This is a genomic window from Nocardia sp. NPDC051052 (assembly GCF_044456045.1).
In the GTDB taxonomy this organism is placed as follows: Bacteria; Actinomycetota; Actinomycetes; order Mycobacteriales; family Mycobacteriaceae; genus Nocardia.
Window position 1 is genome coordinate 158,866 of sequence record NZ_JBITFL010000009.1, and the last position, 57,441, is coordinate 216,306.

Here is a 57,441-nt window from a genome sequence, read left to right on the forward strand (position 1 = left end):
TTCGCGCTGGCCGCCGCGGATCCCCGGATCGCCGCGCTGCTCCCGCCGGATCTGGACACGGTCGGGCAGCGGGTGTTCGAGCTGGAGCGCAAGCTCGCTGCCGGGCACTGGGACGTGGTCCGCCGCCGCGACGCCGAACGCAGCTACAACCCGACCACCTTCGACGCGTTGGTCGCCGACTACCCCGAATTCGATTGGGCGGCGTGGACTTCGGCGCTCGCCGAGGGCGTCGACCGTTCCGGGCCGGACCTGTTCGCCGAAGTTATTGTTCGCCAGCCGGATTACCTGAGCACGTTCAACGAAGTGTGGTCCGCGGAATCGCTGACCGATTGGCAGGCCTGGGCGGCCTGGCGGCTGATCCGTTCGCGCGCACCGTATCTCACCGATGCCCTGATCGAGGAGAACTTCGCCTTCGCGGGCCGCACGCTGACCGGCGCCCAGGAGAATCGGGAGCGCTGGAAGCGCGGTGTCTCGCTGGTGCAGGATCTGCTCGGCGAGGCGGTCGGCAAACTGTATGTCGCCGAGCACTTTCCGCCGGCGGCCAAGGCCAGGATGGTGGAATTGGTCGCCAACCTGCAGGAGGCCTACCGCCGCAATATCGCCCAGCTGGACTGGATGGGCGCCGACACCAGGGCGGCCGCGCTGGCCAAGCTGGAGAAGTTCACCCCGAAGATCGGCTACCCGGACAAGTGGCGCGACTACTCGGACGTGATCATCGATCCGTCCGACCTGGTCGGCAATTACCGCAACGGCTATGCCGCCGATCATGATCGCGACCTGAACAAGCTCGGCGGCCCGGTCGATCACGACGAATGGTTCATGACGCCGCAGACCGTGAACGCCTACTACAACCCCGGCATGAACGAAATCGTCTTCCCCGCCGCGATTCTGCAGCCGCCGATGTTCGACATGAACGCCGACGACGCCGCCAACTACGGCGGCATCGGCGCGGTGATCGGCCACGAGATCGGCCACGGCTTCGACGACCAGGGCGCCAAGTACGACGGCGACGGCAACATGGTCGACTGGTGGACCGACGACGACCGCACCGAATTCGGCAAGCGGACAAAGGCATTGATCGATCAGTACAACGTGCTCTCGCCGAAGGAACTGCCCGACGAGCACACCGTCAACGGCGAATTCACCATCGGCGAGAACATCGGCGACCTCGGCGGCCTGTCCATCGCCCTACAGGCCTACAAGATATCCCTCGACGGCGCCGAGGCGCCGAAGCTCGACGGCCTCACCGGTTTGCAGCGGGTCTTCTACGGCTGGGCTCAGGTGTGGCGCACCAAGGCTCGCAACGCCGAGGCCATCCGCCGCCTCGCCGTCGACCCGCACTCGCCGCCCGAATTCCGGTGCAACGCGGTGGTCCGCAACATCGACAGCTTCCACGAGGCTTTCGACGTCACCCCGGGTGACGCGTTGTACCTGGACCCGGCAGAGCGCGTCAAGATCTGGTGACCTGATGTGTCGGCGGCGGTAAACTCGCAGTATGAGTGCACTGCGGGACGAGCTTCATCTGCTGGTCGACCGGCTACCGGACGGAGAGCTGGCACCGGTGCTCGAGCTGGCCCGCCAACGAGCACGCCGTGGCCGCCGTCGCGAGGCGGCTGCGGCATTGGCGCAGATCCAAGCGCGGATGAGCGGCGTGACCGGAGTCGACGACGAGCTCGATCGACTCCGGGATGGGGACCGTGGCTGACACGTATCTTGTCGACACTTCCGTATTTCTGCGCTGGTTCATCGACCAAGACGGATACGAGCATGCGCGTGAGATCCAGCAGAGCTTCATCGAGGGATCTGTAGCTCTCGAGACTGTCGACTTCGCCCGGATAGAGGTAGCAGGCGTACTACGCAAGAAAGGTCTGCTGCCCAAACGGCTGTCCCGCGCGGAGTTTGCCGCTGCGGTCCGTGTCATCGATGACCTAGGTGTTGTAATTCATGCGATCACAGCGGATCGTTTGGAGCAGGCGGCAGACCTGTCTGCACGCAAGCGTTTGGGCATGTACGACGCCTTGTTCGCACAGCTAGCCATCGAACGCCGAATTCCGCTGCTGACGGCAGATGCCAAGCTTCGTACTGCCCTCACGCCCGATGTGGAAACCGAACTACTCCGGGCATCCGCCGACCCGAGAGGCTAGATATTCCCGACACGGATCGAGGGGCGCCGTCAGCGCAGACGCTCCTCGGTTTTTGCGTCGAAGAAGAACACGTCGTCGAGATTGGGGCGCAGGCGCAGCTGATCTCCGAGGGTCACTTGGAAGCGCCGGTCGACTCGGGCAACTACCTTGCCGGAACGGCTGTTCCAGTCGGCGGCGACGCCGTGGCTGTAGACGAACGACTCCGCGCCCAGTTCCTCGAGTAGCTCGGCGGCCACCGTGAGACCACTGTCCTCGGTGGTCACCTCCCACGATTCCGGCCGAATGCCGACGATCACCCGGTCGCCCGCTTTCACGGTGCGTGGCAAGGGAATTCGCAGGTCATCGAGCACCGCTTCGCCGTCGCGCACCGGAGCCTCGAGCAGATTCATGCCCGGCGAGCCGATGAAACCGGCGACGAAGGTGTTCACCGGGTTGTCGTAAAGCTCACGCGGCGCGGCGATCTGCTGCAACTTGCCGTCGAGGAGCACCGCGACCCGGTCGCCCATGGTCATCGCCTCCACCTGATCGTGGGTGACGTACACCGTGGTGGTGCCGAGCCGCTTCTGCAGCGCGGCGATCTGCGACCGGGTGCTCACGCGCAGCTTCGCGTCCAGGTTGGACAGCGGCTCGTCCATGCAGAACACCTGCGGCCTGCGCACGATCGCCCGGCCCATCGCAACCCGTTGCCGTTGTCCGCCGGACAGTTTCGCCGGTTTGCGGTCGAGCAGCTGCTCGAGTTCCAGCATCTTCGCCGCCTCCTGCACCCGGACCAGAGTGTCGGCCTTGCTCATGCCCGCGTTGCGCAGTGCGAAGCCCATGTTCTCCGCGACGGTCATGTTCGGGTACAGCGCGTAGCTCTGGAACACCATCGCCACATCGCGGGCCCGCGGCGGCAGACCCGTGACGTCCTTGCCGCCGATCAGGATTCGACCGGCCTCCACCGATTCCAGCCCGGCCAGCATGCGCAGGCTGGTCGACTTGCCGCAACCCGATGGCCCGACGAGAACGATGAATTCCCCGTCGGCGATGTCGATTTCCAGGCTGTCGACGGCCGGTGTCGGCGCACCGGGATACAGGTGTGTCACCCCGTCGAACTGCACTGTGGCCATGGGCGTCGATCTCCTCGTGTGAACTCACGGTGGCGGCCACACAGCGTGGCCGCCACCGGGGTGCGGGTGTTACTTGGGCAGCTTCGGGGTGATCTGGCGGTCGATGATCGCCTGCAGCTGACTGGTGACATTGGCGTAAACCGTTGCCGGGTCGGCGTTCTGCAGCCCAATCTGCTCCAGCCCGGTGCCGATGATCTGGTCGCCGCCCGGCACGAACACCCGGGCGTAGTCCTGTGACTTGGTGACCGCGAGCTGCTCGATGGCGACCTTGGAGTTCGGGTTCTTGGCCAGGAAGTCCTGCTCGCTCGGGTCGGTGGTTGCGGACTTGCGCACCGGCATGTAGCCGGTGCCCTGCGAGAAGTACGCGGTGTTCTGCGCGTTGGTGATGAACTCGATGAACTTGAGCGCGTTCACCTTCCGCTCGTCGGAGATGCGCGACGGAATGGCAAGGCCCGCACCGCCGGTGGTGACGCCCGGCCCGTTCGGGTGCGGCAGGAACGCGGTGCCGAACTGCAGCTTGCCTTCCGCGTTCTTGGTGATGCCGCGCAGGTCGCCGGTCGAGGCGATGGTGGAGGCGATCACGCCTGCGCCGAAGTCGACGGCGATCTGCGGGTTGATGCCCGCGTACTTCTTGGTGTTGATCATGTCGCGGAAGAAGGCGCCCGCCGCGAGGGTGCCCGGGTCGGTGAACTTCAGTTTCCACTGGTCGGAGTACGCGCCGCCGAAGGTCCAGTTCGGTCCCTGGAAGGTCCAGGCCAGGTAGTTCTTCGCGTCGCCCCAGCCGTGCGCGAGCTTGCCCGCGCCGACGATCTCCTGCAGCTTGGGGCCCCACTCGTCGAATTCCTGCCAGCTCTGCGGGCCGCGATCCGGCAGCCCGGCCTTGCTCCACACGTCCTTGTTGTAATAGAACAGCGGAGTCGAGCGGGCGTAGGGCAGCGCGAAATGCTTGCCGTTGAACAGGTAGTCCGCGGCCAGCGAGTCGACGTAGTCGTCGAGCTTGACGCCCGCGTCGCCGAAGTGTCCGTCGAGCGGTTCGATGGTGCCGTTGAGGGCGTAGTTGAACCACCAGACATCGGAGAGCACCACGATGTCGGGCAGATCGCCGCCGGACAGCGCCGCGTTGAACTTCTGCGACACCTCCTCGTAGTTCTTGCCCGCGTCGACCAGGTTCACCTTCAGGTCGGGGTACTTGGCCTGGAACCGGTTGATCAGCTCGGTCTCGATGTCCTTCGAGGTGCCGGGGTGGTTGGACCAAAAGGTGAGCGTCTTGCCGTCGCCGGACTGCTTGGCGCCACCGCCGGTACCCGCGCATGCGGTCAGTGCCGCGCCGGCCGCGACCGCGCCGGCCAGCCCGATGAATCCGCGCCGAGACAGCGCGGGGAACTGAGAAGTGGACACGTGGTTTCTCCTGTATCTAACCCTTGACCGCACCAGAGGTGAGGCCTTTGATCATGTGGCGTTGCAGTAGCAGGAACACCACGAGAATCGGCAGCATGGTCAGCAACGTGCCCGCCATCACCGGCCCCCAGTTGGTGACGCTCGGATTCTCGGTGTTCTGCAGCAGGGTGAGGCCGACCGGCAGCGTCGCGACCGAGGTGTCGTCGGCCATCAAGAACGGCCAGAGGTATTCGTTCCACTCGTTGACCAGGGTGACCACGGCGAAGGCGACCATGGTCGGCCCGGACATCGGCAGTACCACCCTGGTGAGCAGCCGCCACCAGCTCGCGCCGTCCATCCTGGCCGCCTCGATCACTTCCGACGGCAGCGACAGGAAGTGGTTACGCATCAAGAAGGTGCCGAATGCCACGCCGCACAGCGGAATGATGATGCCCTGGAACGAGTTCCGCCAGCCCAGCTGGGCGACGAGGGCATAGTTCGAGATCACCGTGATCTGGTTGGGCACCATCAGCGCCGCGATGATGATCAGGAACACCGCGGTTTTGCCGGGAAAGCGCAGGAACACCAGCCCGTACGCGCTCAGCACGCCGAGCACGAACTTCACCGCGGAGATGACCCCGGTGATGATCAGCGAATTACGCAGGAAGGTCCAGAACGGCAGCGTCGTGGTGGCGTCGGTGTAGTTCTCCGGATGCCAGCTGTGTGGCCAGTACACCGCGGGCTGCACGTAGATGTCCGGACGCGCCTTGAACGAGGTGATGAAGATCCAGAACAGCGGGACACCGACGATGATCAGCACGCACACCATGGCGGCGTAGCCGAGCAGCATCACCCCGCGCTGCCGGCGTTGGTAGGAAACCGTTTCAGCGCCTGCGCTTTTCACTGCTCATTCCGATCCATGACGCGAACCTGCACCAGCGTGACGACCAGCAGCACCACGAACATGATGGTGGCCACGGTCGCGCCATATCCGGCGCGGAAGTTACGGAAAGACTCTTCGTACACCTGGTAGACCATCGTGGTGGTCCCGGTGCCCAGCGGGCCGCCGCGGGTCATCACGTTGATGATGTCGAAGACCTGCAACGAATTCAGCAGCACAGTGATGGACAGGAAGAACGTGGTCGGCCGCAGTTGCGGCAGCAACACCTTGGTAAAAGTGGTCCACCGGCTCGCGCCGTCCATCTCGGCGGCCTCCATCAGCTCGGCCCGAACCCCCTGCAGCGCGGCCAGATAGATGACGAAGCTGTAGCCGAGGTTCTTCCAGATGTAGGTCACGGTCACCATGAACAGCGCCCAGTGCGGGTTCTGGTAGAAGTCCGGCACATTGTCGACGCCCAAGCGGTGCAACACATCCTGGACCAGGCCGAAGCTCGGATCGAAGATGAACTGGAAGGCAACGCCGATGGCGGCGCCGGAGATGACGAACGGCGCGAAGATCGCCGAGCGGACCACATTGCGGCCGAACAGCTTACGGTCCAGCAGCAGGGCGAGCGCAAGGCCGAGCACCATGCTGCCGACCACCGCGGCCAAGGTGAACACCAGCGTGTTGGTGACGATGTCCCAGGAGTCCGACCGGCCCCACCACTCGGTGTAGTTGTCCACCCCGATGAAGGTGGCCACCGGGTCGGAGATGTTCCAGTCGTAGAACGAGAGCCGGATGTTGTCGATCAACGGCCGATAGACGAACAGCGTCAGCAGCGCGAGATTCGGTACCACCAATACCAAGAACAGGGCGTAATCCTGCCAGGGCCGGTTCCGCAAACCGCGTCCGCGCGGTTGGGGTAGTACTCGTTCCGGCTTCGCTCGCACGTCGCGCACTCTACGGACTGGGGCAAACAACCGGTTAACGCTATCCGTAGGGACGCTGAACTTCTCGAGCACGGGGCTAGTGAATCAAAGCCGGACATTCCGAACGGCAACTTCGTGAAAATTGATCATAAAGTGCTGCATGATCGTGCAGCAGCACAGCCGGTGCAACAATCAGCTGCCCTACCAGGCAATGGTTTTGGTACGCCACACGTTAACCCAGGGGGAAGCAGTACGGCGCGGAACCTGTGACCAGGTCCCGCGCCGTAATTTTGCTGCCTAAGCCCCGTAGGGTCACCCACCATCGGTCGCCACCGGAACTGGTAGCGCCCCTAGGTCTGGACGGAATACCCGGAGAGGCGAGCTAGCTAGTCGTTCCAGTCGCCGGCCAGGCCGTCGCTGGTTCCGATCGAGCCGCCCTTGGTGTTCACGATGACCACCGGGTCGCCCTTGCGGGAGTTCTCCATGAACCACTTGGCGTTCTCGGTGCTCACGTTGAGGCAGCCGTGGCTGGAGTTGGAGTTGCCCTGCTGGCCGACCGACCACGGGGCGGCGTGCACGAAGATGCCGCTGTTGGAGATGCGGGTCGCGTACTCGACCTCGAGCTTGTAGCCCTCGGGGTCGGTGGTCGGCACACCGTAGGTGGACGAATCCATGATCATCTTGCGCAGCTGCTCGCCGACCACGTAGGTGCCGTTCGGCGTCTCGTGCTTGGTCTTGCCCATCGAGGTCGGCATCGTCTTCACCTCTTCACCGTTGCGGGTGATGGTGATCATGTGCGTGTTGTCGTCGGCCGTGCTGACGAACGCGTCGCCGATCTTGAAGGCGCTGCGCGTGCCGCCCGCCTCGACCGTCACGTCGGTGTTGTCCGGCCAGAACTCATTCGGCCGCCAGCGCACCTGCTTGTCGCCGCGCCAGTAGAAGTGGCCCGGCGCGTCCTTCGATGAGGTGACCTTGATGAACTTCTCGGCGGCGCCGTGATCGGGCACCGGGTCCTTGAAGTTGATGATGATCGGCTGCGCGACCCCGACGACCTCGCCGTCGGCGATGTTGATCGACGGCGGCGCGAAGTTCGGCTGCTGCGGCGCCGGGTCCGTCGCGGATCCGGCGGAACCGGAGCCGAACGGGAACGGGTCGGCGCCCGCGGGTGCGACCAGCAGGACGCCCGCCGCCGCGATCGTCGCGGACAACAGGGCGCCGGCCCGCGGCCTGCGGGTTAGCTGTGCTCCCCTGCGGTGGGCAGGTAGCGACCCGGTGTGCGAAGCGACATGCATAGGTTTCTCGTCCATTCCATCTCTCGCCGCACCCGCGCAGGCGCACGCGTGGCACGAGATCTCTCATCGGCGTGGAGCGGGCAAAGCTCACCCCACGGGTATTGACGGCCCGACCCGACCTCCTTCCTACCGTCCGGGTGCGGCTCGAAGCCAGTTGCGTTTCATAATGATTCGTTCATACCGTCCGGTGTGGTAGCCGTCACATAACCCATCGGTGGTCGGCCGCTTCCGTGAAAGGTACCGGTCACGTCGGCGAGTCCGGTGTGTCGGTCGATGCCGCAGGTAGGTCGCCTTGCCGGTGTTAACAAACGTCTTCGTGATGTAAATCACTCTCGATGTCGAACAGAATCGGGCGATGCGGACCGGTTGCTATGTTGTGCGGCACCGACATTGGCGCGCGGCCGGTCGCGTACCGAGGGGCAAGTCGCAGCCGTACTCGGCACACGATGGTAGCCAACGCGATTCGCAGTTCGTAGTCCGCGAGCGCGGCCCCGACGCAGCGCCGATGCCCGCCGCCGAACGGCGCGAACTCGAACGGCCCGTACTTGCGCTCGAGGAATCGCTCCGGCTGAAATCGCTCCGCGTCCGACCACACCCGCGGATCCGAGTGCAGCAACGGCACCGCGACCCCCATCGTGTCCCCGGCCGCCAAGGCCACCCCGCGCAGCGTGAACGGCGCGGTCAGCCTGCGCACCACGATGGGCACCGCCGGGTGCAGACGCAGCGTCTCCTGGCACACCGCGTCCAGATAGGGCAGTCTCGCCAGCTCGACCGGGCCAACGTCGGGTCCGGCCGCGCGCAACTCCGCGCGCAGCCGGGCCAGGCTGGCCGGCTCGCGGTGCAGGTGGAACAGCGCCCAGACCAGGGTGGTCGCGGTGGTCTCGTGCCCGGCGACCAGCAGCGTGCGCAGTTGCTCGCACAGGTCGTCGTCGGTGGGCGCGGTGCCGTCGTCGTAGCGCGTGCTCAGCAGCATGCCGAGGATGTCGGTGGCCGGGCGCCCGGTGACCGTCCGCCGGTGCGCGATGTCGTCGCGGATCAACCGGTCCAGCCGCTCGCGGGCCGCGACGAACCGATCCCACGGCGCCTGCCCGAACAGCCGGTGCCGCAGCAGTGGCACCAGCATCAGCGGCCCGGAGAACGCGGCGAGGAATTCGCCTACCGCCCTGGTGTATTCGGCCCGGCGCTGGTGGCTGTCCACGCCGAACACCGCCTCCAGGATCACCCGCAGCGTGATCGCCCGCGACGCCGCCCGCGCATCGATCCGCGCGCCGGGCCGCCACGCCTGGCCGTTGCCTCCCGCTATCTCCTGGAGCACCGAATCCCGGATGATCTCCCCGTACGCCCGGATCCGCGCACCATGGAAGGCCGGTGCCAGCAGCGCCCGATCGCGACGATGCCGCTCACCCGAGGCGAGGATCAACGACGCCGTGCCGACCAGCGGCTCGATCGGATTCGGCCGCGGCGGTTCGAGCGCGTCGGCCGGCGCGCGGAACAGCTCGCGCGCGCCCGCGGCCGTGCCGGTGAACAGACCTGACCCGAAGCCGGGAAAGCGCACGAGGAACGGATCGCCCTCGCGCGCCCGGCGCCAGCGGAAGTACCGCTCGAAGTCGAGGCCGGCGGCCAGCGCGTGCAGCACGATCAGCCGCGGTGCCCGCGGCGCATCGGTACCCGGCTCGGCGGTGCCCACGTCCATATCTATAGGTACGAACTCACCGGTCCGTGGGTTCGACGCGGTCTAGGAATCGGCCTCGTCGACGACGACCGTCGGTTTGGCCCTGCGCACGGTATTGCGCGCGGTCGCCGCCAACCGAGCCAGCCGGGCGTCGCCGAGCGCGGTCACCGCGTTGCCGAGCCGGTTGGTGACGAAGGCGATCGACATGCCGAGCTCCGGATCGGCGTAGGCGCCCGACCCGCCGACGCCGTAGTGCCCGAACGCCTTTCGCGGCTGCTGCTTGGACATCAGCACCGGCCGGTGGTATCCGAGGGTGAACCGCAGCGGCAACCCGAGCACGTAGTCGCGGCTCTCGGCGGGCTGCACCTGGTTGATGGTCTCGATCGTCTCCGGCCGCAGGAATTGCACGGTCTCGCCGCGTCGCGGCACGTAAACCCGGCCCTCGTTGGCCAGCGCCCCGTACATCCTGGCCAGCGCGCGCGCCGAGAAGACGCCGTTCCAGCCGGGCATCACCGCGTCGTGTACCCGTGGGTCGCGGACCAGTTCGTCGAAGCTCTCCGGCATACCTGCCTCGGCCAGCCCGCGAATCGGGCGCACCCAGGACAGCACCGACGAGGCGGTGTTCCAGCGAATCCCCGGCGGGCTCAGGTGCGGGAAGATCTTGGCGATCCGATAGCGCTCCGATTCCGGTACCCGGAACCAGAATTCGTCGAGGCCGAGCGGCTCGGCTATCTCTCTGCGCACCACGTCGGTGAACGGATCACCGGTGACACGTTGCACGATCTCGGCGACCAGCCAGCCGAAGGTGATCGCGTGATAACCCGAGGTGCGGATCCGGCGCGGATCCGGCGGGCTATCGGCCAGGGCTTGAATGACCGCGTCGTAGTCGAGGATCCCCTCCCTACCGGGGACGAGGCCACGAACCCGATGCAGCCCGGCCCGGTGCGAGAGCACATCGCGCACGGTGATGTCGTCCTTGCCGTGCGCGGCGAATTCGGGCCAGTAGCGGGCGACCGGCGCGGCGTAGTCGATCAGTCCGCGTTCGGCCAGCCGGTGCACCACGGTGGAGGCGACGCCCTTGCCGGTGGAGAAGGTCAGCGCGACGGTGTCGCCGTTCCAGCGCCGATCCTTACCGGCCCAGCCGCCCCAGATGTCCACCACGGGCTTGCCGTCGAGATAGACGGCCAGGGCTCCGCCGCCGCGGCTCGACTGGCTGAACATGCCGAAGAATTGGTCGGCCAGGCGGATGAACCGCGGGTCGACCTGCATCTCTTTGGGCGCGGCGAGCTTGCCGTTCGCCGAGTCGGCGGCGTCGAAGCCGCCCGCTGCCATTGCCGAAACCATGAGGTCTCACCTCCTCGGAGCGCTTGCGAGCGCCAATGCGCGAGGCCGCACCACCGGTTGCGGGTGCGTCCCTCAGGGTAGCTGGTGCGCCGGGGTCTGCCAGCGGCCGAAGGGCGTGCTGAGGCAGGTGTCGCCGGTCCGCGAATTCCAGGCGAAAGCCCCGCCACCCAGGCACACCACGGCATGATCGGCGCTCTGCGCGCCGGCCCGTGACCCGTCAAGCGCGACCGAGATCGCGACGATCGGCACTCCGGGACTCGCCGAAACCTCATCGCTGTCAATGGAACTCGAGGCGATCGCGTCCTGGCCGATACCGATCGCGATCGGCATCCCGCCCGCGCCACTGCTGGCGCCCACGCCGCCGCGGACGCCGACGCCGACCGCCGTGGCTCCCGTGGTGGCGTTCGCGTAGCCGACACCGTCGATGCCCACGGATTTCGCCTGTCCGAGCAGGTCGGTGGCGGCACGGCAGGCCGTGCGCCCCTCGATGACTGTGATGTCCGTCCCGTTTTCCGAAGTGCAATGCACATCGGTAGCTGAGGCCAGACCCGGCAGCGCCAGAGAGGTGACCACCGCGGCGGCCGAGCAGACGATCACGCTGATCAGCTTCACCGGCACCTCCTCTCCAACTCTGAAAACCCACTGTACTCAGATCGGTTGCTGGAACCTCGATTCCACGGTCGAGTCGACGTGTGCGCGTTCCATGGTGTATGCATGGCGTGTATTTCAAGCACAGCTTTATTTTGTTTACTTCGGATTCTTACGGGGGCGTGAGTTCGGAGCGTGACAGCTCGGGAGGACTGTTTCGTGTCTGGTCAACTGGCCTGGGGTCGTGTCGCGTTCGCGTCATTCGTCGCGGCGGCCGCGCTGACACTGGTCGGCTGTAGTTCGACGGTCAGCGGTCACGCGCAGCCCGCGGTGGACAACGGCACCATCAACGCCGTCTCGATCACCAGCACGCCGAAGCCGTCCGCGGGCCGGCCGACCACCGGCAAGCCGACGCCGACCAGCAAGGGCGGCAACACCGACTTCCAGGCCAACGAGGGCGATTGCGTCACCCTCGGCGGCTCCACCTCGAACGCCACCATCGCGAAGGCATCCTGTGGTAGCCGCGCGGCCAACTACAAGGTGATCGGCAAGGCGCCGAAGAGCACCCAGTGCGTCGGCGACGCCGACAACTACTACGCCGAGACCCTCAACGGGATCGAGCAGGGCGCGTACTGCCTGGACATCGACTGGGTGGTCGGCGGCTGCATGGACGTCGGCGGGGACGACCCCAAGCGGGTCGACTGCACCGGAGCGTCGCCGGTCAAGGGCGTCAAGGTGGTCAAGCGGGTGGAAGGCGCCGACGACGTGAACGTCTGCGGCAGCGGCACCGGGTACGTCTACGAACAGCGCCACTTCGTCGTCTGCGTCCAGGAGATCTGACACCGTTTGCGCCCAGCGTGAACTGCCGGGAAACCCGACACCGGACGGCTAAGTTGGGTCGGTGAGCACGACTGATCTTCCCCGGCTGAAATCGGCCACCGGCCGCTGGATTCTGCTGGCCACCATCCTCGGCTCGTCGGTGGCCTCGCTCGACGCCACCGTCGTGAACATCGCGCTGCCGCGCATCGGGGAATCGCTGAACACCGACGTGGCCGGCCTGCAGTGGACGTTGAACGGGTACACGCTGACGCTGGCCTCGTTCATCCTGCTCGGCGGCTCGCTCGGCGACCGCCTCGGCAGGCGCAAGGTGTTCGTCTGGGGCACCATCGGTTTCGCGGTGGCCTCGGTGCTGTGCGGCGCCGCGATGAACATCGAGATGCTGGTGTTCGCACGCATTCTGCAGGGCGTCGCGGGTGCCATGCTGACGCCGGGCAGCCTCGCGCTGATCTCCTCCTCCATCGATCGACGTGATCAGGGCGCGGCGATCGGCCTGTGGTCGGGCTTCGGCGGGGTGGCTGGCGCGTTCGGGCCGTTCCTCGGCGGTTGGCTGATCGAGCTGGCCGGCTGGCGCTCCATCTTCTTCATCAATGTGCCGCTCACCCTCGTCGTGGTGCTCGTCGCGCTGAAACACGTGCCGGAGAGCCATGATCCGAATGCCAAGGCGCGGCTGGACGTGCCAGGCGCGGTGGTGGTCGCGCTCGCGCTCGGCGCGCTGACCTTCGGCCTGATCGAGACCATGCCGCTGCTGATCGTGGCGGGGGTACTGCTGCTCGCCGCGTTCGTGGTGATCGAGATGCGCAGCGATCATCCACTCGTCCCCCCGCTGCTGTTCGCCTCGCGCGTGTTCACCGCGGCCAACCTGGTCACCCTTGCGGTCTACGCCGCGCTCGGCGGCGTCTTCTTCCTGCTGATCTTGGAATTGCAGCTGGTGGCCGGATATTCGCCACTGATGTCGGGCGTGGCGACGGTCCCCATCACGCTGATCATGCTGGTGCTCTCGGCGCCCGCCGGACGCTGGGCGCAGCAGCACGGCCCGCGCATTCCGCTGACGATCGGCCCGCTGCTCGCCGCGGGTGGTCTGGTGTTGTTGCTGCGGATCGGGCCGGACACCGCGTATTTCACCGATGTGCTGCCCGGCGTGCTGGTCTTCGGCTTCGGCCTCGCGGCGCTGGTCGCCCCGCTGACCGGGGCCGTGCTCGGCGCGGTGCCGGCCAGCGAGGCGGGCATCGCCTCCGGGGTGAACAACGCCGTCGCGCGGACCGCGCAACTGCTCGCCGTCGCCGCGCTGCCCGGCCTGGCCGGAATCTCCAGTGCCCTCGGCGATCCGGTCGCCTTCAATCACGGCTTCGGTACCGCCATGTGGATCTGTGTCGGCCTGCTGCTCGCCGGTGCGGTACTCGCGGCCGCGCTGCTCCGGCCGCCTCGCCGACCCGCCACCTTGGACAGCGTCGATTGCATGCCGCAGTGCGCGGTATCCGGACCCGCGATCGCCCCGGTCCGGACCGAGAAGTCAGCGCGATAACGAGAAGTGGGGGGGGGGCCCCCCGGGGCCCCCCCCGGGGGGCCCCCCCCCCACTTCTCAGGTCTGGCAGGGACGTTTAGATAGGTATATAACCTGCGCCAACGCCGCCACGGGCGTTGATGTCATCCATGATCGTGCTCATGTTGGTGCCGACCTCCGGGCCGAAGCAGGCCATGGCGAGGTAGGCGTTCACCATGCCGACGAGGGTGGAGCCGATGACCACCGGCGCGCCGGAATCGCCTTCCACCACGCACATCTGGCTCCAGGTCTCCATGTTCGACCCGAAGACGTCACCCCAGCTGATGCCGCAGGTGTTGCCGGTGGTGCGGCCTTCCTTGCACACGATGTTCGGGAACGCCGCGGGTGCGCCGAGCCCGGTGATGGTGACATTGCCGACCCGGTTCACCGGGACGACCTTGCCCGGCTCGAACTGGATCACGGCGTAATCCAGATCATGGTTGGAGTAGACGAACCGGCCGATCACGCCGGCGCCGCGGTTGCTCTCGGCGAATACCTCGGCACCGGGATCGCCGCAGTGGCCTGCCGTCAGGCCGACGAGCCGACCCGCGTTGTCGTGGCCGACGGTGGTGACGGTGCATTCGAATTGGTTATCGATGATGATGCCGGAACCTCCGCCCACGGCCGGCGGGCCGGGCTCGGCCTGAGCGGCCCCCGTCCCGAGTAGCGCCGCACCGAGGGCTACGGCGAAGGCGGCCGTGGCCACCTTGGCGAGTTTGCTGAACATGTCCCTCCAGACGTCGGAAGTCCGCACGATATCAATCTGTCGCACCCATCGTGTCAGTATTCGGGCCCGGGCGCGTCTTCTACTACGGGGTGTCCCCGCGACGGGCGAGCCTTAACCCCATTTTTAGACATAAGCACTTTATGTCTCTTATTTGTAATAATAGCGACAGGCTATGAAAAAGAAGGATAGTCCGTTCGAGTTTGTACTCGCACAGTAGTACAGCCCGTTCTGTTCGGTTCCGGAAACAAATGCGATTTTGAATGAACTCTATCCGAATAAATTAGTGTGATGATCATGTCTGGGCGGCAGATTCGCCTGGTTGACCTGTAACTTGTTCCAGAAGAACCGCCCACTTTTTTGGGCGCTGACCCAATGCCGGTGGCCTGCGTCATAGCGTTTAGACCACAGTGACCGAGGTCTATGACTGCAATCACAGGAGGGTGGTGTGTTCTGGCTTACTACGTAGTAAGGTGCGTCAAGCAAACAAGTCGTCGGGGCAGCCAACCGGCGTCGAGAGGGGTTAGCCAGTGCAGTCGACCAAGAGTCCTCCAACAGGATCACGGATGAGTGATGCGGTCGATTGGACCAAGGGTTACTGGACGGACCATCCGAAGGCTTCGCTGGAGACCTTCGGTCGCCAGATCACCATGGGGATCGCCGCGGTCGCCGAGTTGTTCATCGCCATCTTCCGCCGCCGTTTCCCCTTCAACGAGTTCGTCCGTCAGTGCGCGTTCATGGCCAGTGTCTCGGCCGCGCCCACGCTGTTGGTCGCCATCCCGATCGGCGTCATCGTCTCCATCCAGGTCGGCTCGATCGCAGGCCAGGTGGGTGCCACCTCGTTCATCGGCGCGGCAAACGGCCTCGGCATCATTCAGCAGGGCGCTCCCCTCGTCACCTCGCTGATGATCGCCGGCGCCGTCGGCTCGGCGGTCTGCGCCGACCTCGGCTCGCGCACCATCCGGGAAGAGATCGACGCCATGAAGGTGATGGGTGTCGATCCGATGCGCAGGCTGGTCGCTCCCCGGCTCGGCGCGGCGATGCTGGTCAGTGTGCTGCTCTGTGGCTTCGTCGTTTTTGTCGGATTCTTGACCGGTTACATCTTCAACATTTTCGCGCAGAACGGAACGCCGGGTTCCTACATCGGCACGTTCTCGTCGTTCGCGGTTACTACCGATCTCTTTGTCGCGCTTGTCAAATCGTTGATTTTCGGGCTACTCGCCGCAATCATCGCGTGCGACAACGGATTGAACGCGCGCGGTGGCCCCGGCGGCGTGGCCAACGCGGTGAATTCCGCGGTGGTGAGTTCCGCCATCATGCTGTTCGGCGTGAATCTCGTCATCACGCAGGTGTACAACGCACTGTTCCCGTCACAGGTGGTCTGAGTGTCGTCGACATATGTTCCCCCGCTGCTGCGGCCGTTCCAGCAGCTTCGCAAATCCGCGAACGCGCCGGTCGATCTGCTCGCCAAGCTCGGCCATCAGGTGTTCTTCCTGCTGCGCTCGATCGGCTCGATCCCGTTGGCGCTCAAGCACTATCCCAAGGAAGTGTGGCGGCTGCTCTCCGACGTCTCCTGGGGCAACGGGAATCTGGTCGTCGGCGGCGGCACCATCGGCGTCGTGGTCATCCTCAGCGCGTTCGGCGGCATGACCGTCGGCATCCAGGGCTACAACTCGCTGAACCTGTTGGGCCTGAGCCCGATCACCGGCGCCATCTCCGCCTTCGCCACCACGCGTGAGCTCGGGCCGCTGCTCGCCACCATCGCCTTCGCCGCGCAGGCGGGCTGCCGGTTCACCGCGCAACTCGGCGCCATGCGCATCTCGGAGGAGATCGACGCGCTGGAGTCCATCGCGATCCGGCCGCTGCCCTACCTGATCAGTACCAGGATGTTCGCGGCGATGGTCGCCATCATCCCGCTGTACTGCCTCGGCCTGGCCATGGCCTACCTCTCCTGCTCGCTGACCGTGCAGCTGATCGGCGGCACCGCCAGCGGCACCTACCAGCACTACTTCTACCAATTCCTGGTGCCGACGGACGTGATCTACTCGCTGGTCAAGGCGATCCTGTTCGTCGCGATCACCACGTTCATCCAGTGCTACTACGGCTTCTTCGCCTCCGGCGGACCGGAAGGCGTCGGCGTCGCGGCCGGCCGGGCGATCAAGGTGTGCATCATCGCGGTCGTCTTCGCGAACCTGTTCATGACTTTGGCGATCTGGGGCATCAACCCCGGCATCAGGATCTCGGGGTAGCACCAGATGATCATCGATCCCAGTGGGCGTGGTCCCACAATGCGTCAGCTGCTTGTCGCGGGCCTGGCAGGCCTGATCGTGCTCGCGCTGGTGCTCGGCCTCCTGACGCTGCGCTACCAGGGGTACTTCGTCGACAAGGTGAACGTCACGGCGAACCTCACCACCACCGGTGACGGGTTGCCCTCGCAGGCCGACGTCAAGTTCCGCGGCGTGCTGGTCGGCGCCGTCAAGCAGGTCGAGGTCGCGGCCAAGGGCGAGCTGCAGAAGGTGCAGATCGAGGTGAAGCCGGAGTTCGCCAAGGGCGTGCCCGCCAACGTCACCGCCCGGGTGGTGCCGAGCAACCTGTTCGCCGTCACCTCGGTCGAGCTGGTCTTCAACGGACCGGCGGACCAGTACCTGCACGAGGGCTCGATCATCGAGGAAGACCGCAGCAAGGGCACGCTCGCGCTGCAGGACACGCTCACCACGGTGCGCAACATCCTCGACCGGATCGACCCGGTGCAGTTCGGCCGGGTACTCGGCACGCTGTCCCAGGCGCTCGACGGCAGCGGCCGGATGCCGGGCTCGACCGTCGAGCGGTTCGACCACTGGCTGCAATCGGTCGACGACGCGATCCCGAACCTCGGCGTGATGCTCGGCGATTTCTCCAGTTCGTTCCACGCGCTGAACGAGTCCTCGCCGGAACTGCTCGACGTGCTCGGCACCTCGGTGCAGACCGCGCGGACCATCGCCGATCGGCGCGGCGAGCTCGTCGCGCTGATCACCGGGACGAGCAGCACGATGGACACGGTGAACGATCTGTTCGCCCGCAACGGCGACGTCGGCAAGCAGGTGACCGCGGGCACCAGCGACATGTTCGGCGCGGTGGCTGCGGATCCCAACGCGATCACCCAGACGATCCTGAACCTCAGCGAAACGACCCGCAGGATGGACTCCACCTTCACCTGGGGCCCGCAGCATCAGCAGCGGTGGGACGCGGGCATCACGCTCACCCCGTACAAGCCGTACACGGTGGCCGACTGCCCGCGCTACGGCGAACTGGCCGGACCGAGCTGTGCCACCGCGCCCGCGGTGAACGAGCTGCCGCCGCTGCCGGACAACTTGAAGCCGAGGGCGCTCGACTCGGCGGCAGGCCTGCCGCCGGTGGTGCCGATGCCGGGACTGCCCGCGATACCCGGCGTCACCATGCCGGACTCGCGGCCCGCCGACGCCACGGTGCCGAGTGCGCCACGGCCGTTCGCGGGCACCCCGCTCGAGGGTCTGTTCCCGATGCTGCCCGGCCTTGGTCAGCCGCCTGCCCCGGCGCCCGCCCCGGCCCCGGGACCGGTGGCACCGGCTGCCGCACCGGCAGGCACACCGTCGGCCAGCGAGATCTCCTACCAGGGTGACGCGGCGATCACGGCATTGCTCGGCCGCAAGCCGACCATCGCCGAATATCTGCTGCTGAGCTCGATTTTGAAGGGCGGGACCATGCACGTGGCCGACAACCGGGTAGGCCGATGAGTATTCGCAAACCGCTGATCGGGTTCGGTATTTTCGCGATCGTTTCGATTCTCGTCACGATCGTCGTGTGGAATACGCTGGCGCGCATCGTCAATGGCGATACGAACACGTATTCGGCGACCTTCTCCGATGTGCTCGGCCTGCACGAAGGCGACGACGTCCGCATGGCGGGCGTGCGGGTCGGCAAGATCGACAAGATCGAGCTGAACCGCGACGCCAAGTCGAAAAAGCAAGTGGCCAAGGTGACCTTCGTCGTGCAGCGGGATCAAACGCTCTACGACGACACCAAAGCCCTTGTCCGCTACCAGAATCTGATCGGCCAGCGGTATGTGGCCTTGGCCCCGGGCAAGTCTTCGAGCCCGGCGCAGCTGAAGAACAACGCGTCGATCCCGCTGGACCGGACCGAGCCGTCGTTCGACGTTTCGGGCCTGCTCAACGGTTTTCAGCCGCTGTTCCAGGCATTGCAGCCCGAGCAGGTGAACCGCCTGTCCGAGACCTTCATCCAAGCGTTGCAGGGTGACGGAGTCTCGTTGAGCGCGTTCATCGTTCAGGCCGCCCAGCTGGCCACCGACTTCCAGCGCCGCGACGCGATCCTGACCGATGTGATCTCCAACCTCTCCGGTGTGATGGCGGGGTTGGCCAAACGAGGTGATGAATTGGAGACCCTGGTGACCCAGACCCGGGCCTTGATCGGCGGGTTGTACGAGCAGGGCCAGTCGCTGCAGACCTCGACGGTGCAGATCGCCAACGCGACCAGTTCGCTGGTCGACATGGTCGGTCAGATCCAGCCGAAGCTGCAGACCGCCCAGAACTCGACGAGCGCCGCGCTGACCCTGCTGCTGGCCAATGGTGCCAAGCTGGATCAGGCCGCGATCGACCTGCCGAATCTGCTGTCGGCCGCGGGCAGGCACACCTCGGAGGGTGGCTACGCCAACGCCTATGTCTGTGGCTTGGACATCTCGCTCTACGGGGTGCTGTTCCCGCGCGGGCTGTTCTCGCAGATCGGCGGCACTTCGCACTCGGCGGTGTGCCGCCCGTGATGACGAAGATGAAAGCAAGGTTCGCCGCCAACCGGTACTTCTGGCTCGGCATTCTCGGCGGTGCGCTCATCGTGGTGCTGCTGCTCGCGTCCGGCCTGGTCAAGCTGATCGGCGTCGGCGAGCAGACGGTCAAGGCCGAGTTCGTGCAGGCCGCCGGGATCAAGGTCGGCGACCGGGTGAACGTCGCGGGGGTGACCAGCGGCCGCGTCGACGGCGCGAAGCTCGAGGGCGACCACGTGCTGCTGACGCTGAGCGTCAACAACGGCGTGAAGCTCGGCCCCGACGCGCACGCCTCGATCAAGATGGCCACCCTGCTCGGCGCCAGGTACGTCGATCTCGATCCCGGCGACGGCTCGGGCCTCAAGGGCGGCCGAATCCCGGTGTCCAACACCGCGGTTCCGTACAACCTGGCCGACGTGGTGCAGGAGGGCACGCCGAAGTTCGAGGCACTCGACACCAAGAAGCTGTCGGACTCGCTGAATCTGATCAACCAGCAGATGGGCGATTCCCCCCAGCTGATGGCGCAGGCGCTGGACAGCGTCGGCGCTTTGGCCAAGGTGATGGATAGCCGCAAGGGCGAGGTCGACAGCCTGCTGAAGGACCTGAACCGGGTCACCCAGATCCTCGGCGACAACCGCAACAGCGTGCTGTTGGTGATCACCCAGGGTGAGGCCATCGCGAACCGGGTGATGGAACGTCAGGGTCTGCTGCGCCAGCTACTCGACAACGTCGCGTCGCTGACCAAGCAACTGCAAGAGATCGGCGCCCAGAACGACAACCAGCTCGGCCCGACCATCGAGCAGCTGAACACGATGTCCGAGGGCTTGCAGAAGAACAAGGACAACCTGGATCGACTGCTGTCGCTGATGCCGCCGACGGTGCGCTACCTGGCGAATTCCTGGGGCGGCAACGGACCATACGGCAGCGTCGGGCTGCCATGGATCTTCCCGGACAACTGGCTGTGCTTCGCTCAAGTTATAGAGGGGTGCCAGGGATGACCTTCCCCAAGGCCGTCAAGGTACGGACCATCGCCAAAATGCTCGCGGTCAGCGCCGCGGCACTGGCCGTCGGCAGTTGCTCGCTGGTGCCGAGTTCGGTGAACAACGCGCTCGGCCAGACGATGCAGATCACCGCGGACTTCGAGAACATCGCGGGCATCTACGAGGGCAACCCGATCACCGTGCTCGGCCTCGACGTCGGCAAGGTCGACAAGATCGTGCCGAAGAGCACCTTCATCGAGGTGCACATGTCGATCAACAACGACGTGAAGATCCCGAAAGACGCGATGGCCGCGATCATCTCGCCGTCCATCGTCACCGACCGGCACGTCGAGCTCACCCCCGTCTATACCAAGGGCGACACCCTGGCCGACGGCGCGCACCTGCCGCTGGCCAAGACCAAGACGCCGGTCGAACTCGACACGATGATCAAGACCATCGATCAGTTCTCCGCCGCGCTCAAGCCGGAACCGGGCAGCGAAGGCATCGGCCCGCTCTCCGGCCGGGTGCTGTACCCGATGATGAACGGCAACGGCGAGAAGATGCGGGACACGCTCAACGCGCTGTCCGGCGCGCTGAAGGTCGGCGTGGACAACAAGGACGCGGTCTCCAACATCATCGTCAAGCTCAACGAGCTGACCACGATGCTGGCCGACAACGACCAGTCGGTGCGCGACTTCAGCAACCGGATGACCCAGATGACCGGCCTGCTCGCCGATCAGGCCCCCGGCCTGCAGGCGACGCTGAATCAGATCAACGACTTCCTGGCCAACACCAGCAGCACCCTCGCGCAGCATCAGGACCAGCTCGCGAGCAGCCTGGCCGGCTTGACCAACGTCACCCAGCAGCTGCGCGACAACGCGTACGGCCTCACCGAAATCGTCGACGTGGCGCCGATGGTGTTCCAGAACATCGACAAGATCGTGAACCGCGAGCACGGCTACGTCCGGCTGAACGCGATCATCGGCACCACGCTGAGTGGCGAACTGGTGAGTCTGTTCTGCGAGCGCATCCAGATGAAGGCGGACGGTTGCCGCACCGGAAACATGCACGACTTCGGACCCGACTACGGTCTCACCGCAGCGCTGCTCGGACTGACGAAATGACGTACCGAATGACGATCAAGGCACGCCGCGCGCTCGTGGCCGTCGCGGCGGTGGCGGGCGTCGGCATCACCTCGGGCTGCGGTCTCACGGTGGAGAAACTCCCGCTGCCCAAGCCCGGTGTTTCCGGCGAAACCTACACCGTGCACGCGGTTTTCGAGAACGCGCTGAACCTGCCGGACCAGGCGAAGGTGAAGATCGGCGGTTCCGATGTGGGGGTGGTCTCCAACATCAAGACCAAGAACTTCCAGGCCGTTGTCGACCTGACCATCAGCAAGGACATCGAGCTGCCCAAGGACAGCACCGCGGAGTTGCGCCAGGCCACGCCGCTCGGTGACGTGTTCGTCGCGGTGTCCAAGGCCAAGGCCAAGGCTGGGTCGGGCGCCGAAATGCTGCACAACGGCGACACTCTCGGCTTGGACAAGACCTCGGCGGGCGCGACCGTAGAGCAGCTGCTGATCTCGATCTCCCTGTTGTTCAACGGCGGTGGTGTCGCCAGTCTGAGCAAGCTGACCTCGGAGCTGGACTCCATCGTCGGTGGTCGCGGCGGTCAGCTGTCCCACCTGATCACCGAAATGACCGGTGTGGTCGGCAGTTTGAACGACAACAGCGCGAAGGTCGATGGCGTACTGAACGAGTTCAGCGCATTGGCGAACACCATCGAGGCCCGGCGCGGCGAGCTCGGCCAGGTGGCCGACACGCTGCCGCAGATGATCGGCGCCATCGCCGAAAACAACCGGGCCATCGGCGATCTGCTGACCAAGGTGTCCACCACCAGCGCCGCGCTCGGTGACTACGCCGACACCTCCGGCCAGCAGCTGGGCAGCCTGCTCGACAACACCCACAAGTTGATGGACGCGTTGGCCAATACCGGCGACAACCTCGGCATCCTGCTCGATCAATTCCGGGTGCTCCGGCCCAAGTTGGACAACACCTTCCGCGGCAGCAGCTTCGCCATCTACGCCACCGCGACCAACCTCGACCTCAGCGCGCTGACCGATCCGCAGCACGGCGGATTCCAGGACCTGCGCGACATCCAGGATCTCGCAGGCAGCTTGATCCAGGTGCTGCAGATCGTGCAGAACCGAGTGCAGGGGGGCCACCGATGATGGCGAAACTGATGCAGCACAAGCTGGTGCTGTCCAGCATCGGCTTGGTGCTGGTGTTCCTGATCGGTGCCACCTACTTGATGATCAGCGTCATGCGGGTGAACCCGTTGAAGTCCAGTTACACCGTCACGGTGAACCTGGACCGCTCGGGCGGGCTGCAGCCGGGCAACGATGTGACCCTGCGCGGCTACCGGGTCGGCAAGGTGACCTCGATCAAGCTGACCGATCGCGGGCAGGCCATCGCCGCGGCGGCCGAGATCGAAAGCAAGTACAAGATCCCGGTCGACACCGAGATCTCGGTGCAGGCCCTCTCCGGCGCGGGCGAGCAGTACATCGACTTCCGCCCGGCCAGCGAGCAGGCGCCGTTTCTCGGCGACGGCGCGGTGATCAAGTACGACGCGGCGAAGATCAAGACGCCGACCCCGATCTGGTCGGTCTTCGAAAACGCCAGCGCGCTCATCGCGCAGGTCGATCCGGACAAGTTCAGCGTCATCCTGCGCGAACTCGATACCGCGCTCAGCGGCGGCCCAGATCAGTTGCGCGGCATGATCAACGGCATCAGTCTGGCCATGGCCGGGTTCGACAATCTGCTGCCGCAGACCGCCAACCTGATCGCCAACCTGCGCACCGTCGCGAACACGACCTCTAACGCCCAGCCCGACCTCGGCACGCTGACCCGCAATTCCGGTGCGCTGTTCGAACAGTTCAACAACGCCAACACCGAACTGCAAGGCATCCTCGACAAGGCGCCCGGACAGCTGAGCAGCCTCGGCGCGGTGCTGGACAAGACCAGTGATCCGATCACCAGCCTGGCCACCAACTTCGCGGCGATGACCAAGGCCGCGCAGCTGCGCCTGCCCGCGTTGCGCGCGCTATTCCCGTCGCTCGCGCTCGGTGCTGAGGCGCTCGGCGTGCCCGCGCACGACGGCGAATTCCACGCCATCCTCGATATCTGGCCGCGGCCGTTCTGCACCTACAACACGCCGCATGTCCGCAATGAAGTCGTCCAGGACGGCACGGTTCCCAAGTGGAACTACTGCGAGAACACGCCTCCTGGCATGGAAATCCGTGGCGCGGCCAACGCGCCGCGCCCCGATGTGCCGAACAACGGCGCGCAAATGCCGCCGGGTGTGGATCCGAACGAGCGGACCCTGCCCCCGGTGCGGTGAGTCGCACCCGGTCCCGCGGCGAAACCGTGGGTCCGGGCATACTCGCCGAGACAACGCGTACGGTTCGCCCGAGATGCGGGCCCGTCAGTCGATCGGTGCGCCCGCGCGCCGGGAAAGTGCAGGTTTGTATCGATGTCCACCGATGACGCCGACACCAATAAAGACGCCGAGGCCGCCGCGGACACCTCGGTGCCCGAGAGTGGCGCGGCCGGGAAGTCCGAGGACGCGACCGCGGCGAAGCCCGAACTGTCGAAGCCAGATTCCGAGCCGTCGGCCGACACCGTAGCGACCGACAAGGTCGATGAGGCAGCGCCGAAGACCGATCTCGGTAAGGGTGCGGGCAGCAGCCCGGCCACCCCGGGTCGGTCCACCTCGGTGCCGCTGATCGCCGCGTTCGTGGCCGGCGTGCTCGCGGTGGCCGCGATCACCGCGGTGGTGGTGTTCTTCCTGCAGGGCAAGGACCGCGGCGACAAGCTCGACGCGATCCGGGATTCGACACAGGCCGGATGCGTCTTCGCCAAGGACGTCTCCGACTACGACTACACGAAGAACCTCGACGACTACTTCACCAAGGTGAAGTCCGGGGCCAGCGGCGAATTCCTGAAGGAGTTCGACGACGCGACCAAGGCGCTGCAGGATGCCATGGTGAAGGCTCAGGTGAAGTCCTGGACCGACGACGTGCAGTGCGGTTACCAGTCCGGTGACAAGACCGAGGCGAAGGTGCTGGTCACCCTCACCCAGTACCGGACCAACTTCACCCAGACGACGCCGGAGCGGCAGTACGTCGTTTTCGTCGCGCAGCTCACCAAGTCCGGCGATAAGTGGCTGGTCGAGAAGCTCGATTCGCCGATGCTCAAGGGCACTGGTACCGGCCTGCCCGGCGCTCCGGCTCCCGCCCCGGGTGCTCCCGGGCCCGGTGGAACACCTGCTCCCGGTGGGGCACCCGCGCCGGGCGGGCAGCCCGCGCCCGGCCCGCAGCCGGGCAACTAGCTATCCGAGCGCCTCCGGCGGTGGGCCGAGCCACCACCGCCGGAGGTCATTCGGGCAGTCGTTGTCCGCGCTGACGGTTCAGAACAGCGTCAGAGTCTGCGGCGCCGACGGCGCGGCCGCCTTCCCCGCGGCCTTGTCGATCGGCGCTTCCGGCGCCGCCGGCGTTTCTTCCACAGTCACCGCGAGAATTTCCGCGGTGTTCGCCTCGGCGACGGCCGCCGAGACGGCCGCCTTCCGAGCCGCTTCACCGGCAAGCGCGTCGGCCTGCTCGTTGAAGTAGTTGCCGACATGTCCACGGACCCAACGGAACCGGACCGGGCCCGGCCTGCTGGCGATCGCTTTGTCGATCTGCCGGATGAGCTCGACGTTCTTGACGGCGCCGCCGGTGGAGGTGCGCCAGCCGTTGACCCGCCAACTGGAGATCCATTCCGACGCGCACTTGATCGCGTAGAGCGAATCGCTTTCGATCAGTAGGGGTTCGGCGCCGGAATGGGCGAGAATCGCCTCCAGTACCGCGCGTAGCTCCGCGACCTGATTGGTGCCCGTCGGCCCGCCGCCGCTCGACGAGGAGCCCTGATGATTGACCCAAGCCCAGCCGATGGCGCCACCGGGATTGCGGAGGCAGGATCCGTCGGTGCTCACGATGATCATGGCTGGCACCCTACGCAATCCGACCGACAAGATCGGTACCGTGGAATTCTTCTATCTCCCTTCGCAATTGGGACTCGGTGCGGCGGAGCGCCGATTTCACGGCGGAATCCACCAGACCGACACAGAGGCGCCCCAGCAAGCCACGCGGGGGGCTGTACTCCGCCTCGGACGTCAGCACCGACCGCCCGTATCCGAGCGGATCGAAGCGCAGCGTCAGGGTCCCGGACAAACGCCCACGCAGCGTATACCCGATCACCACGTTGCGACGATATTCGGTGACCTCGCATGTCATCGTCGGCCGCCAGAACACCAGCCGCGCGGTGGTCGTGAAGCGGGCGCCGATGCCGGAGTCGAGTTCGCCGGCCGGCTCGAAGGCGGCGACCGCGAACATCCAGTCCGGTACGAACAGATGGTTGTCCGTGTAGGTGAAGGCCACCTCGACCGGCGCCCCGACGTCACTCGCGTACTTGATGTGGCCCATAGGCCCTCCCTGCTCGATTGGCGGCCTTCGCCGTCCCTCCGTGGTTACGCGAGCTGCCTCCTCCGGGCCTGTGGCTCACGCCGCTGGGTTCCACGACTGGCGTTAAAAGTACTACAGCTCTCCTCTTTATTGCAGGGGTTGGGCGGTTTTGGTGTCCCGGTTTTCCACATCGCTACCGAGTGGTTGCTTGGCCAATTATCGCTGGTCAGTAGCTATATTGAACCGGTCGGTCTGGTTCTGGTTCGGGCTATCGGCTCAGAGTTGATCGACGATGTGCTCCGCGATCGGCATGGCGGAGGTGGCCGCGGGCGACGGTGCGTTCAGAACATGCACCGAGCGAGGCGTGCGCTCGATCATGAAGTCGTGCACCAGCGTTCCGTCGCGCAGCACCGCCTGCGCGCGAATGCCCGCCTCGCGTGGCCGCAGATCGGCAAGGGTCAGCTCGGGACAGTAGCGCCGGCATTCGGCCAGATACCCGCGCTTGAACAGTGAATTACGCAGTTCGCGCAGACCGGTTCGGACGTTCGCCGCGGCCACCCGGTGTACGCCGGGAAAGCCCAGCACCGCGCGCGCGTCCTTGGCGTCGAAACTGCCCTTGCGGTAGCCCTCCCTGGCCAGCCCGAGCACCGCGTTCGGGCCGACGGTCAGCGTGCCGTCGATCGTCGGACTCAGATGCACGCCGAGGAACGGCAGCGTGGGATCGGGGATCGGATAAATCAGCGTGCGCACCAGCCCGGCCCGCGCCGGCGGCAGCTGGTAGTACTCGCCGCGAAACGGCACGATCCGGAAATCGTTGCGCAGCCCGGCCATTCGGGCCAGCCGATCGGCCTGTAGGCCCGCGCACGCCACCAGGGTGCGGGCGGTCCACGACCCGGCCGGCCCCGCGGCGGTGACCGCGGCGTCGGTCTCGGTGAGCGAGGTGATCTCGGCGCCGAAGACCAATTGCCCGCCTGCGGAGCGGACCTCGTCGGCGAGTGCGCCGGTGATCGCGGTGTAGTCGACGATGCCGGTGTCCGGCACGAACAACGCGCCGACGCCGGTCACGTTCGGCTCGCGCCGACGGAGTTCGGCGGCGTCGAGCAGCTCGACCGCGACGTCGTTGGCGATCGAACGCTGGTGCAAGTCCAGCATCCTGCCCTGGTCGGCCGCGTCGGTGGCGACCAGCAGCTTGCCGCACACCTCGAATGGAATTCCCTGTGCCGCAGCGAATTTCTTGGTCCAGCTCGCCCCCTGGCGACACAGCCGCGCCTTCAGGCTGTCCGGCGGATAGTAGATGCCCGAATGGATGACGCCGCTGTTGTGCCCGGTCTGATGGGTGGCCAGCGTCGCCGCCTTCTCCAGCAGCACGAGGGTCGCGCCGGGATGGCGTTGCAGTATTCGATGCGCCGCCGCCACCCCGACGATGCCACCGCCGATCACGCAGAAGTCGTACGTACTGTTCGGCATACGAGAACAGTAGGCCGAGAGTTATACGGCCACGGTCGGTTCCGTGCCGCGGTGCGCGGTGGCTGGGTCGGTAGCGGTCGGTTCGAGCGCGGCGGTATTCTCCGGCGCGGGTTTCGTGTTCGGTGCCGGAGCGCGGTTGAGGCGCAGGTCGTGCTCGCCCAGTGCCGGATCGGTCAGCATCAGCAGCACTTCGCCACTGCGCGTGTCGAATTCGGTACGCAGCTGGGTCACCCGTGCGTGCTCGTCGAGCGGGGTGTGGCCGGTCAGCACGGTGAAGGCGTTGGTGCCCACGGTGATCGAGATCGTGTCGGTGCGCACGGCGGCCACCTGCGCGTCCACATAAGCGTCGCCGAGCCGCAGGTTTCCGCCGACGACGCTCGGGTGCGGTACGAACGTCGAATCAACGTGCGGGGCAGCCGCTTTCGGGGTGGGAACGACCGCGTCGGGTGGGTGCGTGGTGAATACCACGGGCAGTTCGAAGTGACCGCCGGTCAGCACGGTGTCTGTCCAGCCCGCACCGCTCATCGAACCCTCGACGGCCTGCGCGGGCGGTGCGGCGACCTCGCCGCCGGGTCGATTGAGCTCGGCCATCTGGTGCACGATGTAGGTCCCGGCGACCACGGTGAGGCTGAGGCTTGCGGCACCCGCGAGCACGATCGCGGCGTGCCGAGCAATCTGGACAGGCTTATTTCTAGTCACGATGCGTCCCTTCCCTGCTCCCCTGGCAGCGCGGCCCGCATCGTTGAAAGCCGTACAGTCGTCCAGGTTACGGCGTGGCAGTAGCGGGTATCGCGCCGGGGAGAGCAGAATCACAGACCCGAGCGGATCGGCCGACAAACCAGCGCCGAATCCGTGGGGTTGTTTATGTTTCCAGCACCTCAAGGGCGGGTAAATAGTTTTTTAGCTGGCGAGCGTCATCCTCGACTGCCACATCGAGACACCCGGCCAATGGCGTCCGGCCGACACGAACGGCGCACCCAAGTGTGGCGCTCGCCCGCTCCCGAATCTATGGATCGGGTCGGGTGGGCGACGGCCGGATGTACGCACCCGGCCGTCGCTGCCGTTTCAGGCGAATTGACCCGCTGTCCGGCCCGATCCCGTCGGGCCCGCGAAAGCCTGTGCGAGGGTGAGCCATTCCGCCGCGTCCGCGCCGACCACCGCGATGGCGAGGTCGTCGGGGTGGCGGCGCTGGGTCACCAGCAGGCAGAAGTCGAGGGCCGGTCCGGTCACCCGCTGCGCCGCGTCCTCGGGTCCCCACGACCAGATCGTGCCGTCGGGTGCGGTGAGCTCGACCCGGAATTCGGCCGGGGGCGGGGTCTTTCCGTGCACGGTGTAGGCGTAGTTCCTGGTCCGCGCGCCGATATGGGCGACGGTGCGCAGCCGCGCGGTTGGCGTGCGGGTGATGCCGAGGGCGTCGGACACGTCCTGGCCGTGTGCCCAGGTTTCCATGATGCGGGCGGTGATCATCGAGGCGGCGCTCATCGGCGGCCCGAACCATGGCAGCTTGCTGCCCGCGGGGACCTCGCGCAGCGCGTCGGTAAGTGTCTGCTGGCCACGATGCCACCGGTCGAGCAGCGCCGCGGGCGGCGTGGTCGACGCCTCCTCGGCAGCCTCGTCGACGAAGGTCAGCACCTTGGGCGCGGCCTCGGCGACCAGTCGCTGGAAGCCCTCGTCATCGGCGGCGGCCAGCGTGGCGACCTCATCGGTCCAGGCCAGATGGCCGATCTGATGAGCGATGGTCCAACCGGCCGCAGGTGTCGGGCGGGCCCAGTCGGCCGCAGACAGCGAGGTGACGATGCGTTCCAGGTCCGCGCACTCGTCGGCGAAATCGTTGAGCAGCGCCTCGAGGTCAGCCATCTGTTCCCTATCTAATCGCGGCGTTCACGGGTCCCTCCGTGGTCACGCAGGCTGCCGCCTCCGGGCCCGTCGCGCACGCCGCGTGCCGATCAGTCGAACGCACACCACCTCGTGTGCCGTCGCGGTTCAGCATCGCAGTGGCCGCTCAGAAATGCAAGCACGCGTGCTTGTATTTATATCCACGGCCCACTGGCTTGTTCACCAGCCGAAAATGATCAGATGTGAGGCGCCGACCGCCAACCCGAGCACCGCGCCGTGGAGATAGAGCAGCCAGGCGTCCTGCTCGACCGAGGCATAGAACATCTCCATGAACTCCCCCGGCGTCAGCTGCCGGAGCTTGCGCGCCGCGAACACATCGATGGTCTTGGCCTGCTCCAGGATGAATTCCTCGTCCTCGGCCAGGCTGGGCGCGAGCCCGACGGCGGCACCGGCCGCGCCCGCCTTGAGGTTGTCGAACTGGCGACGGCCGAGCGCCGCGCGCACGAACGAGGTGGTCGGGCCGAGCTGCCGATGGATCTCGTCGGAGATGAGCCGTTCCAGCAGCTGGTGGGTCTTGTCGCCGTTGGGGCCGTCCAGCAGTTCCCGCGACAAATTCGGCAGGGTGAGCACCTGGTAGGCCAGGATGTGCGCGAGGTCGGTGGCGGCCTGCGGCTGCCGCTTGGCAAGCAGCGCCTGCTGCCAGAGGTACTTGTACCAAGGCTGCGGGTCGCCGGGCTCGAACACCATCTTGACCGCGACGACATTGACGATCACGCCGATCGCCGCCGAGGCGAGCAGCACGACCACCCAGCCAGGCACCCAGCCGAGCACCGGAATGTGCTGGTGCACATGCATATACAGGGCGAGCAGCAGACCGAACGGCGCGCCGAGCAGGCCGATCCGGACCATGAAGCGCAGCTCCGGCGCCGCGATGGTGGTGGTCAGATCCTTCAGGATGCCCGGGTTGTCCTGCAGGTACCGGATGACGAAACTCTTGATATCGATGAGCTGATCGACGTTGTCGCCCAGCGATTCGAACGCGCGCCGCGACAGCGCGGGCATCTCCCGATCCACCCGCTGGTAGATGATCTGCTTGGCCGCGCGCGGCACGCTGCGCCACAGGTCGGGGTTCTCCCGGTTCATCAGCTCGTCCACCAGCGGCTGCACCTGTTTGCGGGCGAGCACCGCGACGTAGTCGGCGATGCCGTCCAGGTCGAGTTCGTGGATGAAGTCGCGCGGACTGCCGATCCGCATCAGCGCCTTGTCGACACAGATGCTGGCCATCTTCTCGGCCCGCGCCGGGATGAACCCCTGGAAGCCGAGCTGCTGCCCGTCGCCGGAGAAGGTCGGCAGCACCTGTACCCGGCGCGGGAAATACGGATAGAGCAGATACAGGCCGGGGATCCGGAAGCCGCGAAATCGCTCCGGCCAGAACAACATCAGCACGCCGGTCCAGTTGGTCAGCCAGCCCGCCAGCGCGCTGAAGATCGGGAACGTCACCAGATCGACCACGAACTTGGACTGGCCCGTCAGATCTTCCCAATCGATGAACACGCCGGCGGCGAGTGAACTCATCGATGGATCTCCCTAGGCCGAACCGGCGGAACCGCCGGTATGAGGTATCAAGGCCCCAACAGTGTCATTGCGCCGGAGCGAGTGTCAACGCGGGGGAACGGTAGCGCGGCGGGGCTACCATGAGCGCGCCCGAGCTGGACCTGGGCGTGAGCATGACATCCCCTACGCGCGGTCGCGGACCGCCGACGTCGCAGGAGGTCGCGTGTCCGAAAAGCCAGAGTCCGATGATCCGCAGACCGAGGACGAGGCGCGGGTCAGTCGTCGCCGGGTCATCGGGACCGGCGCCGCCATCGGTGGGGCGGCCATCGGCGGTGCGCTCGCCGCGACGGTGGGTGGGTCGGCCAGGGCCGAGCAGGGCAATGCGATGCCCGCGTCGGAATCGAATACCAAGCTGGACACCGAGACACACCTGTTCCGGCTCACCTCGGCCGAGCCGGATCGGTACGACGGCGGCACCCTGCGTGGTGCGCACGAGGGCACCTTTCCGGTGCTGACGGGCCAGCAGGCCTCGGTCTATTTCGTCGAACTCGAGGTCGGCGCCATTCGGGAGCCGCATTGGCATCCGACCGCGTGGGAACTCAACTACATCATTTCCGGCAAGGCCGACTGGACGATTCTCGGCACCCATCCGGACGGCACCTATCGCAACGACGCCTTCGAGGCGAAGCAGGGCGATCTGGTGTTCGTGCCGCAGGGCTTCTTCCACTACTTCGGCAATGCGAGCACCGAACAACCCCTGCAGGTCCTGGTGGTTTTCAATACCAGCGCGCAGGAACCGAACGACGACATCGGCATCGTGGCCACGGTGAATTCGCTGCCCCGCGAGATTCTCGCGGCCGCGTTCGGTGTTCCAGTCGCCGCGTTCGCCGGCGTGCCCACCGAGATCAAGCCGGTGGTGATCACCAGGCGTAAGTGAGCCTCACGCCGGGATACGGATGCCCGAACCTGCGCCGGCCTCCTGCACCCAGTCGAGCAGCACACGTTGCCGCTGTACCTGATGGCGCCGGTGGTACTGACCGCTCAGCTGCTCCGCTTTACGGGCTCGTCGCCGGCTTGGCCGCGAGATCAACGTGCTCAATTCACCGGCAGGCGCGATCCCCCGCGTCACCGCCCAGTTGACCACCGCGCGGAACCATTGCCGTTCGGTGTGCACCACCCAGGTGTAGACGACGGCGAAGATCAGGATGTAGAGGAGCGTCCGCACGATGATCGATCCGACCGGAATGCTCGCCGGGCTCGGCGCGTCCCAGCCGAAATGCAGTGCGGCACCGAGCAGATAAAACATGACGAAGACCTGCGCGCGTCGCCCGGCCGACCAATCCGAGCGCGCCACCGCCAGCACGATGCCGATGCCGGCCAGCGCGGTGAGCATCCAGTGCGAGGTGATGCCGGTGAGCAGTCGCACGATGCCGACAAGTACCGCGGTCGCCGAATCATTTTGTGCCGAAAACAATCCGGCGTTGGCCGAGTAGGTGATGTTCTCGACCACCTGGAAGCCGAGGCCGGTGCAGCCGCCGAGCAGCAGCCCATGTATCGGCCGATTCAGCAGCGGGCGAGCGAGCCACGCGACGGCGAACACGCCGACGCCCTTCACCGCCTCCTCCACGATCGCCGCGGAAATCGGTGCCTGCCAGTCGATGGCGAACGCGTCACCGGCCAGGTTCTGAATGATGCGCATGTTGTTGTCGTTGGCGAACATCGCGATGCCAGGCCCGGCCAGCGCGCCCCAGAGAAAGCCCATGATCAGCGGCGTCCGGATCCGCCACCGCGCGCGCAGCCGATCCAGGTGCAGGACGAGCCAACCGAAGACGAGCAGGGTCGCGAGCGTGAACGGCAGGCCGACCAGGATGTCACGCCAGGTCAGCGCGGCCACCGGCGCCAACTGGAACACCAGCCCGACTAGCCCGAGGAATGAGATCAGGCAGTACGCCCAGAACAGCGCCGATGTCGGCTGGAACCACCTCATCGACGCACCGCTAGCGACTCGAGCACCGGCGTCAGCTCGGGCAGCGTGGCGTCAGCACCGATCAACACCAGCGTCACCGCCAGTTTCTCGTTGCCGACGATCGCGCACACCCCCGCGCGGTCCGTGCCGCGGCAGGTCCGCCCACTGAACCCGTTCGGCGTCTTGACCTCCCCTCCGTCGAAGTGCGCGTCGAACCCCTGCGCGCCAAGCACTTTCAGCCGCCAGTCCGCCGCGTCATCGAAGTCCGTGACGCCGTCGACCACACTGACCGCCAGTCGCGAACCATCCGGAGCGATCAGCACCGCTGTCGTCCGATCCCCCGTCGGCCTACGCTGCCACCCCCCGACCCCGCCGAACCCGACCGTGTCCGGCTCCTCCCCCGACGCCGTCACCTCGACCTCCGCATCGGAGGCAACCGCCGTCTCCCGCGTCGGCACGAGCGCGACCAGCGCCGACGGCACCGCGACCAACGCCGCGATCACCGCGATCACCACCCCGGCCTGTCTCCAGTCGTGCCCGGCCCGCATCGGCCCACTCATGCACATGCTCCCCTCCATGGGTCCGCTGCGCGATCACCAAAACTGCCACCGACCAGCGGCGCAGCCGCCCCCACGATAAGCCAGCCGCCCTCTCCTACCAGGAAACACGCCCACCAACCTGCAGCACACCGTATGCAATTCATAAACCGGCGGCCGCCGCCATCTGGACCGAAACCCGCGTTGACCGCGCCCGCTGACCGAGTGGGGAGACGGGGTCCTTTGATATCAACGACGAGGTTCTTCGCCCACAGCGAACGCGGGGAAATATTCGGAACAAAGGCGGATGGGTCGGGGTTGAGTTGGTATCGCTCAACTTTTGGAAGGGTCGAACACGTGACTACACCACAGAACCTGCCGGTGCTGTTCCTGACCGATCCGATCGTGCTGCCGGGCATGGTCGTGCCCATCGAACTGGACGAATCGGCGCAGGCTGCCATCGATGCCGCCCGCGCGGCCAAGACTGACGCGGTGCTGCTCGCGCCGCGGCTGACCGAGGGTTACGCCTCGTACGGCGTGGTCGCCACCATCGAACAGGTCGGGCGGATGCGCGGTGGCGCACCGGCGGCCGTGCTGAAGGCCGAACGGCGCGCGAAGATCGGGCACGGCGTGACCGGGCCGGGTGCCGCGCTGTGGGTCGAGGCCGAGCCGGTCGAGGTCCCCGCTCCGGACGGCCGGACGAAAGAGCTTGCCGCCGAATACAAGAAGCTGGTCGTTTCGGTACTGCAGCGCCGCGAGGCCTGGCAGATCATCGACGCGGTCAATCAACTGACCGATCCGTCGGCGATCGCCGACACCGCGGGCTACGCGCCCTACCTGAGCGACGACCAGAAGCGCGAACTGCTGGAAACCCCCGACGTCACCCAGCGGTTGAACACGCTGATCGAGTGGACCAAAGACCACATCGCCGAGGCCGAGGTCACCGAGAAGATCAGTGACGACGTGCGCGAGGGACTGGAGAAGAGTCAGCGCGAGTTCCTGCTGCGCCAGCAACTCAACGCGATCCGCAAGGAACTCGGCGAGGACGAGCCTGACGGCGCCGACGACTACCGCACCAGGGTGGAGCAGGCCGACTTGCCCGAGAATGTGCGCGCCGAGGTGCTGCGCGAGGTCGGCAGGCTGGAGCGCGCCAGCGATCAGAGCCCGGAATCCGGCTGGATCCGGACCTGGCTGGACACCGTGCTCGAATTGCCGTGGACGGTGAAAACTACCGATAGCACCGATGTTTCGGCCGCCCGCGCGGTGCTGGACGCCGATCACCACGGCCTGGACGAGGTCAAGGATCGGATGGTCGAGTACTTGGCGGTGCGTTCCCGGCGGGCCTCGCGCGGGCTGGAGGTCGTCGGCGGACGTGGTTCCGGCGCGGTGCTCGCGCTGGTCGGTCCGCCCGGCGTCGGCAAGACCTCGCTGGGTGAATCCGTGGCTCGTGCCATGGGCCGCAAGTTCGTTCGCGTCGCCCTCGGTGGCGTGCGCGACGAGGCCGAGATCCGTGGTCACCGGCGCACCTATGTCGGCGCGCTGCCCGGCCGCATCGTCCGTGCCATCAAGGAGGCGGGATCGGTGAATCCCGTTGTCCTGCTGGACGAGATCGACAAGGTCGGCTCGGACTTCCGTGGCGACCCGGCGGCGGCGCTGCTAGAGGTGCTGGATCCGGCGCAGAACCACACGTTCCGCGATCACTACCTGGACCTGGATCTCGACCTGTCCGACGTGCTGTTCATCGCGACCGCCAACGTCATGGACACCATCCCCGGCCCGCTGCTGGACCGGATGGAGCTGATCACCGTCGACGGCTACACCGAGGACGACAAGGTCGGCATCGCCCGCGACTTCCTGGTGCCGCGGCAGCTGGAACGCAACGCCCTGACCACCGACGAGGTGACCGTCACCGACGAGGCATTGCGCGAGATCGCCGCCAACTACACCCGGGAAGCCGGGGTGCGGCAGATGGAGCGGCTGATCGCGAAGGCGTTGCGCAAGGCCGCGACTCGGCTGTCCGAGGACGGAACGGCGTCGGCAACGGCCGATCTCGGCTACGAGGCCGAGCTGGGCTACGACGCGTTGGTGAAATCCGAAGGCGGCGAGCAGAAATCGCTGACCATCGATCTGGGTGATCTGAAGGAGTACCTGGGCCGTCCACGCTTCACTCCCGACTCGGTGGAACGCACCGCGGTCCCGGGTGTGGCGACCGGACTGGCGGTCACCGGCCTCGGTGGCGACGTCCTCTACATCGAGGCCAACGTCGCGGAGGGTGAGCGCTCGCTGACCCTGACCGGTCAGCTCGGCGACGTGATGAAGGAGTCCGCGCAGATCGCACTGACCTACGTGCGCTCGCACCTGGAGGAGATCGGCATCGAACCGTCGGTGCTGGATCGCAATATCCACGTGCACTTCCCGGCGGGCGCGGTCCCCAAGGACGGACCGTCGGCGGGCGTCACCATGGTCACCGCGCTGGTGTCGCTGGCACTGGGCAGGCAGGTGCGCGCCGATGTCGGCATGACCGGCGAGGTCACGCTGAACGGGCGGGTGCTGCCGATCGGCGGCGTCAAGCAGAAGCTGCTCGCGGCGCAGCGGGCCGGCCTGAAGACGGTGTTCATCCCGGCCCGCAACGAGCCGGACCTGGACGACGTGCCGGCCGAGGTGCTTGCCGCACTGGACGTCCGCCCCGTCGGTGACGTGGCCGACATCCTGGCCTACGCCATCGAGCCGGTCGCCGAGCCTGCCTTGGCCGGACGGGCCTTCGCGGCGACCGCCTGACATGCGGGAAAAGGGGCCGGGCACCTCAGGTGCCCGGCCTCTGCTCGTGTAATCAACACGCAAGGCTCGTGCAAGCGGATACGCACACCATCAACGCATGACTTCGACGCAGCAAGTACCCGTTCTCATTGTCGGCGGCGGTCTGGTCGGACTGTCCGCCGCGCTCTTCCTCGAGTATCACGGGGTGCCTTTCGTGCTCGTCGAGAAGCGGACGGGCGGGTCGGTGCTGCCCCGCTCCCGCGGCGTGCACACCCGGACCGTCGAGTTGTTCCGGCAGCTCGGCATCGAGAACCGGGTCCAGCGGGCCGCCGCGACCGCGATGAAGGCGGGCCGGTTCGGCGGCGCGAGCCGGGGCGCCACGCTGGTGGCCGCCGAGCAGCTCGAGCTCGCCAACTTCATGAAAAGCCTGGCGCACCCCGCGCCGAGTCCATCCAGCTTCTGTTTCCTGCCGCAGGTGCAGCTGGAACCGTTGCTGACCGACGTGGCCCGCGAGCGCGGCGGTGACCTGCGTTTCGGGGTCGAGCTGAGCGACTTCGAGACCACCGATCACGGTGTCATCGCCACTGTGCGGGATCAGACCGGCGCTATCTCGACCATCCAGGCCGACTACCTCATCGCCGCCGACGGTGCCGGCAGCCCGATCCGGCGCGCGCTCGGGATCACCGCATGGGAACTGCCGCCGACGCACCACTACCTCAACATCTTCGTGCGGACCGACCTCACCGAGGTGCTGCACGGCCGCACCTTCAGCCAGTGCGAGATCGCCAACGACACGGTGCGCGGACTGGTGCTGATGAAGAACAACACCGACGAGTGGTCGTTCCACCTCGAATACGATGCCGCGCGTACCGATCTCGCCGACTACCCCACCCACCGCTGCGTCGAGCTGGTCCGTGCCGCGATCGGCGTACCCGGCATCGCGGTCGAGGTGCTCGCGAAAACCGCTTGGGACACCGGTGTTTTCGTCGCCGACGAGTACCGCCGCGACCGGATCTTCCTGGTCGGCGATGCCGCGCACCGGCACGCGCCGTGGGGCGGTTACGGCGCGAACACCGGAATCGCCGACGCGCACAACCTGATCTGGAAACTCGCGGCGGTGCTGTCCGGCACGGCGAGCCCAGCACTGCTCGACAGCTATCAGCCCGAGCGGCGACCGCGCGCGATCGTCGCCGCCGAGCAGGCCCGGCTCGGCACCGACTTCGCCACCCGCTACGGCATCGAAACCCCGGACAACGCAGCCGATCTCGCCCGCCAGATCGGTACCGACACGGTGATGACCCGGTACCGGTACACCTCGGCCGCTGTCCTCGGCGGCAACGCGGATACGTCGCACGTCGACCAACTGACCGGCCAGGTCGGTACCCGGGTGCCGCATCTGTGGATCGACGAGCCGCCGCAGATCTCTACGCTGGATCTGAACGGTCCCGGCTTCGCGCTGCTGGTCGCCGGCACCTCGGCCGCCTGGCGCGACGCGGTCGGTGAAGCACAGTGGGACACCGGAATCGACATCACCGTGCACGCACTACCCGTCGACGAATGGTCCGCGCGAACCGGCCTGCCCGAGGGCGGCGCGCTGCTCGTCCGGCCGGACGGGATCGTCGCCGGGCGCTCCGACGAAGTCCTCTGTGCGAGCACTCTTACCGCCGCGCTGCGCCGCATCGTCGGCGGGGCCTCCAGCGAGGCAAGGCCGCTCGACGACGTCGCCGCGGCCGGTGCCTGAGCGGCGAACCCGGGCCGGACAACCCCGCGGTGCCCGGCCCGGGACGGTGACGCGGACGGTTGTCACGCGTGACCGGCCAGCTCTCGTTCGACGCTGTGCGCGGTGCCCTGCGCCACCGCGCACAGCACCGGCTCGTCGTCGGCGTTCTCGGTGTAGATCTCGCAGCGGACCACGGCCTGGCGGCGGGTGGCTCCGGTGACGGTGGCAACGGCCCGCAACCGAATGCCCTTGGCGGGGCGCAGATAGGTGATGGCGAAGCCGCCGGTCAGCACGTTCGCGCCGAGCGCGGTGCCCGCGGCGAAGGTGAGCGCGTTGTCCGCCGCGTAGGCGAGCACGCCGCCGTGTACGAAGCCGAATTGCTGGCCGTGCTCGGGACGGAGGGGAACGACCAGAGTGGCGGTGCCGTCGCCGAATTCGGCGATCTCGGTGCCGACCAGCTCGGCGAAGGGTTGCGCGGCGAGGACCTTCTTGGCGAGGTCGATATCGATGGTCGCGGTCATCAGCTATCCCTTGTTCGCGCGGGGGGCTCGAGAGTCGTTGGTGCGGAGCGTGTTTCATGGCCGTACGGTGCTCAGCGTCAGCCAGGCCGCGTCGGCGAGTACGTCCGCGACGTCGGTCGGCGCGGCGAGCATGCTGCCGCCGAGCCAATGCCGCGAGTACTCCTGTGCCGGGCCGAGCCACAGCGCGTAGACGAGATCGAGCGACAGATCGCGCACCGCGCCGTACCCGGCGTGCGTGCGCCACCAGCGCGCGACGTTGCGCATGAACTCGCGATTGCTGTCGCTCTCCCGCACCCCTGGCGGCCGCGCGGAAAGGAGAACCTTTGCCCGGTACTGATTCTCGGCGACCCAGCGCAGGTGTTCCCGCACGCCCGCCGTGACCCCTGCTCTGGCATCGGAACTGTCGCCGACCGCCGACCAGAAGTGCTGCTGGTAGTCGATCAAGGCGTTTGCCCACACCTGCCGATACAGATCCGCCTTGTCCGGAAAGTGGTGATAGAGAGCGCCGACGCTGGCACCCGCCGCGTCGCGGATCTGGGCCAGCGTCGTCTCCAGCGCGCCGTGCTCCGCGAACTGCCGCTCGGCCGCCAACAGCAACCGATCTCGAATCTTCACAAACAGAATCTAGTTCTGTTTTGCGGACAGCGCAATAGTCCGTGCAAGAACGTGACCGCGGGGTCAGGCCGGGCGCGGCCGACGCAGCAACCAGGCCAGGAAGGACCGGCGCGGCGGCCGCGGATACCGCACGCTGATAGAACCGGAGCCGACCTTCCCATCGACCCGCAGCACCGGCGCGCCCGGCAGCAACGGCTCGGTCGCCCGGTTCGACACACTGCCGCTCTTGGTCCGCACCCGATCGACGTCGGCCTGCCACCCACGCGGCACGATCAGCCTGATGCTGCCGGAGCCAACGGAAGCGTGCAGCGCGATCTCGCTGTGCGGGCATAGCGCCTGGGTGAAGTCGAAAGTGATACTGCCGGAACCACACTCGGCAATGAGCTCGGTGGGGACGGTCCACTGCCCGCGTTTGTCGCGCGACCCGCTCTTGGTGCGCAACTCGATCGGCTCGTTGTTCGCAGGCAGGTCCGCGGTGACAGCGACCAGTTCAACCGGGGTCTGTGCCGAATAGGCCAGGACGAGTCGCCGGTCCAGTTCCAGCACATCCAGGCGACCCTCGGTCACCGCGATGTGCAGCCGTCGTACCGCGAGTTCCCGATCGGTGTTTTCGACCCGAACCGCGGGTAGCGCGACGGGCTCGTTCTGCGCATCGGTCATCGGTCTGCTCCCCTTGCTTGTGCTCAGGGAAATCGTACGGCCATAGCCCCGCAGGGCGCCGCCGTCGATGCCCGATCGGACCGGTATTCCGGCTGTCTGTCACACCGGTGGGGTAAGACGGTGCTATGGCCAGATGGCTGTTGCATGTCGATCTCGATCAGTTCCAGGCGGCGGTGGAGTTCCGCCGTCACCCGGAGCTGCGTGGCCTGCCGGTCATCGTCGGCGGTAACGGCGATCCCGCCGAGCCGCGCAAGGTCGTCACCTGCGCGTCCTATCCGGCGCGCGCGTTCGGCGTCCGGGCCGGGATGGCGCTGCGCAGCGCCCAGCGCAAGTGTCCCGAGGGCGTGTTCCTGCCGTTGGACATGGCCTGCTACGAGGAGGCGTCCGACGAGGTCATGGCGCTGTTGCGGACCTTCCCCGGCCGCGTCGAGGTGTGGGGCTGGGACGAGGCCTTCCTCGCCGCCGACACCGACGACCCGGAAGCGCTGGCCCGTGAAATCCGCAGCGCCATCGACCAACTGGAGCTCTCCTGCTCGATCGGCATCGGCGACAACAAGCTCACCGCCAAACTCGCCACCGGCTTCGCCAAATCAACCGGCAAGTCGGCCGCGGGTCCGGCCACCGACGAGGGTGCCGCCGCCGGGGTCTTCCGCCTCACGGCCGGCAACTGGACCGAGGTCATGGCGCACCGTCCGACAAACGCGTTGTGGGGCATCGGAACTCGAATCGCCACCCGGCTCGCCGACCTGGGCATCAACACCGTCGCCGACCTGATGGCCGCCGACCGGCACCGCCTGGCCGCCGAATTCGGCCCGAATACCGGCCCCTACCTCTGGGTCCTCGGCCACGGCAAGGGTGACACCGACGTCACCACCGAGCCTCGAATCCCGGTGGGCCGCAGCAAATCCGAAACCTTTCCACACGACCTCACCGAGCCCGCCGAAATCCGCGCCCAGGTGGCCCGCCTGGCCACCGAGGTAGCCGAGGAGATGGCCGACGCGGGTCGGATCGGCACCCGAGTCTCGGTAACCGTCCGCACCAACACCTTCTACACCCGCAGCAAACAGGAAAAACTGCCAACCCCCACCATCGACCCCGCCCAAATCGCCGAAACCGCGCTCCGCATCATCGACCGCTTCCCCCTTGATCGCCCCATCCGCCTGCTCGGCGTCCGCCTCGAACTCGTCCCCGAGTAGACCGGGCCGCGCCGATGCGCCTGCGGCGGGAGCTGCGCGGGTGCGGGCGGACGATCGTATGCTCGTCGGCATGGAGTTCTGGGCGATGGTGGCGCATGAATCGGACAGCGGGATCGTGCTGACCAAGCAGGAGGTCGGCGAGGATTTCCTCGGGGCTGGTGAGGTCACGATCAAGGTGCACTTCTCCAGCGCGAACTATAAGGATGGGCTGGCGATCACGCCGGGGGGTGGGGTGGTGCGCAAGTACCCGATCATTCCCGGCATCGACATCACCGGCGAGGTGGTCTCGTCGGAGGACGACGACTTCGCGCCCGGCGACCTGGTGGTGGCGCACGGCTACGACATCGGGGTCTCGCAGCACGGCGGGTTCGCCGAGTACGCGAGGGTGCCCGCCGACTGGGTGGTGAAGCTGGACGGCTTGAGCCCGAAGGATGCCGCCGCGCTGGGCACCGCGGGCTTCACCGCGGGACTGAGCGTGCAGTCGCTGCTCGACCGTGGCATCACCCCGGAGACGGGCTCCGTGCTGGTCACCGGCGCGACCGGCGGCGTCGGCAGCGTGAGCATCGACATCCTGTCCGGCCTCGGCTTCGAGATCATCGCCTCCACTGGCAAGACCGACGCGAGCGACCTGCTCAGCGAGCTCGGCGCCAACGAGATCATCGGCCGCCTGCCCGAGGACCCCGACGCCAAGCCGCGCCCGCTGAACAAGGCCCGCTGGGCCGCCGCGGTGGACAGCGTCGGCGGCAAGTCGCTCGCCTACATCCTCAGCGCCATCGGCTACGGGGGCGCGGTCGCGGTCAGCGGCCTGACCGGCGGTTCCGGCGTGCCGACCACCGTGCTGCCGTTCATCCTGCGTGGCGTCGCACTGCTCGGCATCGATTCGGTTTTCTGCCCGATCGAGAAGCGCCGCGAACTGTGGACCCGCCTGGCGAACGAGTTGCGGCCGCAACATCTTTCGTCGCTCACCCAGTTCGCGTCGATCACCGACGCGGCCGAGGTGCTGCATTCCATCCAGAACGGCACGCACACCGGGCGCACCGTCTTCAACGTTCTCGGCGAATTCTGAACCGATAGCACGAAGCGAAAGACCGGCTCCGTCATCGAGCCGGTCTTTCGCTGTATTCGGTTGTCCTAGTTGACGAGTGCCACCTCGTGGGGCACATCCGCCGGTGCGGCCTTTTTGTTCCGCATGACGAACAGGGCAACGATCGCCCCGGCCAGGATTCCGGCACCGCCGGCGATGAAGCTGACCGACATGGCGGTGGTGAACGCCTCCCGTGCCGTACCGAGCAACTCGGTATCGCCGGTACGCGCGGCCAGCGCCAGCGCGTCGCCGATCGAATGCCGGGCGAGCTCCGGGGTCGAGTCGGGCATGCTGCTGGTGAAGGTGCTGGACAGGATGCTGCCCAGTACCGCGATGCCGAGCGCGGCACCCGCCTGCTGAATGGTGTCGTTCAGCGCGGACCCGACACCGGCCTGTTCCTGCGGCACGGCGCCCATCAGCGCGGCAATCGCCGCGGGCTGTGCGAGGCCCGCACCGGCGCCGAGCACCACCAGTGCGATGGACAGCACACCGAAGCCGCTGTCCGCGGACAGACCGGCCAGCAGGCCGAGCCCGACGGTCGAGACGAGCATGCCGGTGACCGCCAGCGTGCGATTGCCGACCTTGCCGCCGAGACCGGCGCCAAGTCCGTTGAACACGATGGACGCGGCCATCATCGGAATGAACGCCAGCCCGGCCTTGGTCGGCGAGTAACCGAGCACGAACTGCAGATACTGGGTCAGCACCAGCAGCAGGCCACCGTTGGCGACCTGGACGAGGGTCAGCGACAGGCTGCCACCGGCGAAGTCACGGTTGCCGAACAGGTCGAGTGGAACCATCGGATGCTCGACGCGCTTTTCCCACACGATGAACGCGACCAGGCTGACGACTGCGACGGCCAGCGTGATCAGTGTGGACGCGTGATCGAAACCGCCCTTGGGGAATTCGATGATGGTCCAGACCAGCGCGATCATCCCGACCATGGACAGCACCGCGCCGGGCACATCCGGCTCGGTCCACGGCCCCTTGGATTCCGGCATCAGCAGCAGCGCGGCGATGATGGCGACGGCCGCGACCGGAATGTTGATCAAAAACGCGGCGCCCCACCAGAAGTGCGCGATCAGCACGCCACCGAGCACCGGCCCGCCGACCAGGCCGAGCACCGAGGCGGCACTCCAGAAACTCATCGCCTTGCGCCGTTCCCCGTCATCGAACACGGTGATCAGGATCGACAGCGTGCTCGGCAGCACCAGCGCACCGCCGATGCCCATCACGGTGCGGGCCACGATCATCTCGATCGGGCTCGCGGCGAGGGTCGCGCCTAGTGAGGCGACACCGAACAGGGCGAGGCCGATCAGCATCACCCGGCGCCTGCCGAACCGATCGGCGAGGCTGCCCGAGGTGAGCAGCAGGCCCGCGAAAACAAGGATGTAGGAGTCCAGGATCCACTGGATGTCCTGGGCGCTCGCGTTCAGATCCTCGGCCAGTGCGGGCACCGCGACGGCCAGCACGAAATTGTCGATGACCAGGACCAGCGTGCTGAGGCACAGCACGATCAGAATCCACCAGCGCTTCGGATTGCGGGTCTCACTCGCGTCCATCGGAACTCTCTTCTCACGGTGTTGCGTACGTCGTTCTCTTGCTGCGAACAATGTACGCATACATTTAGAACGTTCGCAACTGCGAACGTTGTGCGCTACGCTGGTGTCAACGGAAGGGAGTCGACGTGGCCGTCGAGAAGCAGCAGGTCGGATCGGTGTGGACGCGTCCGCGCAAAGGCAGGGAGCAGCCCGCGCTGACCAGGGAGCAGATCGTGGCCGAGGCCGTCACTCTGCTGGATGCCGAGGGGTTGGAGGCGCTCACCATGCGCCAGCTCGGTGCCAGGCTGAATGCCGGTGCCACCTCGCTCTACCGGCACGTCGCCAACCGAGACGAGCTGATCGAGCTGGTCGTCGACGAGATATACGGCGAGATCCGGATGCCGGAGATCGCCGATCCCGCGGGCTGGCGGGACGCGGCGGCACACTTCGCCGCCGAGCTACGCGCGATGATCCTGCGTCATCCGTGGATCGCCTCGACCCTCGGCCAGGTCGGGCTGTCCTATCTCGGTCCGAATGTGATGCGGATGAACGAGCGGATGGCCGTCGTCTTCAGCGCGGGTGGCTTCCCCGCCGACGAGGTCGCCGACGCCATCACCGTGCTGCTCGGCTACGTCATCGGCGTCGGCGTTACCGAGGCCGCGTGGCTGACCCTGCTCGTCCGCAGCGGCCAGACCGAGCCGGAGCTGCTCGCCGGCCTGCGGCCCGCCGCGGAACAGGCCGCCAAGGAGTTCCCGCAGCTGCAGGAGGGGATGCCGGAGGTGGGCTGGGACGTCGATCCCGCACAGACCCGTGATCGACGGTTCGGCTACGGGCTCGACCGCGTCTTGGACGGGCTCGAACCCCGCCGGACCTCGTAACTACCTGTCCGGGGTCAGTGCCAGGTGTGATCGGTGAGCGGCGTGCGCGGACCGAACTTCGGCTTGTGCGCCTGCCCGCTGATCTCGAGCAGCCGCACCGCCCGATAGCGGTGCGGCCGAAGCGGTTCCAGGTATTCGACCATGGTGTCGTCATCGATCGGGTGGCCGAGCAGCGTCCAGCCGATGATGGCCGCGAGGTGAAAGTCGCCGACCGACAACGCGTCCGCGTCGCCGAACGCGCGCTGCGCGGTCTCGGCGGCGGTCCACCCGCCGACCCCCGGGATCGTCCGGAGCCTGCGCGCGGCCTCGGCGGGGTCGACCCCGGCCACCCGCTCCAATGAACTCGCCACCCGGGCCGCCCGCACGATCGTCTGCGCCCGCTGCGGACCGACGTTGGCCCGATGGAACGCCCAGGACGGCACGCGCCGCCAGGTATCGGCCTCCGGCGGCAGCCGCAGGCCCTCCGGTGCCGGGCCGGGCGCGGGATCGCCGAACTGCCGCACCAGTTTTCGCCACGAACCGCGGGCCGAGATGGTGTGCACCTTCTGCTCGAGAATGGCGGGCACCAGCGCCTCGAGGACGAGGCCGGTGCGCAACATCCGCAAGCCGGGGAAGCGGCGATGTGCCTCGACGAGCTTGGGATGGTCCGGGACGAAGCCGTCCATGTCCTCGTCCAGGCACAGCATGTGGTCGAGCCCGTCCAAGAATTCCTCGGCGCCGGATCCCCAGGCCTTGCCCTGCACCGCGCACGGTCCTGACTGGGTCAGCCGGTAGGTGACCGGGCCCGATGTCATATGCGAGGCGTGCCAGTGCGCGCCATCGCGGGTCGTCTGATGGCACGGATCGCCGGCGCCGCGGCGCAGCGGGGCGATCGTGCACGCCAGGTCGATCGGGCGGTCGGACGTCACGGTCCTGGCCAGACCGGTTGGTTCACCTACCGGCTCGACCATCGCGTTACGCATCGGACCATTCTGCCCGATGGCGCGGCCCGGAATGCGCGCCAGTCCACGGTCGATCGAGAAACTAGTCGCGCACAACGCAATTCGCCGGTATCCGATGCCGAATACGCATCACCGCAGGTGCCCGGTATTTTGTAACGCTAAGAATGGATGTGGCGATATTCGTTCCGATCGGCAAACAGCTGGCAGTCGCCACATGGAGGTATCGAATGATCACCAACTTGCTCAACTGGTTGCTCAGCGCCTGGGGCGGTGTTTCCGCAGGCAGCTCGGGTTATCAGATTCCGCCGGGCACCCTGCCTTTCGGCAGCTGACCCGTCTTGCGCACTCGCCGTGACCGCCATCCCGGCGAGGGCGCGAAAACCTCACTGCTCCAACAGGAGTTGGGCCAGGTGGCAGCTTCGGCGGCTGGCCAATTGAGCGGCCTGGGTTCGGCAGGAGAAGCCGTCCGCGAGGAAAGTCGACTCGCTACCGGCGGTACGCAGCGCGGGCAACATGCCGCTATCGGCTACCGCGACCGAAATGTCGTAATGGTCCCGCTGCATTCCGAAGTTTCCCGCGAGACCGCAACAACCGGTGATTTCAGTCACATTGATTCCCATTGTGGCTAACAACTGGCGATCCGCCTCGAATCCGAGAATCGCATGGTGATGACAATGCGGCTGAACCACCACGTTTCGGCCCGGCCATTGTGGCGGCTGCCAGTCCGGTTGTTCGGACAGGAACTCGGCAAGCGTGCGCACCGCCCGTGCGGTCGCGGCAGCGCGCGGGTCCGTCGGCAGCAGTTCGGGCAGATCCGACCGCAGCACCGCGGTGCAGGACGGTTCCAGCCCGACCACGATGCCGCCGGCCCGCACGTGCTCATCCAACGCGTCGAGCGTGGCGCGTAACCGGGCTCGGGCACCGTCCAGCTGGCCGGTGCTGATCCAGGTGAGCCCGCAGCACACGCGGCGCGCGGGAATGCGCACCCGATAGCCGAGCGACTGCACCAATTGCGCCGCCGCCAGGGCTATCTCGGGATCGAACGCGTCGGTGAAGGTGTCGATCCACAGCATCACCTCGGGTCGATCCGCGCCGATTTCCGGTGCGGTGGTTGAACTCTGGGCGCCATTGAGTTCGTCCAACGTGGGCGCGACTCCGCCGAGATCACGCCACCTGCGGCGAAAGCTGCGCTCCGCCAGCCGTGGCACCGCGCGGCGCGGGTCGATACCCGCCGCGCGCAATCCGATTCGGCGCAGCACCGCGTTGTCCGCCAGCGCGTTGGCGACGCGCGGCATCCGGGTCGCCACCGCCAGCCAGCGCGGCAGCCACCCGAGCGAATAGTGATCGATCGGCCGTGGCCGGTGCCGGTATCGCCGGTACAGCGCCTCGGCCTTGTAGGTGGCCAGATCGACGCCCGCCGGGCAGTCGGAACGACATGCCTTGCAGGACAGGCACAGATCGAGCGACTCGGCGACCGCGTCGGACGACCACGGCAGTGCGCCGCGGACCACCTCCTGCAACACCCTGGCCCGGCCGCGGGTGCTGTCCTTTTCGTCCTTGGTGGCCAGGTAGGACGGGCACATGAAGCCACCGGTGGCGCGCGTATCGGCGCGGCACTTGCCGACACCGACGCAGCGGTGCACCGCCGTGCTCAGCTCCCCGCGATCGTGTGGAAAGGCGAAGCCGCCGGAAGCGGGTATCAGCGGCAGCCCGGCCAGCCGCAGGTCGGCGTCGATCGGCCGCGGCTCGACGAGCACCCCCGGATTCAGCACATCGGCGGGATCGAAAAGCGCTTTGTATCCGGCGAATACGTCGAGCACCTGGCGGGAGTACATGAGCGAGAGCAGCTCCGAGCGGGCGCGCCCGTCGCCGTGCTCACCGGACAGCGAACCTCCGTGTCGCACCACCAGTTCGGCCGCGTCGAACAGGAAGCGCCGAAAGCGTTGCGGTGCATCGGCGATCGGGAGATCGAGGCGCACATGGATGCAGCCGTCACCGATGTGCCCGTAGAGCAAGCCGTCCACACCGTGCTCATTCGTGAGGTCGGCGAAATCGCGCAGGTAGTCGCCGAGCCGCTCCGGCGGCACCGCCGCGTCCTCCCACCCCGGCCAGGCGGGCTGCCCGTCCGGGGTGCGACCGGCCAGGCCCGCACCGTCCGCGCGGATGTGCCAGAGTGCCGCCGCGGCAGCGGGATCGGCGACGACGCGGGAGTCCAGCGCGTCGACGGATCGGCGCAACTGTTCGGCGACGGCCAGCGCCTCGGCGGGTGTGTCGCCCGCGGTTTCCACGAACAGCCACCCGCCGCCGCGTGGCAGTTCGGGAACGGTGCCGCGATGGGCCCGGACGGCATCGACCAGCCGCGCGTCGATGCCCTCGACCGCGGTGGGCTCGCAGGCCATCACCGCGGCGACATTGTCGGCGGCGGTGGCGATATCGGGGTAGCCGAGCACGGTCAGCACCGCGGCCTTCGGCAGCGCGACCAACTCGACCGTCGCGTCGAGCAGCAGACCGCAGGTGCCCTCGGACCCGACGAAGGCCTTCGCCACCGCCGAACCACGCTCGGGCAGTAGATGTTCGAGCCCGTAGCCGGAGGCCTGGCGTTCGAAGCGACCCAACTCGGTACGCAGCACCGCGAGATTCGCCTTGGTGAATTCGGTCAGTCCCGGCAGCACCGACAAATCGTTGGCGAGCGTTCGCTCGGCACCTGTCCCGTCCAGGATCCGCAGTTCCCGCACCGTGTCCGAGGTGCGCCCCCAGGCGACCGCGCGCGGGCCGCAGGCGTTGTTGCCGATCATCCCGCCGAGGGTGCACCGGTTCTGCGTGGACGGATCCGGCCCGAACCGCAGCCCATGCGGCCGGGCCGCGCGCTGCAATTCCGACAGCACGACACCCGGCTGCACCCGGGCGACCCGCGCCGACGGATCGACCTCCAGGATCCGATTCAGGTGCCTGCTGAAGTCCAGCACCAGCCCTGGTCCGATGGCATTGCCCGCGACCGAGGTCCCCCCACCGCGCGCGGTGACCGACAGCCCGTTCGCCGTTGCCACCTCGAGTGCGACGGCCACGTCCTCGTCGGTGCGGGGAAAGACGACAGCCCGGGGCAGTACGCGATAATTGGAGGCGTCCGACGAATACTCCGCCCGTCGGCGCTCCGAGGCGTCGACCTCACCGTCGAGCCTGCCGCCCAGCGCCGCCACCACCCGGTCCTTGGTCACCTGCCCAGCCTAGGCGCGGCGGCGAGAGTTTCGCTGTACGCGGAATCGGCACCGGGCGGAAACGACTTGCTCTGAACCTTTGTTGAGGTCTTAGTGTCGGTGCCGAAGGCTTTGATGGGTGGGGAGCGAGAGGGAGTAAAAACGTGAGCGAGCGCAAGCGAGCGAACCGAGGACACAGCGTGCTGATGCGCACGACGGAGCCGAGCGTCAGCGAGGCGGAGTCGTGAGTATCGAATCGGTGGCCTGGAGCCAGATATACCGGCGCGCCAACGCGCCGCAGGAGCAGCGGCAATTCAGCCTGGCCACCGCGCGGCGCATTCTCCGCTTCGCCGCGCCACACCGGCGCCGGATCGGCGTGTTCCTGGTGTTCAGCGTCGTTTCGGCGCTGCTTGCGGTGGCGACGCCGGTGCTGGCGGGTCGGGTGGTCAACAACATCATCGGCGGTTCGGCGCCCCGGGTCGTGGTCACCCTCGCGCTGATCATCGCCGTCCTTGCCGTCTTCGATGCCGTGCTCGGGCTAGGCATCCGCTGGCTGTCCTCGCGCATCGGCGAGGGTCTGATCCTCGACCTGCGCACCGCCGTCTTCGATCACGTGCAGAAAATGCCGATCGCCTTCTTCACCAGGACGCGCACCGGCGCACTGGTCAGCCGGTTGAACAATGACGTGATCGGCGCACAGCGCGCGTTCAGCGACACCCTGTCCGGCGTGGTCGCCAACCTGGTCACCCTCGCCCTCACGCTCGGCGTGATGCTCAGCATCTCCTGGCAGATCACCCTGATCGCGCTGGTCCTGCTGCCGGTGTTCGTGCTGCCCGCCCGGCGGATGGGCAACCGCCTCGCCGACATGCAGCGCGAGGCGGCCAAGCTGAACGCCGCCATGAGCACCCAGATGACCGAGCGGTTCTCCGCGCCCGGCGCGACGCTGGTGAAACTCTTCGGCCGCCCGCAGCAGGAATCCGGCGAGTTCGAGGTGCGCGCCCGCCGGGTGCGCGACATCGGCGTGCGGACCTCGATGCTGCAGACCATTTTCGTCACCTCGCTCACCCTGGTGTCCGCGCTGGCGGTCGCCCTGGTCTACGGGCTCGGCGGCTGGTACGCACTGCGCGGGCAGCTGGACGCCGGTGCCGTCGTGGCCCTCTCCTTGCTGCTGACCAGGCTCTACACCCCGCTGACCGCGCTGGCCAGCGCCCGGATGGAGGTGATGGCCGCACTGGTGAGCTTCGAGCGAGTCTTCGAGGTGCTCGACCTGAAGCCGCTGATCGAGGACGCGCCCGACGCGGTGGCGGTGCCGGACGGACCGGTCGCCGTCGAACTGGACAACGTGACCTTCGGCTACCCGTCCGCCGACAAGGTGTCGCTGGCCTCGCTGGAGGACGTCGCGACCCTGGACACCCGCGGCGGCGTCGACGTGCTGCACAGCGTGTCGCTGCGCGCCGAGCCCGGCCAGCTCATCGCGTTGGTCGGCTCGTCGGGCGCCGGTAAATCCACTGTCGCCCAGCTGGTTTCCCGGCTGTACGACGTGGACGGCGGCGCGGTCCGGCTGAACGGCACCGACGTGCGTGACCTGACCACAGAGTCGATCAGGGCGACGGTCGGCCTGGTCACCCAGGACGGGCACCTGTTCCACGACACCATCCGGGCGAACCTGCTGCTCGCCCGCCCGGAGGCGCCGGAGTCGGAACTGTGGGACGCGTTGCAGCGGGCCCGGTTACGCGATCTGGTCGAGTCGCTGGCGGACGGCTTGGACACCGTGGTCGGCGAGCGTGGCTACCGCCTCTCCGGCGGTGAACGCCAACGCCTCACCATCGCCCGCCTGCTGCTCAAGCAGCCGCGCGTAGTGATCCTGGACGAGGCCACCGCCTCGCTCGACTCCACCTCGGAAGCCGCGGTGCAGGAAGCACTCTCGGAGGCGCTGGAAGGCCGGACCGCGCTGGTGATCGCGCACCGCCTGTCCACCATCCGCGCGGCCGACCAGATCCTGGTGCTGGAGGACGGTCGAATCATCGAACGCGGCACGCACACTGAGCTCCTCGCCGAGGAGGGACGTTACGCCGAGCTGTACCGCACCCAGTTCGCCGACGAACCGGTGACGGCGGCCGTCTGATCGAGGCCCGGTCACCTGTTCGTCCGCGCCCGATCAGCTCCTGGTCGGGCGCGGATGGATGAATCATGCGGCACAGCAAGCACACTCAGCTGGTGGCAGTCGGACTGCCCAGTCGTACCGCACTCAGCTCGTCGACTGACCAGCTCCGGGCCTCGCCCACTCGGCTAGTGGCACCGGCTCGGCACCCCGGGTCGCTTCCGCGCCTCGGCGAATGAATTCAGAAATCGCACAGCGTCACCGATCCCGACACACCGAATAGCAATACATTGGGGTACGGCACCAGCCGACTCGGCACGCGTATGTTCCTTCTGCGGTCGACGAAAGCGCGCGATGAGCGAAAGGGCGGTAATGGCGGTCCAGCAGCCGAAAACGGCCGACGTGGTGATTATCGGCGGCGGCATTGTCGGCGTATCGACCGCCTTGCAATTGGCGAAGCGGGGTATCCGTGACGTAGTCGTGGTCGAACGCCAACAATTGGGTGCCGGCGCGACCGGGAAATCGGGTGCCCTCATTCGCTGCCATTACGCCAATGTGCCCGAGGCCCGCCTAGCTGACGAGAGCCTGCGCATCTTCCGTGCCTGGGATGACGAGGTCGGCGCGGGTTCGCCCGGCTTCGACCCGGTCGGCTTCCTTCGTCTCGTGACACCGGCGGACGAACCCCAGCTGCGTGCGAATGTCGCTGCGCAGCAGGCGATCGGGATCGAAACGAGCGTCGTCACCGCCGATGACCTGCGCGCGATCGAACCGCTGATCCGCACCGACGACCTGACCGTCGCGGCGTTCGAGCCGGGTTCGGGCGTCGCCGATCCCAACGGCGCGCTCTACGGATTCGCCGAGGCCGCACGGGAACTCGGCGTGACGATACTGACCGAGACGCCCGTGACGGAGATCGTGACCCGCGGCGATCGCGTCACCGGTGTCGGCACCTCGGCGGGACTGATCTCGACCGGGACCGCCGTACTCGCCGCCGGTGCGTGGTCCGATCAACTGCTGCGGCCACTAGGACTCGACTTCGGCCTGATCCCGGTGCGCACCCAGGTGGTGATTTTTCGCTGGCCCGCCACGGTCGACCTAGACCGCAAGCATCGGGTCATCGTCGACTCCACGCACGGCTCCTGGTTCCGGCCGGAGGCTGGCGCCGCAACGCTGGTCGGCGTCGGATCGGCGGCCCGCCCGACCAACCCGGACGACGTCGATGAAACCATCGACGTCCCCGCGATCGACCGCGCCAGGGCGGTGCTGGCGCACCGCTTCCCCGGTTTCGCCGTGGCGACGATGCGCGGCGGCTGGGCGGGCACCTACATGCGCAGCCCGGACGGCCATCCCCTCATCGATCAGGTTCCGTCCGTGCCCGGCCTGTGGGTGATGACCGGCGACAGCGGCACTTCCTTCAAGACCGCTCCCGCGATCGGCGTATGCCTGGCCGAATGGATCACCGACGGCGCTGCGAAGCTGGTCGATCTCGCGCCGTTCCGGTCGACCCGATTCGCCGACGGCCAACCCTGGGTCGATGACAATCCCTACACGCTGCCGACGGTCTGACGGTTTCGCGCGGAGCGCCCGGCCTACAGACTCACCGCTCCGATTACCCGGAATTGGCCGCGGATACCTCACCTAACAGTGGCATTCAGCCGATTACTCGATCGCCGAATTCAACTACTGGCTCGCCTGATCGGCGTAGCAGGTCGTATCTTCGGCAGGTAGCGTCCCCGCACCGAAGTAAGTATTGATCGCGTCGTTCACGCAAGCACTGAGCCCCGGCCGAAATGTCATGTGAATACGCACATCCTGCAATGTGACCAGCCGCGAGCCGGACATGTCCTGATGAAGCCGAACCGCATGCGCGTACGGCGTCCGCGGATCGCCGGTCGAATTCAGGATGAGCGCGGGTACCGCATTACGCACCACGGTCGCCGGTTCCACCGGTCCCGCCCAGAACGCGCACGGCTGAATATTGCCCGCCATCGCCCCGAACACCGGCTGCGTCGCCCTGGTCTCCTCGATGTTGCGCCAGTACCAGCCCGGATCCCGTGGCGCACCGACGTCTCCGCAGGCGATCTGCGCCAATGTCGAATCCTCGCCGTCCCGCAACGACTCCACAATCGCTGCGAGCCAAGGGGTCCGCGCCTTCGTCGGCGGCCCGCCCGCCGCATCGGCGATTTCTCGCACGACGTCGGCCAGCTTCTCGTTCAGCCGGAAGTTCATCAGCATTCCGTGCAGGAGGAACGGCAGCCAGTGATCGTCGACCGTGAAGCCGTCGAACACGATCGGCTGCCGCGTCACACTCCGCACCAGCCCCTCCACCGTGGCCCGCACCTGCGGTGGCGTCGCGCCCAAGCGGTAGGTGTCATCCTTCGTCGCGGCCCAGGTCGCCCAGTCGTCCAGGGCCCGTTCGTCCGCGGGCCCCCAATCCTGAACCAGCCCTTCCCAATAACGGTCCGGATCGATCGCGCTGTCCAGCACGATCCGGCCGCTGCGTTCCGGGAACATCTGGGTGAACACCGCGCCGAGGTAGGTGCCGTAGGACAACCCGAAGTAGTCGATCCGCTGTTCGCCGAGCACCCCACGAACGATGTCCATGTCCCTGGCGGTATTGCGAGTGGTGAACTGCCGCATCATCTCCGGGTCGTGGACCAGGCAGCCTGCGGCCATGCCCACCGACTGCACGGTGTCGTGCGCGAAGCCGAGCGGATCAAGACCCGCCGAGCGAATCATCTCGCCGACCGGCCAGCCGCACCGCGGACTCCGCCCCGACGACCCGACCCCGCGCGGATCCATCCCGATCAGGTCGTGCGTCGCCGTGACCTCCGGCGTCAGCACATCGCCGAGCAGATCGATACTGTCCAGTCCCTCGCCGCCGGGCCCGCCGGGGTTGGCCAGCAAAATCCCTTGGCGCCGAGCCGGATCGGTAGCTTTGACCCGGGATATCGCCACGGTCATGGTCCGGCCGTCGAGCCGCCCGTAGTCGAGCGGGACCAGCACATCGGCACACTCGCCGCCCGCTTTATCCAGATTCGCGATATCGCACGGATGCCATGACAACTGCTGGCCATAAAACCGATCCATGCCGACCGGCCGCGCCTCGTCGCCCGGTGCCGCATTGCTGTACACCGGCACCGCGGCGAGCACCGAAACCGCAACCACCGCCACCGACCGCCGGAACATCCGCACCAACATCAGACTCGCCTCTCACGTACCTGCTCGCGCAGAGAACGGTAGCTGATCGGCTCGGCTTCGGTCAGGCGTGGCTCAGGACGGCAGCGCGCGCTCGTCGAGCACGCATCGCCCCGACTCGACCAGTGTCGCCCGCGCCCGCCGCCGCACCCGGCATCGGTCGACGGTGCAATCCAGGTGTAACTGCATTGCCGCATGGGCTTGTTCGACGTTCAGCAGGCCGGGGTCGGTTCCGCAGGCCAGCATGGCGGCGACGTGCATATTCAGGTTGGTGAGTTGCATCAGGCGACCTCCGCCGACTGCGCGCCGACACTCCATCGATGTCGGGTCGGGTGGGGACGTTCCTCCGGCCACGAGGACTGCCGCACCGCCATGCCGACTGCCTCCAGCGCGGTCAACCCGACCTCGTCGGCCAGCTCGCCGACCAGATCGAGCAGCGTCGGCACCACCTCGGCAACCCGCAGTGCGGCAACGGCTTGCGCACACGTCAGGGTGCGGCCTGGGAGGTAGGAAACCACCCAGCTGCCGTGTCCGACGCTGCGCGCGCGATGCGCGGTGAGATCGCTGGTCATCAAGGACGACGCAATGACATGTACAGCCATGACTCCTCGTTCCTGCGGGCGACTCTTGCTGAGTACCCGGAAGTTTCGAGGCGGAGACGCCGGGGAGGGCGTTCGATCCGTCCGGGCATACTTCCAGCACACCATTGCCGGGGGTACGAAACAACGCCCGCGATGGATATCCAAAGTTTTCGCGCGAATTCCCAGCACGAAAACCAGCCGGGAGGGGAGGATTCTCCATAGTGGACGAAAGAGCCCGCTGCCCAAGCGAAGTGACGGGGAACCGAGCTTGCTGGTTGCCCCCGGAAAACCACGGGTGAGCAGCCGAACACAGAACGGAGCGTGCTGTGTCAGCGAGTTCGGCAAGAGCGTCAACGAGTGCGGAACGAATGTCCGGGTTCGACAAACCGACCGGTATCGAGAGCGCCTCCTCCACCCTACCGCGCAGGCAGCTCGGCCGGTATCTACGCGACTGGCGCACCCAGGCCGGGCTGACCATCGCCGAGGCCTCGCGGCTGATGGAGTGGGGCGCAAGCACTTTGCAGCGCCTGGAGAAGGGGCAGGCCGATCGCATCCGCACCATCGACATCCAGGAACTGTGCCGCATCTATGGCATCGACGAGGAGCTCGCCGACGGACTCAAGGGCCTAGCTCAGCAGGCGGCGGTCAAGAGCTGGTGGCATGCCTACGGCGACCTGATCCCGGAAAACTTCGATGTCTACGTGGGTTTGGAGGCATCGGCCCAGCAACTGAGTTCCTACCACTCGGAACTGGTGCTCGGTCTGCTGCAGACCGCCGAGTACGCCAGAGCGCTGCATCGTCTCGGCTATCCGGACGATTCCGAGTCGGAACTGGAGCGTCGCGTCCAGCTGCGGTTGCAGCGGCAGGCCTTGATCACCAGACGGACGTCACCCGCGAAGGTTGCCGTGGTGTTGCACGAATCGGTGCTGCGCCGCGTAGTCGGTGGCGTGAAAGTGATGGCGGCGCAGCTACGACACCTCGCGGATTTGAGCACCACCGACAATGTCTCGTTGCGTATTCTGCCGTTCACGGCGGGCATTCCGCTCGGCGACGCCACGGGCCCGTTCACCGTGCTGGAGTTCGGTACCGATGGCAAAGGGCAACCGGTCGAGCCGCCGGTGGTGTACGTAGAGGGTTTCACCGGAGATCTGTATCTCGAAAGACCCGTCGATGTGCAGCGGTACCATCGGGCACACGGGAGCCTGCAGCACGCGGCCCTGGATATCCAAACCAGTCGGCAACTGCTTCGGCAGGTGTCGAAAGAGTTCGCGGTGTAAGTATCGATCTAATTGGGGCGCAATAGTTTACGTTCACTGCCTGGATGGCGCCGAGCGGATTCCTCGGTGGTCACGCTGGGTCAACAAAGGAGTTGTCATGAGCGAGGCGCAGTCGTGAGCATCAATAATGGCGCGAATGTCGATCTGTCCGGCGCGACCTGGCGCAAGGCGGGCGAGGGCGAAGGCCGGGACAGCGTAGAGGTAGCCCTGCTGGCCGACGGCCACATCGGCCTGCGCGACGGCAAGAACCCGGACGGCCCGGTCCTGGTCTTCACCCCCGCCGAGTGGACCGCGTTCACCGCGGGCGTGCACGACGGCGAGTTCGACCGGCCCGAATAGTTAGTGAGACCCCGCCGCTTATAGTGCACCGGGCCAAGGGGCTCTTGACCAACCGGACAACTGATCTCGAACGCATATGGGTAACTCGTCGGGGTACGGGCTTGCCCCCGTACGGCGCTACCGCCGGCCCGCCAACGCAATTCGCGCACAGCCTGAGTCTGGCCTAAAGGCGCGGGGAAGCGGGCGAGTTTAGCTTGTATAACAATTGGGTAGACCACTCTTTGTGGACCGTGGGCTCAAAGGCTCCCACTCCCGGTACAAGAAATTGCGACCTGGTGATTGGGTGGAATGGCTGATCGTCGCGTTGCTGTTTGCCGTGACGACGGTCGGCCTGTTCATTCTCACCGGCTCGCTGATGTCGTCGCTGGTCATCGGCCTGCTCGTCGGCGTTGTCGCCGTCGGCGTGGTGGCCATGCTGTAAACAGGTATGCCCTCCGGCACTGCCGGAGGGCATATCGTCAGCGCTGAAATATCCGGTCAGCGCCGAAACAGCTTGTTGCCCAACCACACCAGCGGATCGTATTTGTTATCCGCCACACGCTCCTTCATCGGGATCAACGCATTGTCGGTGATCTTGATGTGCTCCGGGCAGACCTCGGTGCAGCACTTGGTGATATTGCACAGCCCGAGTCCCTGCTCGTCCTGGGCCAGATCGCGCCGATCGCCGACGTCCAGCGGATGCATTTCCAGCTCCGCTATCCGCATCAGGAACCGCGGCCCGGCGAACGAGGTCTTGTTCTCCTCGTGATCGCGCACCACGTGACAGGTGTTCTGGCACAGGAAGCATTCGATGCACTTGCGGAACTCCTGCGAGCGTTCCACGTCGATCTGCTTCATCCGGTAGTCACCCGGCTTGAGGTCCGCGGGCGGGGTGAACGACGGGATCTCCCTCGCCTTCTGGTAATTGAAGGACACGTCGGTGACCAGGTCCTTGATCACCGGGAAGGTGCGCATCGGGGTCACCGTGATGACCTCGGCCTCGGTGAAGGTGGACATCCGCGTCATGCACAGCAGGCGCGGGCGCCCGTTCACCTCGGCCGAACAGGAACCGCACTTGCCCGCCTTACAGTTCCAGCGCACCGCCAGATCCGGCGCCTGGGTGGCCTGCAGCCGGTGAATGATGTCGAGCACCACCTCGCCCTCGTTCACCGCGACGGTGAAGTCGTGCAGTTCACCGCCGTCGAGGTCGCCGCGCCACACGCGGAATTTGGCGTCGTAACCCATCGCTACGCCTTTCCCTCTGTCGATTTCCCGGCACCCGCCGGATGCCCGGCGGTCTCGGCCGGGGTGTAGTACTTCTCCAGCTCGCTGAGCTCGAACAGGGCGAGCAGCTCCGGCCGCATCGGGGTCTGATCCTTGGGCGTCACAGTGACATCGGGGATCGTCTCCCCCGCCGTGCTCGGATCCACCGAGCAGACCAGCAGCTTGTTGCGCCAGTCGGGATCCATCGACGGGTGATCGTCGCGGGTGTGCCCGCCGCGACTTTCGGTGCGCAGCAACGCCGCCTTCGCGACGCACTCGCTCACCAGCAGCATGTTCTCCAGGTCGAGCGCGAGGTGCCAGCCCGGGTTGAACTGCCGGTGGCCCTCGACCGTGACCTGCTTGAACCGGGCCCGGAGCTGGTCGAGCTTGGTCAGCGCCTCCTGCACCTCATGCTCCTTGCGGATGATGCCGACCAGGTCGTTCATCGTCTGCTGCAGGTCGGTGTGCAGGGTGTAGGGGTTCTCGCCCGCCCCCTCGGTGGGCGGATCGAACGGCGCGAGCGCGACTT

53 protein-coding genes (2 of these 53 cut by a window edge) are annotated in these 57,441 nt (G+C 66.8%); 25 read left to right on the forward strand and 28 right to left on the reverse strand.

Features of this window, described 5'->3' with window-relative positions; translation table 11 throughout:
• The 3 genes in view from ACIBCN_RS29395 to ACIBCN_RS29405 are tightly spaced (at most 31 nt apart) and all read left to right on the forward strand, a layout consistent with a single transcriptional unit that may run on beyond the window.
• On the forward strand, positions 1-1,464 hold the 3' portion of the coding sequence (locus ACIBCN_RS29395) for a M13 family metallopeptidase (protein WP_396995171.1). It extends 564 nt beyond the left edge of the window; only the last 1,464 of its 2,028 coding nucleotides appear in the window; its start codon lies beyond the left edge, outside the window; its stop codon occupies positions 1,462-1,464.
• Between the two features lie 31 nt (positions 1,465-1,495).
• Complete coding sequence (locus ACIBCN_RS29400) at positions 1,496-1,705, forward strand: hypothetical protein (RefSeq protein WP_396994937.1); 210 nt, start codon at positions 1,496-1,498, stop codon at positions 1,703-1,705.
• Entirely contained in the window at positions 1,698-2,144 is a 447-nt protein-coding gene (locus tag ACIBCN_RS29405) for a type II toxin-antitoxin system VapC family toxin (protein ID WP_396994938.1), read from the forward strand. The genes ACIBCN_RS29400 and ACIBCN_RS29405 overlap by 8 nt, the downstream gene beginning before the upstream one ends.
• Positions 2,145-2,173: 29 nt before the next feature.
• Here ACIBCN_RS29405 and ACIBCN_RS29410 read toward each other — a convergent pair whose 3' ends face one another.
• The 8 genes from ACIBCN_RS29410 to ACIBCN_RS29445 form a co-directional block, all read right to left on the reverse strand.
• Positions 2,174-3,253 carry an ABC transporter ATP-binding protein gene (locus tag ACIBCN_RS29410; protein ID WP_396994939.1) on the reverse strand — a complete coding sequence of 360 codons (1,080 nt, stop codon included), beginning with the start codon at positions 3,251-3,253 and terminating at the stop codon, positions 2,174-2,176.
• Between the two features lie 69 nt (positions 3,254-3,322).
• The gene (locus ACIBCN_RS29415) at positions 3,323-4,651 is read right to left on the reverse strand and encodes an ABC transporter substrate-binding protein (RefSeq protein WP_396994940.1); all 1,329 of its coding nucleotides are present in this window, start codon (positions 4,649-4,651) and stop codon (positions 3,323-3,325) included.
• 16 nt (positions 4,652-4,667) lie between these two features.
• Positions 4,668-5,480, reverse strand: coding sequence for a carbohydrate ABC transporter permease (locus ACIBCN_RS29420; RefSeq protein WP_396995172.1), 813 nt, complete (start codon positions 5,478-5,480; stop codon positions 4,668-4,670).
• Positions 5,481-5,530: 50 nt separating this feature from the next.
• On the reverse strand, positions 5,531-6,460 hold the full coding sequence (locus ACIBCN_RS29425) for a carbohydrate ABC transporter permease (protein WP_396994941.1): 930 nt from the start codon (positions 6,458-6,460) through the stop codon (positions 5,531-5,533).
• A gap of 365 nt (positions 6,461-6,825) precedes the next feature.
• Entirely contained in the window at positions 6,826-7,731 is a 906-nt protein-coding gene (locus tag ACIBCN_RS29430) for a L,D-transpeptidase (protein WP_396994942.1), read from the reverse strand.
• A gap of 301 nt (positions 7,732-8,032) precedes the next feature.
• Entirely contained in the window at positions 8,033-9,418 is a 1,386-nt protein-coding gene (locus tag ACIBCN_RS29435; protein ID WP_396994943.1) for a cytochrome P450, read from the reverse strand.
• A 48-nt stretch (positions 9,419-9,466) separates the two neighbouring features.
• Positions 9,467-10,735 carry a serine hydrolase domain-containing protein gene (locus ACIBCN_RS29440; protein WP_396995173.1) on the reverse strand — a complete coding sequence of 423 codons (1,269 nt, stop codon included), beginning with the start codon at positions 10,733-10,735 and terminating at the stop codon, positions 9,467-9,469.
• A gap of 84 nt (positions 10,736-10,819) precedes the next feature.
• Positions 10,820-11,359, reverse strand: a complete 540-nt coding sequence (locus ACIBCN_RS29445; protein WP_396994944.1) for a DUF6764 family protein — start codon at positions 11,357-11,359, stop codon at positions 10,820-10,822.
• A gap of 195 nt (positions 11,360-11,554) precedes the next feature.
• Between ACIBCN_RS29445 and ACIBCN_RS29450 the strand changes: the two genes are divergently transcribed.
• Complete coding sequence (locus ACIBCN_RS29450; RefSeq protein WP_396994945.1) at positions 11,555-12,175, forward strand: hypothetical protein; 621 nt, start codon at positions 11,555-11,557, stop codon at positions 12,173-12,175.
• A 61-nt stretch (positions 12,176-12,236) separates the two neighbouring features.
• Positions 12,237-13,697, forward strand: coding sequence for an MFS transporter (locus tag ACIBCN_RS29455; protein WP_396994946.1), 1,461 nt, complete (start codon positions 12,237-12,239; stop codon positions 13,695-13,697).
• 76 nt (positions 13,698-13,773) lie between these two features.
• On the opposite strand, the gene ACIBCN_RS29460 is transcribed toward ACIBCN_RS29455, so the two are convergent.
• Entirely contained in the window at positions 13,774-14,442 is a 669-nt protein-coding gene (locus tag ACIBCN_RS29460; protein ID WP_396994947.1) for a S1 family peptidase, read from the reverse strand.
• 563 nt (positions 14,443-15,005) lie between these two features.
• Here ACIBCN_RS29460 and ACIBCN_RS29465 point away from each other — a divergent pair.
• From ACIBCN_RS29465 to ACIBCN_RS29505, 9 genes are all read left to right on the forward strand, one after another.
• Complete coding sequence (locus tag ACIBCN_RS29465; RefSeq protein ID WP_396994948.1) at positions 15,006-15,824, forward strand: MlaE family ABC transporter permease; 819 nt, start codon at positions 15,006-15,008, stop codon at positions 15,822-15,824.
• Entirely contained in the window at positions 15,825-16,688 is an 864-nt protein-coding gene (locus ACIBCN_RS29470; RefSeq protein ID WP_396994950.1) for an ABC transporter permease, read from the forward strand.
• A 6-nt stretch (positions 16,689-16,694) separates the two neighbouring features.
• Entirely contained in the window at positions 16,695-18,191 is a 1,497-nt protein-coding gene (locus ACIBCN_RS29475) for an MlaD family protein (RefSeq protein ID WP_396994951.1), read from the forward strand.
• Complete coding sequence (locus ACIBCN_RS29480) at positions 18,188-19,231, forward strand: MCE family protein (protein WP_396994952.1); 1,044 nt, start codon at positions 18,188-18,190, stop codon at positions 19,229-19,231. Before ACIBCN_RS29475 ends, ACIBCN_RS29480 begins: the two co-directional genes overlap by 4 nt.
• Positions 19,231-20,229: an MCE family protein gene (locus tag ACIBCN_RS29485; protein WP_396994954.1), complete on the forward strand. Its 999-nt coding sequence runs from the start codon at positions 19,231-19,233 to the stop codon at positions 20,227-20,229. The genes ACIBCN_RS29480 and ACIBCN_RS29485 overlap by 1 nt, the downstream gene beginning before the upstream one ends.
• Positions 20,226-21,335, forward strand: coding sequence for an MCE family protein (locus ACIBCN_RS29490; RefSeq protein WP_396994955.1), 1,110 nt, complete (start codon positions 20,226-20,228; stop codon positions 21,333-21,335). The genes ACIBCN_RS29485 and ACIBCN_RS29490 overlap by 4 nt, the downstream gene beginning before the upstream one ends.
• A gap of 8 nt (positions 21,336-21,343) precedes the next feature.
• Entirely contained in the window at positions 21,344-22,441 is a 1,098-nt protein-coding gene (locus ACIBCN_RS29495) for an MCE family protein (protein WP_396994956.1), read from the forward strand.
• On the forward strand, positions 22,438-23,610 hold the full coding sequence (locus ACIBCN_RS29500; RefSeq protein ID WP_396994957.1) for an MlaD family protein: 1,173 nt from the start codon (positions 22,438-22,440) through the stop codon (positions 23,608-23,610). Before ACIBCN_RS29495 ends, ACIBCN_RS29500 begins: the two co-directional genes overlap by 4 nt.
• Before the next feature lie 132 nt (positions 23,611-23,742).
• On the forward strand, positions 23,743-24,600 hold the full coding sequence (locus ACIBCN_RS29505; protein ID WP_396994958.1) for a hypothetical protein: 858 nt from the start codon (positions 23,743-23,745) through the stop codon (positions 24,598-24,600).
• Between the two features lie 78 nt (positions 24,601-24,678).
• On the opposite strand, the gene ACIBCN_RS29510 is transcribed toward ACIBCN_RS29505, so the two are convergent.
• The 6 genes from ACIBCN_RS29510 to ACIBCN_RS29535 form a co-directional block, all read right to left on the reverse strand.
• On the reverse strand, positions 24,679-25,251 hold the full coding sequence (locus ACIBCN_RS29510) for a ribonuclease H (protein ID WP_396994959.1): 573 nt from the start codon (positions 25,249-25,251) through the stop codon (positions 24,679-24,681).
• Between the two features lie 10 nt (positions 25,252-25,261).
• Complete coding sequence (locus ACIBCN_RS29515) at positions 25,262-25,732, reverse strand: SRPBCC family protein (RefSeq protein ID WP_396994961.1); 471 nt, start codon at positions 25,730-25,732, stop codon at positions 25,262-25,264.
• Positions 25,733-25,987: 255 nt separating this feature from the next.
• Positions 25,988-27,178 carry an L-2-hydroxyglutarate oxidase gene (gene lhgO, locus ACIBCN_RS29520; protein ID WP_396994962.1) on the reverse strand — a complete coding sequence of 397 codons (1,191 nt, stop codon included), beginning with the start codon at positions 27,176-27,178 and terminating at the stop codon, positions 25,988-25,990.
• 21 nt (positions 27,179-27,199) lie between these two features.
• A complete protein-coding gene (locus tag ACIBCN_RS29525) occupies positions 27,200-27,877 on the reverse strand; it encodes a hypothetical protein (RefSeq protein ID WP_396994963.1) in 678 nt (225 codons plus the stop codon).
• Between the two features lie 366 nt (positions 27,878-28,243).
• Positions 28,244-29,035 carry a TIGR03084 family metal-binding protein gene (locus ACIBCN_RS29530; RefSeq protein ID WP_396994965.1) on the reverse strand — a complete coding sequence of 264 codons (792 nt, stop codon included), beginning with the start codon at positions 29,033-29,035 and terminating at the stop codon, positions 28,244-28,246.
• A gap of 198 nt (positions 29,036-29,233) precedes the next feature.
• On the reverse strand, positions 29,234-30,589 hold the full coding sequence (locus ACIBCN_RS29535) for a hypothetical protein (RefSeq protein WP_396994966.1): 1,356 nt from the start codon (positions 30,587-30,589) through the stop codon (positions 29,234-29,236).
• Between the two features lie 202 nt (positions 30,590-30,791).
• Here ACIBCN_RS29535 and ACIBCN_RS29540 point away from each other — a divergent pair, with 202 nt between their 5' ends.
• Complete coding sequence (locus ACIBCN_RS29540; protein WP_396994967.1) at positions 30,792-31,505, forward strand: cupin domain-containing protein; 714 nt, start codon at positions 30,792-30,794, stop codon at positions 31,503-31,505.
• Between the two features lie 3 nt (positions 31,506-31,508).
• Here the strand turns inward: ACIBCN_RS29540 and ACIBCN_RS29545 are convergent, their stop codons facing one another.
• Positions 31,509-32,555 (reverse strand): PrsW family intramembrane metalloprotease, encoded by a 1,047-nt coding sequence (locus ACIBCN_RS29545; protein WP_396994969.1) that lies wholly within the window; start codon positions 32,553-32,555, stop codon positions 31,509-31,511.
• Complete coding sequence (locus ACIBCN_RS29550) at positions 32,552-33,094, reverse strand: hypothetical protein (RefSeq protein WP_396994971.1); 543 nt, start codon at positions 33,092-33,094, stop codon at positions 32,552-32,554. Before ACIBCN_RS29550 ends, ACIBCN_RS29545 begins: the two co-directional genes overlap by 4 nt.
• 393 nt (positions 33,095-33,487) lie before the next feature.
• Here ACIBCN_RS29550 and lon point away from each other — a divergent pair, with 393 nt between their 5' ends.
• Positions 33,488-35,848, forward strand: a complete 2,361-nt coding sequence (gene lon, locus ACIBCN_RS29555; RefSeq protein ID WP_396995174.1) for an endopeptidase La — start codon at positions 33,488-33,490, stop codon at positions 35,846-35,848.
• 97 nt (positions 35,849-35,945) lie between these two features.
• Positions 35,946-37,568, forward strand: coding sequence for an FAD-dependent monooxygenase (locus ACIBCN_RS29560; protein ID WP_396994973.1), 1,623 nt, complete (start codon positions 35,946-35,948; stop codon positions 37,566-37,568).
• Positions 37,569-37,630: 62 nt separating this feature from the next.
• Here the strand turns inward: ACIBCN_RS29560 and ACIBCN_RS29565 are convergent, their stop codons facing one another.
• The 3 genes from ACIBCN_RS29565 to ACIBCN_RS29575 form a co-directional block, all read right to left on the reverse strand.
• Complete coding sequence (locus ACIBCN_RS29565) at positions 37,631-38,068, reverse strand: PaaI family thioesterase (protein ID WP_396994974.1); 438 nt, start codon at positions 38,066-38,068, stop codon at positions 37,631-37,633.
• 54 nt (positions 38,069-38,122) lie between these two features.
• Positions 38,123-38,683 (reverse strand): TetR/AcrR family transcriptional regulator, encoded by a 561-nt coding sequence (locus tag ACIBCN_RS29570; protein WP_396994976.1) that lies wholly within the window; start codon positions 38,681-38,683, stop codon positions 38,123-38,125.
• A gap of 63 nt (positions 38,684-38,746) precedes the next feature.
• The gene (locus ACIBCN_RS29575; protein ID WP_396994977.1) at positions 38,747-39,343 is read right to left on the reverse strand and encodes a DUF1707 domain-containing protein; all 597 of its coding nucleotides are present in this window, start codon (positions 39,341-39,343) and stop codon (positions 38,747-38,749) included.
• 125 nt (positions 39,344-39,468) lie between these two features.
• On the opposite strand from ACIBCN_RS29575, the gene ACIBCN_RS29580 reads away from it, so the two are divergent.
• Both ACIBCN_RS29580 and ACIBCN_RS29585 read left to right on the forward strand, forming a co-directional pair.
• The gene (locus ACIBCN_RS29580; protein ID WP_396994978.1) at positions 39,469-40,539 is read left to right on the forward strand and encodes a DNA polymerase IV; all 1,071 of its coding nucleotides are present in this window, start codon (positions 39,469-39,471) and stop codon (positions 40,537-40,539) included.
• Between the two features lie 70 nt (positions 40,540-40,609).
• On the forward strand, positions 40,610-41,605 hold the full coding sequence (locus ACIBCN_RS29585; RefSeq protein WP_396994979.1) for an oxidoreductase: 996 nt from the start codon (positions 40,610-40,612) through the stop codon (positions 41,603-41,605).
• A 65-nt stretch (positions 41,606-41,670) separates the two neighbouring features.
• Here ACIBCN_RS29585 and ACIBCN_RS29590 read toward each other — a convergent pair whose 3' ends face one another.
• Entirely contained in the window at positions 41,671-43,182 is a 1,512-nt protein-coding gene (locus ACIBCN_RS29590; RefSeq protein WP_396994980.1) for an MFS transporter, read from the reverse strand.
• A 125-nt stretch (positions 43,183-43,307) separates the two neighbouring features.
• On the opposite strand from ACIBCN_RS29590, the gene ACIBCN_RS29595 reads away from it, so the two are divergent.
• Positions 43,308-44,039, forward strand: coding sequence for a TetR/AcrR family transcriptional regulator (locus tag ACIBCN_RS29595; RefSeq protein WP_396994981.1), 732 nt, complete (start codon positions 43,308-43,310; stop codon positions 44,037-44,039).
• 14 nt (positions 44,040-44,053) lie between these two features.
• Here ACIBCN_RS29595 and ACIBCN_RS29600 read toward each other — a convergent pair whose 3' ends face one another.
• Together ACIBCN_RS29600 and ACIBCN_RS29605 are read right to left on the reverse strand one after the other, a co-directional pair.
• Positions 44,054-45,001: a DNA-3-methyladenine glycosylase family protein gene (locus ACIBCN_RS29600; RefSeq protein WP_396994982.1), complete on the reverse strand. Its 948-nt coding sequence runs from the start codon at positions 44,999-45,001 to the stop codon at positions 44,054-44,056.
• 362 nt (positions 45,002-45,363) lie between these two features.
• Complete coding sequence (locus ACIBCN_RS29605) at positions 45,364-48,195, reverse strand: FAD-binding and (Fe-S)-binding domain-containing protein (protein ID WP_396994983.1); 2,832 nt, start codon at positions 48,193-48,195, stop codon at positions 45,364-45,366.
• A gap of 223 nt (positions 48,196-48,418) precedes the next feature.
• Between ACIBCN_RS29605 and ACIBCN_RS29610 the strand changes: the two genes are divergently transcribed.
• A complete protein-coding gene (locus ACIBCN_RS29610) occupies positions 48,419-50,299 on the forward strand; it encodes an ABC transporter ATP-binding protein (RefSeq protein ID WP_396994984.1) in 1,881 nt (626 codons plus the stop codon).
• A gap of 330 nt (positions 50,300-50,629) precedes the next feature.
• Entirely contained in the window at positions 50,630-51,841 is a 1,212-nt protein-coding gene (locus ACIBCN_RS29615; RefSeq protein WP_396994985.1) for an NAD(P)/FAD-dependent oxidoreductase, read from the forward strand.
• A gap of 114 nt (positions 51,842-51,955) precedes the next feature.
• Here the strand turns inward: ACIBCN_RS29615 and ACIBCN_RS29620 are convergent, their stop codons facing one another.
• The 3 genes from ACIBCN_RS29620 to ACIBCN_RS29630 form a co-directional block, all read right to left on the reverse strand.
• Complete coding sequence (locus ACIBCN_RS29620; protein WP_396994986.1) at positions 51,956-53,476, reverse strand: alpha/beta fold hydrolase; 1,521 nt, start codon at positions 53,474-53,476, stop codon at positions 51,956-51,958.
• Positions 53,477-53,548: 72 nt separating this feature from the next.
• Complete coding sequence (locus ACIBCN_RS29625) at positions 53,549-53,755, reverse strand: hypothetical protein (RefSeq protein WP_396994987.1); 207 nt, start codon at positions 53,753-53,755, stop codon at positions 53,549-53,551.
• The gene (locus ACIBCN_RS29630; protein ID WP_396994988.1) at positions 53,755-54,075 is read right to left on the reverse strand and encodes a hypothetical protein; all 321 of its coding nucleotides are present in this window, start codon (positions 54,073-54,075) and stop codon (positions 53,755-53,757) included. The genes ACIBCN_RS29625 and ACIBCN_RS29630 overlap by 1 nt, the downstream gene beginning before the upstream one ends.
• 347 nt (positions 54,076-54,422) lie before the next feature.
• Here ACIBCN_RS29630 and ACIBCN_RS29635 point away from each other — a divergent pair, with 347 nt between their 5' ends.
• The 3 genes from ACIBCN_RS29635 (at position 54,423) to ACIBCN_RS29645 (ending at position 56,091) form a co-directional block, all read left to right on the forward strand.
• On the forward strand, positions 54,423-55,331 hold the full coding sequence (locus ACIBCN_RS29635) for a helix-turn-helix domain-containing protein (RefSeq protein WP_396994989.1): 909 nt from the start codon (positions 54,423-54,425) through the stop codon (positions 55,329-55,331).
• 114 nt (positions 55,332-55,445) lie between these two features.
• A complete protein-coding gene (locus ACIBCN_RS29640) occupies positions 55,446-55,670 on the forward strand; it encodes a DUF397 domain-containing protein (protein WP_396994990.1) in 225 nt (74 codons plus the stop codon).
• Positions 55,671-55,953: 283 nt separating this feature from the next.
• Positions 55,954-56,091 carry a hypothetical protein gene (locus ACIBCN_RS29645; protein WP_396994991.1) on the forward strand — a complete coding sequence of 46 codons (138 nt, stop codon included), beginning with the start codon at positions 55,954-55,956 and terminating at the stop codon, positions 56,089-56,091.
• A 56-nt stretch (positions 56,092-56,147) separates the two neighbouring features.
• On the opposite strand, the gene ACIBCN_RS29650 is transcribed toward ACIBCN_RS29645, so the two are convergent.
• Entirely contained in the window at positions 56,148-56,894 is a 747-nt protein-coding gene (locus ACIBCN_RS29650) for a succinate dehydrogenase/fumarate reductase iron-sulfur subunit (protein ID WP_396994992.1), read from the reverse strand.
• A 2-nt stretch (positions 56,895-56,896) separates the two neighbouring features.
• A protein-coding gene (locus tag ACIBCN_RS29655; protein ID WP_396994993.1) for a fumarate reductase/succinate dehydrogenase flavoprotein subunit crosses the window boundary here: on the reverse strand, positions 56,897-57,441 show its final stretch. Its footprint extends 1,396 nt past the window's final position; the window shows 545 of its 1,941 coding nt (coding positions 1,397-1,941); the start codon falls outside the window, past its right edge; it ends in the stop codon at positions 56,897-56,899.

Bases quoted from the DNA above. Each gene is read 5' to 3' on its own strand.
- ACIBCN_RS29400 (WP_396994937.1), top strand. From the start codon at position 1,496: ATGAGTGCACTGCGGGACGAGCTTCATCTGCTGGTCGACCGGCTACCG.
- ACIBCN_RS29410 (WP_396994939.1), bottom strand. From the start codon at position 3,253: ATGGCCACAGTGCAGTTCGACGGGGTGACACACCTGTATCCCGGTGCG.
- ACIBCN_RS29420 (WP_396995172.1), bottom strand. From the start codon at position 5,480: ATGCTGCTCGGCTACGCCGCCATGGTGTGCGTGCTGATCATCGTCGGT.
- ACIBCN_RS29430 (WP_396994942.1), bottom strand. From the start codon at position 7,731: ATGCATGTCGCTTCGCACACCGGGTCGCTACCTGCCCACCGCAGGGGA.
- ACIBCN_RS29440 (WP_396995173.1), bottom strand. From the start codon at position 10,735: ATGGCAGCGGGCGGCTTCGACGCCGCCGACTCGGCGAACGGCAAGCTC.
- ACIBCN_RS29460 (WP_396994947.1), bottom strand. From the start codon at position 14,442: ATGTTCAGCAAACTCGCCAAGGTGGCCACGGCCGCCTTCGCCGTAGCC.
- ACIBCN_RS29465 (WP_396994948.1), top strand. From the start codon at position 15,006: ATGAGTGATGCGGTCGATTGGACCAAGGGTTACTGGACGGACCATCCG.
- ACIBCN_RS29475 (WP_396994951.1), top strand. From the start codon at position 16,695: ATGATCATCGATCCCAGTGGGCGTGGTCCCACAATGCGTCAGCTGCTT.
- ACIBCN_RS29480 (WP_396994952.1), top strand. From the start codon at position 18,188: ATGAGTATTCGCAAACCGCTGATCGGGTTCGGTATTTTCGCGATCGTT.
- ACIBCN_RS29485 (WP_396994954.1), top strand. From the start codon at position 19,231: ATGACGAAGATGAAAGCAAGGTTCGCCGCCAACCGGTACTTCTGGCTC.
- ACIBCN_RS29490 (WP_396994955.1), top strand. From the start codon at position 20,226: ATGACCTTCCCCAAGGCCGTCAAGGTACGGACCATCGCCAAAATGCTC.
- ACIBCN_RS29495 (WP_396994956.1), top strand. From the start codon at position 21,344: ATGACGATCAAGGCACGCCGCGCGCTCGTGGCCGTCGCGGCGGTGGCG.
- ACIBCN_RS29500 (WP_396994957.1), top strand. From the start codon at position 22,438: ATGATGGCGAAACTGATGCAGCACAAGCTGGTGCTGTCCAGCATCGGC.
- ACIBCN_RS29505 (WP_396994958.1), top strand. From the start codon at position 23,743: ATGTCCACCGATGACGCCGACACCAATAAAGACGCCGAGGCCGCCGCG.
- ACIBCN_RS29510 (WP_396994959.1), bottom strand. From the start codon at position 25,251: ATGATCATCGTGAGCACCGACGGATCCTGCCTCCGCAATCCCGGTGGC.
- ACIBCN_RS29515 (WP_396994961.1), bottom strand. From the start codon at position 25,732: ATGGGCCACATCAAGTACGCGAGTGACGTCGGGGCGCCGGTCGAGGTG.
- lhgO (WP_396994962.1), bottom strand. From the start codon at position 27,178: ATGCCGAACAGTACGTACGACTTCTGCGTGATCGGCGGTGGCATCGTC.
- ACIBCN_RS29530 (WP_396994965.1), bottom strand. From the start codon at position 29,035: ATGGCTGACCTCGAGGCGCTGCTCAACGATTTCGCCGACGAGTGCGCG.
- ACIBCN_RS29535 (WP_396994966.1), bottom strand. From the start codon at position 30,589: ATGAGTTCACTCGCCGCCGGCGTGTTCATCGATTGGGAAGATCTGACG.
- ACIBCN_RS29545 (WP_396994969.1), bottom strand. From the start codon at position 32,555: ATGAGGTGGTTCCAGCCGACATCGGCGCTGTTCTGGGCGTACTGCCTG.
- ACIBCN_RS29550 (WP_396994971.1), bottom strand. From the start codon at position 33,094: ATGAGTGGGCCGATGCGGGCCGGGCACGACTGGAGACAGGCCGGGGTG.
- lon (WP_396995174.1), top strand. From the start codon at position 33,488: ATGGTCGTGCCCATCGAACTGGACGAATCGGCGCAGGCTGCCATCGAT.
- ACIBCN_RS29560 (WP_396994973.1), top strand. From the start codon at position 35,946: ATGACTTCGACGCAGCAAGTACCCGTTCTCATTGTCGGCGGCGGTCTG.
- ACIBCN_RS29565 (WP_396994974.1), bottom strand. From the start codon at position 38,068: ATGACCGCGACCATCGATATCGACCTCGCCAAGAAGGTCCTCGCCGCG.
- ACIBCN_RS29575 (WP_396994977.1), bottom strand. From the start codon at position 39,343: ATGACCGATGCGCAGAACGAGCCCGTCGCGCTACCCGCGGTTCGGGTC.
- ACIBCN_RS29580 (WP_396994978.1), top strand. From the start codon at position 39,469: ATGGCCAGATGGCTGTTGCATGTCGATCTCGATCAGTTCCAGGCGGCG.
- ACIBCN_RS29585 (WP_396994979.1), top strand. From the start codon at position 40,610: ATGGAGTTCTGGGCGATGGTGGCGCATGAATCGGACAGCGGGATCGTG.
- ACIBCN_RS29590 (WP_396994980.1), bottom strand. From the start codon at position 43,182: ATGGACGCGAGTGAGACCCGCAATCCGAAGCGCTGGTGGATTCTGATC.
- ACIBCN_RS29600 (WP_396994982.1), bottom strand. From the start codon at position 45,001: ATGCGTAACGCGATGGTCGAGCCGGTAGGTGAACCAACCGGTCTGGCC.
- ACIBCN_RS29615 (WP_396994985.1), top strand. From the start codon at position 50,630: ATGAGCGAAAGGGCGGTAATGGCGGTCCAGCAGCCGAAAACGGCCGAC.
- ACIBCN_RS29620 (WP_396994986.1), bottom strand. From the start codon at position 53,476: ATGTTGGTGCGGATGTTCCGGCGGTCGGTGGCGGTGGTTGCGGTTTCG.
- ACIBCN_RS29625 (WP_396994987.1), bottom strand. From the start codon at position 53,755: ATGCAACTCACCAACCTGAATATGCACGTCGCCGCCATGCTGGCCTGC.
- ACIBCN_RS29630 (WP_396994988.1), bottom strand. From the start codon at position 54,075: ATGGCTGTACATGTCATTGCGTCGTCCTTGATGACCAGCGATCTCACC.
- ACIBCN_RS29635 (WP_396994989.1), top strand. From the start codon at position 54,423: ATGTCCGGGTTCGACAAACCGACCGGTATCGAGAGCGCCTCCTCCACC.
- ACIBCN_RS29650 (WP_396994992.1), bottom strand. From the start codon at position 56,894: ATGGGTTACGACGCCAAATTCCGCGTGTGGCGCGGCGACCTCGACGGC.